The sequence below is a fragment of the Bradyrhizobium sp. U531 genome, assembly GCF_051710265.1.
Taxonomy (GTDB): Bacteria; Pseudomonadota; Alphaproteobacteria; order Rhizobiales; family Xanthobacteraceae; genus Bradyrhizobium.
Genome location: NZ_JASVEN010000001.1, coordinates 1,336,412 through 1,393,804 on the forward strand (window position 1 = coordinate 1,336,412; position 57,393 = coordinate 1,393,804).

Annotated in this window: 50 protein-coding genes (2 of these 50 only partly in view); 23 read left to right on the plus strand and 27 right to left on the minus strand. The window is 65.5% G+C overall.

The features are described 5' to 3' along the window. A protein-coding gene (locus QRQ56_RS06615; protein ID WP_438738528.1) for a ferritin-like domain-containing protein crosses the window boundary here: on the minus strand, positions 1-298 show its 5' end (the start). It extends 581 nt beyond the left edge of the window; the window shows 298 of its 879 coding nt (coding positions 1-298); its start codon is at positions 296-298; its stop codon lies beyond the left edge, outside the window. Positions 299-549: 251 nt separating this feature from the next. Here QRQ56_RS06615 and QRQ56_RS06620 point away from each other — a divergent pair, with 251 nt between their 5' ends. The 7 genes from QRQ56_RS06620 to QRQ56_RS06650 are packed head-to-tail and all read left to right on the plus strand — an operon-like array spanning position 550 to position 9,456. Continuing rightward, positions 550-2,787, plus strand: coding sequence for a 4Fe-4S binding protein (locus tag QRQ56_RS06620; RefSeq protein WP_438738530.1), 2,238 nt, complete (start codon positions 550-552; stop codon positions 2,785-2,787). A 22-nt stretch (positions 2,788-2,809) separates the two neighbouring features. Further along, positions 2,810-4,756 carry a TAT-dependent nitrous-oxide reductase gene (gene nosZ / locus QRQ56_RS06625; protein ID WP_438738532.1) on the plus strand — a complete coding sequence of 649 codons (1,947 nt, stop codon included), beginning with the start codon at positions 2,810-2,812 and terminating at the stop codon, positions 4,754-4,756. Between the two features lie 24 nt (positions 4,757-4,780). After that, complete coding sequence (locus QRQ56_RS06630; RefSeq protein ID WP_438738534.1) at positions 4,781-6,139, plus strand: nitrous oxide reductase family maturation protein NosD; 1,359 nt, start codon at positions 4,781-4,783, stop codon at positions 6,137-6,139. Continuing rightward, positions 6,136-7,056, plus strand: a complete 921-nt coding sequence (locus QRQ56_RS06635) for an ABC transporter ATP-binding protein (RefSeq protein ID WP_438738535.1) — start codon at positions 6,136-6,138, stop codon at positions 7,054-7,056. The genes QRQ56_RS06630 and QRQ56_RS06635 overlap by 4 nt, the downstream gene beginning before the upstream one ends. Then, on the plus strand, positions 7,053-7,880 hold the full coding sequence (locus tag QRQ56_RS06640; protein ID WP_438738536.1) for an ABC transporter permease subunit: 828 nt from the start codon (positions 7,053-7,055) through the stop codon (positions 7,878-7,880). The genes QRQ56_RS06635 and QRQ56_RS06640 overlap by 4 nt, the downstream gene beginning before the upstream one ends. Further along, a complete protein-coding gene (locus QRQ56_RS06645; RefSeq protein WP_438738538.1) occupies positions 7,877-8,449 on the plus strand; it encodes a nitrous oxide reductase accessory protein NosL in 573 nt (190 codons plus the stop codon). The genes QRQ56_RS06640 and QRQ56_RS06645 overlap by 4 nt, the downstream gene beginning before the upstream one ends. A gap of 8 nt (positions 8,450-8,457) precedes the next feature. After that, positions 8,458-9,456, plus strand: coding sequence for an FAD:protein FMN transferase (locus QRQ56_RS06650; protein ID WP_438740097.1), 999 nt, complete (start codon positions 8,458-8,460; stop codon positions 9,454-9,456). 21 nt (positions 9,457-9,477) lie between these two features. Here the strand turns inward: QRQ56_RS06650 and QRQ56_RS06655 are convergent, their stop codons facing one another. The 5 genes from QRQ56_RS06655 to QRQ56_RS06675 all read right to left on the minus strand — a co-directional run bounded on the left by QRQ56_RS06655 (position 9,478) and on the right by QRQ56_RS06675 (position 17,496). Continuing rightward, entirely contained in the window at positions 9,478-10,305 is an 828-nt protein-coding gene (locus tag QRQ56_RS06655; RefSeq protein ID WP_438738540.1) for a hypothetical protein, read from the minus strand. 83 nt (positions 10,306-10,388) lie between these two features. Further along, complete coding sequence (gene fsrB / locus QRQ56_RS06660; RefSeq protein WP_438738542.1) at positions 10,389-11,678, minus strand: siderophore utilization protein FsrB; 1,290 nt, start codon at positions 11,676-11,678, stop codon at positions 10,389-10,391. A 41-nt stretch (positions 11,679-11,719) separates the two neighbouring features. Beyond that, positions 11,720-13,960 carry a TonB-dependent siderophore receptor gene (locus QRQ56_RS06665; RefSeq protein WP_438740099.1) on the minus strand — a complete coding sequence of 747 codons (2,241 nt, stop codon included), beginning with the start codon at positions 13,958-13,960 and terminating at the stop codon, positions 11,720-11,722. 335 nt (positions 13,961-14,295) lie between these two features. After that, positions 14,296-16,290: a primary-amine oxidase gene (locus tag QRQ56_RS06670; protein ID WP_438738544.1), complete on the minus strand. Its 1,995-nt coding sequence runs from the start codon at positions 16,288-16,290 to the stop codon at positions 14,296-14,298. A gap of 15 nt (positions 16,291-16,305) precedes the next feature. Beyond that, positions 16,306-17,496, minus strand: coding sequence for a serine hydrolase domain-containing protein (locus QRQ56_RS06675; protein ID WP_438738546.1), 1,191 nt, complete (start codon positions 17,494-17,496; stop codon positions 16,306-16,308). Between the two features lie 181 nt (positions 17,497-17,677). On the opposite strand from QRQ56_RS06675, the gene QRQ56_RS06680 reads away from it, so the two are divergent. Then, on the plus strand, positions 17,678-18,667 hold the full coding sequence (locus QRQ56_RS06680) for a helix-turn-helix domain-containing protein (RefSeq protein ID WP_438738548.1): 990 nt from the start codon (positions 17,678-17,680) through the stop codon (positions 18,665-18,667). A 13-nt stretch (positions 18,668-18,680) separates the two neighbouring features. On the opposite strand, the gene QRQ56_RS06685 is transcribed toward QRQ56_RS06680, so the two are convergent. The 6 genes from QRQ56_RS06685 to QRQ56_RS06710 form a co-directional block, all read right to left on the minus strand. After that, positions 18,681-19,454 carry a MetQ/NlpA family ABC transporter substrate-binding protein gene (locus QRQ56_RS06685; RefSeq protein ID WP_438738550.1) on the minus strand — a complete coding sequence of 258 codons (774 nt, stop codon included), beginning with the start codon at positions 19,452-19,454 and terminating at the stop codon, positions 18,681-18,683. Positions 19,455-19,482: 28 nt separating this feature from the next. Further along, the gene (locus QRQ56_RS06690) at positions 19,483-20,148 is read right to left on the minus strand and encodes a methionine ABC transporter permease (RefSeq protein ID WP_438738552.1); all 666 of its coding nucleotides are present in this window, start codon (positions 20,146-20,148) and stop codon (positions 19,483-19,485) included. Continuing rightward, entirely contained in the window at positions 20,138-21,277 is a 1,140-nt protein-coding gene (locus tag QRQ56_RS06695) for a methionine ABC transporter ATP-binding protein (RefSeq protein ID WP_438738554.1), read from the minus strand. Before QRQ56_RS06695 ends, QRQ56_RS06690 begins: the two co-directional genes overlap by 11 nt. A gap of 239 nt (positions 21,278-21,516) precedes the next feature. Beyond that, complete coding sequence (locus QRQ56_RS06700) at positions 21,517-22,989, minus strand: DASS family sodium-coupled anion symporter (protein ID WP_438738555.1); 1,473 nt, start codon at positions 22,987-22,989, stop codon at positions 21,517-21,519. Between the two features lie 112 nt (positions 22,990-23,101). Beyond that, positions 23,102-23,908, minus strand: coding sequence for an enoyl-CoA hydratase/isomerase family protein (locus QRQ56_RS06705; RefSeq protein WP_438738557.1), 807 nt, complete (start codon positions 23,906-23,908; stop codon positions 23,102-23,104). Between the two features lie 31 nt (positions 23,909-23,939). After that, a complete protein-coding gene (locus QRQ56_RS06710; RefSeq protein WP_438738559.1) occupies positions 23,940-24,698 on the minus strand; it encodes a hypothetical protein in 759 nt (252 codons plus the stop codon). 62 nt (positions 24,699-24,760) lie between these two features. Here QRQ56_RS06710 and nthA point away from each other — a divergent pair, with 62 nt between their 5' ends. Genes nthA through QRQ56_RS06725 form a run of 3 tightly spaced genes read left to right on the plus strand, consistent with a single transcriptional unit; the run spans position 24,761 to position 26,420 of the window. Then, positions 24,761-25,387 (plus strand): nitrile hydratase subunit alpha, encoded by a 627-nt coding sequence (gene nthA, locus QRQ56_RS06715; RefSeq protein WP_438738561.1) that lies wholly within the window; start codon positions 24,761-24,763, stop codon positions 25,385-25,387. Then, a complete protein-coding gene (gene nthB / locus QRQ56_RS06720) occupies positions 25,384-26,043 on the plus strand; it encodes a nitrile hydratase subunit beta (RefSeq protein WP_438738563.1) in 660 nt (219 codons plus the stop codon). Before nthA ends, nthB begins: the two co-directional genes overlap by 4 nt. Then, positions 26,043-26,420: a nitrile hydratase accessory protein gene (locus QRQ56_RS06725; protein ID WP_438738565.1), complete on the plus strand. Its 378-nt coding sequence runs from the start codon at positions 26,043-26,045 to the stop codon at positions 26,418-26,420. The genes nthB and QRQ56_RS06725 overlap by 1 nt, the downstream gene beginning before the upstream one ends. A 170-nt stretch (positions 26,421-26,590) precedes the next feature. Here QRQ56_RS06725 and queC read toward each other — a convergent pair whose 3' ends face one another. After that, positions 26,591-27,304: a 7-cyano-7-deazaguanine synthase QueC gene (queC, locus tag QRQ56_RS06730; protein WP_438738566.1), complete on the minus strand. Its 714-nt coding sequence runs from the start codon at positions 27,302-27,304 to the stop codon at positions 26,591-26,593. 144 nt (positions 27,305-27,448) lie between these two features. Between queC and QRQ56_RS06735 the strand changes: the two genes are divergently transcribed. Both QRQ56_RS06735 and mazG read left to right on the plus strand, forming a co-directional pair. Next, complete coding sequence (locus QRQ56_RS06735) at positions 27,449-27,970, plus strand: hypothetical protein (protein WP_438738568.1); 522 nt, start codon at positions 27,449-27,451, stop codon at positions 27,968-27,970. Between the two features lie 105 nt (positions 27,971-28,075). Next, the gene (gene mazG, locus QRQ56_RS06740; RefSeq protein WP_438738570.1) at positions 28,076-28,930 is read left to right on the plus strand and encodes a nucleoside triphosphate pyrophosphohydrolase; all 855 of its coding nucleotides are present in this window, start codon (positions 28,076-28,078) and stop codon (positions 28,928-28,930) included. 149 nt (positions 28,931-29,079) lie between these two features. Here the strand turns inward: mazG and hflX are convergent, their stop codons facing one another. The 7 genes from hflX to dusB all read right to left on the minus strand — a co-directional run bounded on the left by hflX (position 29,080) and on the right by dusB (position 38,996). After that, the gene (gene hflX, locus QRQ56_RS06745; protein WP_438738571.1) at positions 29,080-30,480 is read right to left on the minus strand and encodes a GTPase HflX; all 1,401 of its coding nucleotides are present in this window, start codon (positions 30,478-30,480) and stop codon (positions 29,080-29,082) included. An 11-nt stretch (positions 30,481-30,491) separates the two neighbouring features. Continuing rightward, positions 30,492-30,740: an RNA chaperone Hfq gene (gene hfq, locus QRQ56_RS06750; protein WP_007591126.1), complete on the minus strand. Its 249-nt coding sequence runs from the start codon at positions 30,738-30,740 to the stop codon at positions 30,492-30,494. 314 nt (positions 30,741-31,054) lie between these two features. Further along, positions 31,055-32,425 (minus strand): nitrogen assimilation response regulator NtrX, encoded by a 1,371-nt coding sequence (gene ntrX, locus QRQ56_RS06755; protein WP_438738573.1) that lies wholly within the window; start codon positions 32,423-32,425, stop codon positions 31,055-31,057. Positions 32,426-32,442: 17 nt separating this feature from the next. Then, positions 32,443-34,845: an ATP-binding protein gene (locus QRQ56_RS06760; protein ID WP_438738575.1), complete on the minus strand. Its 2,403-nt coding sequence runs from the start codon at positions 34,843-34,845 to the stop codon at positions 32,443-32,445. A gap of 531 nt (positions 34,846-35,376) precedes the next feature. After that, positions 35,377-36,819, minus strand: coding sequence for a nitrogen regulation protein NR(I) (gene ntrC / locus QRQ56_RS06765; protein ID WP_008133472.1), 1,443 nt, complete (start codon positions 36,817-36,819; stop codon positions 35,377-35,379). Between the two features lie 9 nt (positions 36,820-36,828). Beyond that, a complete protein-coding gene (locus QRQ56_RS06770) occupies positions 36,829-37,998 on the minus strand; it encodes a two-component system sensor histidine kinase NtrB (RefSeq protein ID WP_438738578.1) in 1,170 nt (389 codons plus the stop codon). Next, positions 37,995-38,996: a tRNA dihydrouridine synthase DusB gene (dusB, locus tag QRQ56_RS06775; protein ID WP_438738579.1), complete on the minus strand. Its 1,002-nt coding sequence runs from the start codon at positions 38,994-38,996 to the stop codon at positions 37,995-37,997. The genes QRQ56_RS06770 and dusB overlap by 4 nt, the downstream gene beginning before the upstream one ends. On the opposite strand from dusB, the gene QRQ56_RS06780 reads away from it, so the two are divergent. The 3 genes from QRQ56_RS06780 to QRQ56_RS06790 all read left to right on the plus strand — a co-directional run bounded on the left by QRQ56_RS06780 (position 38,968) and on the right by QRQ56_RS06790 (position 41,074). After that, a complete protein-coding gene (locus QRQ56_RS06780; protein WP_438740170.1) occupies positions 38,968-39,216 on the plus strand; it encodes a hypothetical protein in 249 nt (82 codons plus the stop codon). The genes dusB and QRQ56_RS06780 overlap by 29 nt on opposite strands. A 61-nt stretch (positions 39,217-39,277) precedes the next feature. Then, positions 39,278-40,459: a bifunctional 2-C-methyl-D-erythritol 4-phosphate cytidylyltransferase/2-C-methyl-D-erythritol 2,4-cyclodiphosphate synthase gene (locus QRQ56_RS06785; protein WP_438738580.1), complete on the plus strand. Its 1,182-nt coding sequence runs from the start codon at positions 39,278-39,280 to the stop codon at positions 40,457-40,459. Positions 40,460-40,462: 3 nt separating this feature from the next. Next, complete coding sequence (locus QRQ56_RS06790; RefSeq protein WP_438738582.1) at positions 40,463-41,074, plus strand: CinA family protein; 612 nt, start codon at positions 40,463-40,465, stop codon at positions 41,072-41,074. Positions 41,075-41,082: 8 nt separating this feature from the next. On the opposite strand, the gene QRQ56_RS06795 is transcribed toward QRQ56_RS06790, so the two are convergent. The 3 genes from QRQ56_RS06795 to QRQ56_RS06805 form a co-directional block, all read right to left on the minus strand. Further along, a complete protein-coding gene (locus QRQ56_RS06795) occupies positions 41,083-41,901 on the minus strand; it encodes a methyltransferase domain-containing protein (RefSeq protein ID WP_438738584.1) in 819 nt (272 codons plus the stop codon). 20 nt (positions 41,902-41,921) lie between these two features. Continuing rightward, entirely contained in the window at positions 41,922-44,240 is a 2,319-nt protein-coding gene (locus tag QRQ56_RS06800) for a TonB-dependent receptor family protein (protein WP_438738586.1), read from the minus strand. A 271-nt stretch (positions 44,241-44,511) separates the two neighbouring features. Beyond that, positions 44,512-45,288 (minus strand): mechanosensitive ion channel family protein, encoded by a 777-nt coding sequence (locus QRQ56_RS06805; RefSeq protein ID WP_438738588.1) that lies wholly within the window; start codon positions 45,286-45,288, stop codon positions 44,512-44,514. Between the two features lie 939 nt (positions 45,289-46,227). Here QRQ56_RS06805 and QRQ56_RS06810 point away from each other — a divergent pair. From QRQ56_RS06810 to QRQ56_RS06835, 6 genes are read left to right on the plus strand one after another with little or no spacing between them, the layout of a single operon-like run. Continuing rightward, positions 46,228-46,935: a c-type cytochrome gene (locus QRQ56_RS06810; RefSeq protein WP_438738590.1), complete on the plus strand. Its 708-nt coding sequence runs from the start codon at positions 46,228-46,230 to the stop codon at positions 46,933-46,935. A gap of 11 nt (positions 46,936-46,946) precedes the next feature. Next, entirely contained in the window at positions 46,947-48,185 is a 1,239-nt protein-coding gene (locus tag QRQ56_RS06815) for a cytochrome c (RefSeq protein ID WP_438740101.1), read from the plus strand. An 8-nt stretch (positions 48,186-48,193) separates the two neighbouring features. Then, complete coding sequence (locus QRQ56_RS06820; protein WP_438738591.1) at positions 48,194-48,370, plus strand: hypothetical protein; 177 nt, start codon at positions 48,194-48,196, stop codon at positions 48,368-48,370. Next, entirely contained in the window at positions 48,367-48,936 is a 570-nt protein-coding gene (locus tag QRQ56_RS06825; RefSeq protein WP_438738592.1) for a cytochrome C oxidase subunit II, read from the plus strand. Before QRQ56_RS06820 ends, QRQ56_RS06825 begins: the two co-directional genes overlap by 4 nt. Next, entirely contained in the window at positions 48,923-50,545 is a 1,623-nt protein-coding gene (locus tag QRQ56_RS06830; RefSeq protein WP_438738594.1) for a b(o/a)3-type cytochrome-c oxidase subunit 1, read from the plus strand. Before QRQ56_RS06825 ends, QRQ56_RS06830 begins: the two co-directional genes overlap by 14 nt. Further along, positions 50,545-51,360 carry a c-type cytochrome gene (locus QRQ56_RS06835; RefSeq protein ID WP_438738595.1) on the plus strand — a complete coding sequence of 272 codons (816 nt, stop codon included), beginning with the start codon at positions 50,545-50,547 and terminating at the stop codon, positions 51,358-51,360. Before QRQ56_RS06830 ends, QRQ56_RS06835 begins: the two co-directional genes overlap by 1 nt. A 107-nt stretch (positions 51,361-51,467) precedes the next feature. On the opposite strand, the gene QRQ56_RS06840 is transcribed toward QRQ56_RS06835, so the two are convergent. Together QRQ56_RS06840 and lipA are read right to left on the minus strand one after the other, a co-directional pair. After that, positions 51,468-51,938, minus strand: a complete 471-nt coding sequence (locus QRQ56_RS06840; protein WP_438738597.1) for a type II toxin-antitoxin system RatA family toxin — start codon at positions 51,936-51,938, stop codon at positions 51,468-51,470. Positions 51,939-51,944: 6 nt separating this feature from the next. Continuing rightward, complete coding sequence (gene lipA / locus QRQ56_RS06845) at positions 51,945-52,901, minus strand: lipoyl synthase (protein WP_438738599.1); 957 nt, start codon at positions 52,899-52,901, stop codon at positions 51,945-51,947. 130 nt (positions 52,902-53,031) lie between these two features. Between lipA and QRQ56_RS06850 the strand changes: the two genes are divergently transcribed. After that, positions 53,032-53,634: a DNA-3-methyladenine glycosylase gene (locus tag QRQ56_RS06850; RefSeq protein WP_438738601.1), complete on the plus strand. Its 603-nt coding sequence runs from the start codon at positions 53,032-53,034 to the stop codon at positions 53,632-53,634. A gap of 114 nt (positions 53,635-53,748) precedes the next feature. Here QRQ56_RS06850 and QRQ56_RS06855 read toward each other — a convergent pair whose 3' ends face one another. Next, the gene (locus QRQ56_RS06855) at positions 53,749-56,625 is read right to left on the minus strand and encodes a valine--tRNA ligase (RefSeq protein WP_438738603.1); all 2,877 of its coding nucleotides are present in this window, start codon (positions 56,623-56,625) and stop codon (positions 53,749-53,751) included. Positions 56,626-56,748: 123 nt separating this feature from the next. Continuing rightward, positions 56,749-57,393: the 3' portion of a PopZ family protein gene (locus tag QRQ56_RS06860; protein WP_438738604.1), read on the minus strand. 126 nt of this gene lie beyond the right edge of the window; 645 of the gene's 771 nt are visible here — the last part of the coding sequence; its start codon lies beyond the right edge, outside the window; its stop codon occupies positions 56,749-56,751.

The following is a 57,393-nucleotide window of genomic DNA, read 5'->3' on the forward strand; positions in this document are numbered from 1 at the left end:
CGTCCGGGGTAAACGTTTCCGGCGCCTCCCAACGGATCAAAGCGGGGTCCGGACTCTTGCCGCGGCGCGATTGCGACCACTTCGTGACACTATCGACGTGCTCGCGCTCGGCGGCCGCGAGTCGCGTGAACACCTCGGCGAGGTCAGCCTTGCCCTGCCCGCGCATCTCTTCGGCAAGGGAATCGTACTTTTGGGCCGCTTCCTGCTCCATTGCATGACCTAGCGCAAAGAGCTCGTCGAGCGACTCCAATACACCTGCGGGCTCAGCACTGAGCAATGACGTGCGTAGGAATGGCATATGAAGGACTCCAGGTGCAGAATTGTGATTCAATTCCGTGCGGCCATTAATCTCAGCAATGGGATTGACAGATTCAGTCGTACGCGATGAGCTTTGCACGTCAGCGGCGACAAATCATCGACGAAGATTCTCGAGGCATGCGCGGCCCGGTTGGTCGCGCAGATCGCATTTGAGTCGATATGTTGAAGCAATGGAATAACGATACAGCCTTTGCAAGGCGTGCAGCGCTCGCGCTCGCAAGCTTGCTGCTGATGTGTCTGACTTATATTTCGCCTGCATCGGCCGCCGGTGATCTATCGACATACCTGGCGAAGATCGGGCCTGCGCATTTCTTCCCGGGTGCGGATCGTTTCGGCCCGCCACAAGGCGATCCGCCTGTGGTGCCGGTATACCGCGGCGACCAGCTCCAGGGATTCGTCTTCCTCAATTCCGACTTCGCCAATTCCGTCGGCTACTCCGGTAAACCGATTCATCTCCTGGCCGGAATCGACCCGAAAGGCGTCGTCACGGGCATCAAGCTGGTCGATCACAAGGAGCCGATCGTCCTGGTCGGCATTCCCGAAGCGCGCATCGTCGCGGCCGTGAACGTCCTCATCGGAAAGGACATGAAGCCTGTCGCATCTGGCGCGGAGAAGCCGCCGCAGGTCGACATCGTGAGCGGTGCGACCGTCACCGTGCTGGTGATGGGCGACAGTATCGTTCGCGCCGCGTCCAAGCTGATCCGAAGCGGTCGCGTCGGAGGCGGCGACGGCGCGGCGGTTTCGGCAGCCCTGCCCCCCGTCATCAAGACGCTCGATCTCGACCACGGCGACGTCCGCGACTGGGAAACTCTGGTCGGCGACGGTTCGGTCCGACGGCTTCATCTCGGCATCGGCGACATCAACGAGGCCTTTGCAAAATCCGGCAACGCGGCGGCGACGCAATACCCCGAACCGGGTGAACCTGACGAGACCTTCATCGACCTCTACGCCGCGCTCGTGAGCGCGCCGACGATTGGCCGCAGCCTGCTCGGCGAGGACGGCTACCGGCGGCTGAAGGACAGCCTGAAGCCCGGGCAGCAGGCGATCATCGTGGCCGGCAACGGCGCCTACTCCTTCAAAGGGTCGGCTTACGTGCGCGGCGGCATCTTCGATCGCATCGAGATCCTGCAGGAAGGCAACAGCACCCGCTTCCGCGACCGTAACCACACCCGCCTCGGCGCGCTGGAGGCGGCCGGTTCACCGGATTTCAGGGAAATCGGCCTGTTCGTCACGCCTCCCGAATTCACGTTGGATCCGACCCAGCCCTGGCAGATTCAGCTGCTGGTGCAGCGGAGCCTCGGCGGCCGCGACAAGGCGTTCCTGACCTTCGACCTCAGCTACACCCTCCCCGACAGCTACATACGCCGCGAGCAGCGGGCCGTAACAGTGCCGGAAAGCGCGGCGCCTCCGCCCTCGCAGGCTAAGGCTGCGGCCGCACCGGCTGCACCGGCAGCGGCCGAGGATGCCGATGAGCCGCTTTGGATGCGGATCTGGCGCTCGAGCACCGTCTCGATCGGCATCACCGCTTTCATGCTCGCCGCCCTCACCGGCATCTTCTTCTTCCAGAACCTGCTGGTGCGCCGTCCGGTGTTCTACACCTGGGTCCGGCGGGGATATCTCGCCATCGTTCTGGTCTGGCTTGGCTGGTACGCCAACGCGCAGCTGTCCGTCGTCAATGTCGTGACCTTCACCAACGCGCTGGTGACGGGCTTCCGCTGGGAATTCTTCCTCGCCGCGCCCCTGATCTTCATCCTGTGGGCCGCAACGGCCGGCGGGCTTCTGTTCTGGGGCCGCGGCCCGTTCTGCGGCTGGCTGTGTCCCTTCGGCGCGCTGCAGGAGCTCACCAACACTGTCGCGAAATGGCTGAAGGTGCCGCAGATAACGGTGCCTTGGGGACTGCATGAACGGCTGTGGCCGATCAAGTACATCATCTTCCTCGGACTGTTCGGCCTTTCACTCTATTCGGTCGACATGGCCGAGCGGTTCGCCGAGGTCGAACCGTTCAAGACCGCGATCATCCTGAAGTTTTCACGAAGCTGGCCGTTCGTGGCTTACGCCGTCGGCCTGCTCGTCATCGGTCTCTTCATCGAACGCTTCTTCTGCCGCTATCTGTGCCCGCTCGGCGCCGCGCTCGCGATCCCGGGCCGCATCCGGACCTTCGAATGGCTGCGCCGCTGGGAAGAATGTGGCTCGCCCTGCCAGCGTTGTTCGAAGGAATGCCCGGTGCAGTCGATCCATCCCGAGGGTCACATCAACGTCAATGAGTGCATCTACTGCATGCATTGTCAGGAACTCTATTACGACGATCACCGCTGCCCGCACATGATCCAGGTGCGGCTCAAGCGCGAGAAATTCGCCGCGATGTCCTCACCGGCGATGCGTTCGAGTGGCAAGGGACCCGCGACCGTCATCACCGCCGGCGGCAAACCCGTCAGCGCGCCACCCACCACCTCTCCACCACCTAACTGAACCGAAAGCCGAGGAGGCAATCATGAGCGAGAACGAACAGGCAAAGGGCGTCAGCCGACGAGCAGTGCTCGGAACGACGGCGGCCGCGGCGGGCGTGGGCCTTGCCGGCGGAGTGGCGCTGAAGGACGGCGGCTTCGTCGCGTCCGCGGATGCGCAGACCAAGAATGCTGCTCCGAAAGCGCCGGCGGCTCGTCCAGCCGTGCAGAAGACCGAGGTCGCGCCGGGCGAGCTCGACGAATATTACGTGTTCTTCTCGAGCGGTCAGTCCGGCGAGATGCGCATCATCGGCCTTCCCTCGATGCGCGAATTGATGCGCGTGCCGGTCTTCAACCGCTGCAGCGCCACCGGCTGGGGCCAGACCAACGAGAGCATCAAGGTTCTGACCGAAGGCATGCAGCCCGCGACCCGCGAATTCCTCAAGAACCGCGGCGGTACGTTCCTGAACGGCGACCTCCACCACCCCCACATTTCGTTCACGGACGGCACCTATGACGGTCGCTACGCCTTCATGAACGACAAGGCCAACAGCCGCGTCGCGCGGGTGCGGCTCGACATCATGAAGTGCGACAAGATCATCGAACTGCCGAACCAGCACACGGTCCACGGCCTGCGCGTGCAGAAATATCCGCGCACGGGCTATGTGTTCGCCAACGGCGAGGATGGCGTGCCGCTGCCCAACGACGGCAAGGTGCTCGACGATCCCAAGCAGTATCGCTCCATCTTCAGCGCGATCGACGGCGACACGATGAAGGTGGCCTGGCAGATCATCGTCAGCGGCAACCTCGACAACGTCGATGCCGACTACCAGGGCAAGTATTGCTTCGCGACCTGCTACAACGGCGAGGAAGGCGTCACCCTAGCGGAAATGACCGCCAGCGAGCAGGACTGGGTCGTCATCTTCAACATCAAGCGGATCGAAGAAGCCGTGAAGAAGGGCGACTTCAAGGAGATGAACGGCGTGCCCGTCATCGACGGCCGCAAGGGCTCGGCCTACACCCGCTACGTGCCGGTCTCGAACAATCCGCACGGCATGAACACCGCGCCCGACGGCATCCACATCGTGGCGGCTGGAAAGCTCTCCCCCACCGTGACCGTGATGGACGTCCGCAAATTCGACGATCTGTTCGACGACAAGATCAAGCCGCGCGACGTCGTCGTCGCGGAACCCGAACTCGGCCTTGGCCCGTTGCACACCGCCTATGACGGCAAGGGCAACGGCTACACCACGCTGTTCCTCGACAGTCAGGTCGTCAAGTGGAACATCGACCTCGCCAAGCGGGCCTTCAAGGGTGAGAAGGTCAATCCCATCATCCAGAAGATCGACGTGCACTATCAGCCGGGTCACAACCATTCCTCGATGGGCCAGACCAAGGAGGCCGATGGAAAGTGGCTGATCTCGCTGAACAAGTTCTCGAAGGACCGCTTCCTGAACGTCGGCCCGCTCAAGCCCGAGAACGATCAGCTGATCGACATCTCGGGCGACCAGATGAAGCTGGTGCATGACGGCCCGAGCTTCGCCGAGCCGCATGACGCGACCATCGTCCACCGCTCCAAGATCAACCCGATCTCGATCTACGATCGCGCTGATCCGATGTTTGCGGATGCGGTCAAGCAGGCCAAGGCCGACGGCATCAACCTGGAGGCGGATTCGAAGATCATTCGCGACGGCAACAAGGTGCGCGTCTACATGACGTCGACCGCCCCCGCCTATGGCCTCGATCAGTTCCAGGTCAAGCAGGGTGACGAAGTGACCGTCTTCGTAACCAACATCGACGCCGTGGAAGACCTGACGCACGGCTTCTGCATCGTGAACTACGGCATCCAGATGGAAATCGGCCCCATGGCGACGGCGTCCGTGACGTTCACGGCCGACAAGGCGGGTGTCTACTGGTACTACTGCTCCTGGTTCTGCCACGCCATGCACATGGAGATGAAGGGCCGGATGTTCGTCGAACCCAAGTCGGTTTGAAACCGGTCTGATCGGAGCGACCTCGTGGGTCTTCTCTTACGCATGTTTCCGGCGGCGCTCGTCGCCGCCGGATTGTCCGGCTTCGCCAGTGCGGAGACGTTGACGGCTGTGCCCGGACAACCGCTGCAAGCGGTGCTGGACGGCGCACGCGCCGGCGACGTCGTCACGCTTGCGCCTGGCGAATATCACGGTTCGATCCGGATCGACCGTCCCCTGCAACTGGTTGGGAGCCGCGACGCGGTGCTCGATGGCGGCGGCGACGGCAACGTCGTCACCGTCAGCGCGCCCGACGTCACGATCCGCGGTCTGACCGTCCGCGCTTCCGGCCGCGATCTGCAGGCCATGAACTCCGGGATCTTCCTGCAAAAGACCGCCGAGCGCGCCACGGTCGAAGACAACCGGCTGGTGGGAAACCTGTTCGGCGTCTACGTGCATGGCGCGAAGGGCTCGCGGGTTGTCCGCAACGAGATCGAGGGCCTGCGCGGCGGACGCATGAGCGAGGCCGGCAACGGCGTCTCGCTGTGGAATGCGCCTGAAGTCACCGTCGCCAACAACATTTTCCGTTACGGCCGCGACGGTATCTTCTCGATCTCCAGCAGCAAGGACCGCTTCGTCGACAATCGCTTCGAGCAGGTCCGCTTCGCCGTCCACTACATGTACACCAACGACAGCGAGATCAGCGGCAACGTTTCGATCGGCAACCATGTCGGTTACGCCATCATGTATTCGAACCGGCTCGTGATCCGCGGCAACACCTCCGATCGCGATCGTGACTACGGGATGCTGTTCAACTACGCGAACCAGGCTCAGATCGAGGGTAACCGGGTGACCGGCGGCCCGCTGAACACCACGATGGACGGGGCCGATGACGGTCCAGCCGACGAGCGCGGCATGCTTCCGCAAGGCAAACGGGAGAGCACGCTCAAGAGCGGCCCGGAGAAATGCGTGTTCATCTACAACACCAATCACAACAAGTTCCGGAACAACTGGTTCGAACGCTGCGCCATCGGCGTGCACTTCACCGCCGGCTCCGAAGGCAACGAAATCACCGGCAACGCCTTCGTCGGCAACGCCAACCAGGTGAAATATGTCGGCACGAAACACCTCGACTGGTCGACCGGCGGACGCGGCAATTACTGGAGCGATAATCCGGCCTTCGACCTCAATGGCGACGGCGTCGCCGACACGGCGTACCGGCCCAACGACCTCATCGATCGCGTGCTGTGGACGGCACCCGCCGCGAAGGTGTTGATCAACAGCCCGGCCGTCCAGGTGATCCGCTGGGCCCAGGCGCAGTTTCCGGCGCTGCTGCCCGGCGGCGTGGTCGACAGCCATCCTCTGGTGTCGCCGCCGCGCAGCACGGCGCCGAAGGAGACGCGATGACGAGCACGGTACGCGTCAGCGACGTCACCAAGACCTACGGCCGCGTCGAGGCCGTGCGCGGCGCGTCGTTCGCGCTTGGCCAGGGTGAACTCGTCGCCTTGATCGGCCACAACGGCGCCGGCAAGACCACGCTCATGAAGCTCATGCTCGGGCTGATCCGGCCGACCAGCGGCGCGATCGAGGTGCTCGGAGACAACCCCGCCGCCGGCGAATTCGCGGGGCGGCGCCAGCTCGGCTACCTCCCGGAGAACGTCTCCTTCGACCCTGCCCTCACCGGCCGTGAGACGCAGGCGTTCTACGCCCGGCTGAAGCGGGAGCCAGTCGCCAAGGCCCTCGAGTTGCTCGACGCCGTCGGGCTCGGCGCTGCCAGCCGCCGCAGGGTCAGCACCTATTCGAAAGGCATGCGCCAGCGCCTCGGCCTCGCGCAGGCGCTGCTTGGCACCCCGCGGGTGCTGCTGCTGGACGAGCCGACCACCGGCCTCGATCCGGAGCTGCGCCAGACCTTCTACGACATCATCGCCCGGCTTGCCGCAGGCGGCGCGACGGTGCTGCTGTCGTCGCATGCGCTGACCGAGCTCGAGGAACGCGCCGGCCGGGTCATCATCATGAACCGCGGCATCAAGGTTGCGGACGGATCGATCGACGAGCTGCGTCGTCTCGCCCAGCTGCCCACCCGGATCCGCCTCAAGGTGGCGGGTCTTGCTCCGAGCGAGATGCCGGGCTGGGCTCCGCAGGACGCCACCTGCCGCCGCCTCAACGGCCACATCGTCGAGATCGATGCCGCGCCGGAACGGAAGATCGAGCTGCTGCACCGCGCGACTGCCGCCGGCAACGCCGTCGAGGACGTCGACGTGGTCCCGCCGACCCTCGACGAGCTCTACGCTCACTTTCTCCGGCAATCGGAGCAGGCGCCATGAACATCCTGATCATCGCCGCCAAGGAAGTCCACCAGGCCATCCGCAATCGCTGGGTGCTGGCCGCAACGCTGCTGCTCGCCGGGCTCGCCTTGTCGCTGACTTTCCTCGGCAGCGCGCCCACCGGCAATGTCGGCGTCCGCGCGCTGGACGTGGTCGTCGTCAGCCTGTCGAGCCTGACGATCTTTCTGGTGCCGCTCATCGCGCTTCTGATCTCGCACGACGCGATTGTCGGCGAGATGGAGCGCGGGACCATGCTGTTGCTGCTGAGCTATCCGGTCGCGCGATGGCAGGTGCTGCTCGGCAAATTCCTGGGCCACCTCGCCGTGCTCGCCTTCGCGACCTGCCTCGGCTACGGCGCGGCGGTCGGCGCGCTGGCGGCAACCGGCAGCGAGATCGACAGCGATAGTTTCCAGGCCTTCGCGGCGATGGTGGGCTCCTCGGTGCTGCTCGGCGGCGCTTTCGTCGCCATCGGATATCTGGTCAGCGCGCTGGTGCGCGACCGCGGAACGGCCGCCGGCATCTGCATCGGATTGTGGCTGCTGCTGGTGCTGATCTACGACATGGCGCTGCTGGGCGTGCTCGCGCTCGATCAGGGACGCAGCATCTCGGCCAGCGTGCTCAACGCCATGCTGCTGGCGAACCCGACCGACGCCTACCGGCTGATCAACTTGACCGGCTTTGCCAATGTCAGCACCTTCGCCGGCATGGCCGGCCTTGCCCAGACCACGTCCTTGACGATCCCGGTCCTGCTGACCGCCCTGCTCTGCTGGATGCTGCTGCCGCTGGGGCTGGCCGCGCTCGCCTTCTCGCGGAGGGAGCTATGAGGCGCCGAACGATCCTGTTTGCCCTGCTCGTGCCGCTCGCGCTCGCGGGCTGCAACGAAAAGCAGGCCGCGAAGATCCCGTCCCCACATCGCATGACCGCGGAGGACATCGGTCATTACTGCGGCATGAACGTGCTCGAGCATCCCGGCCCGAAGGGCCATATCTTCGCCGCGAGCCTGATCGAGCCGGTGTGGTTCTCGTCGGTGCGCGACACCATTGCCTTCACCATGCTGCCGGACGAGCCCAAGGACATTCAGGCGATCTACGTGTCCGACATGGGCAAGGCGCCCGATTGGGACAAGCCCGGCGCCGACAACTGGATCGAGGCGCGCAAGGCGCTGTTCGTGATCGAGAGCCGGATCAAGAGCGGCATGGGCGGCGACGAGGCCGTCCCGTTCTCGGAGCGGGTCGCTGCGGAAAAGTTCGTCACCGAGAACGGCGGCCGGATCGTCGGATTCGACGCGGTGCCTCGGGACTATGTCCTGGCGTCGGCAAACGCCGCCGCGGCTGCGGCGGCGGACGAGGCGTTGGAAGGCCCACCGGGCGAACGACCGAGGAGGACGCCATGACCCTCACCATGACGCGCACCCTGACGCGCCGACGCTTCATCCGGATCAGCGCGGCGGCAGCGGGCCTTGCTGCATTGTCACCAGGTCATGCCGCTCGTGCGGAGGTCGCGCCGGCGACCTGGCGCGGCACGATGCTGGGCGCGGTTGCGACGTTGGAAATCCACGACGAGGACCGCAGCCGCGCGGAGCGACTGATCTCGCTGGCCTGCGCCGAGGCGCGGCGGCTCGAGCGGCTGTTCAGTCTTTACCTCGACGATTCCGCCCTGGTCGCGCTGAACCGGACCGGGGTCCTGATCGAGCCCGCCGCGGAGATGGTCGATCTGCTCTCGGCCGCGCAGCATTATTCCACGCTGACGGGCGGCCTGTTCGACGTCACCGTGCAGCCGCTGTGGGAGCTCTATGCCGGCCATTTCGCGCGAGCCGATGCCGATCCGGCCGGCCCTCCGCCAGCCGCGATCGCCGCCGCGCTGGCGCGTGTCGGCAGCAGCCGGATGTCGATCAGCCGCGACCGGATCGTGCTGCCCAAGGGCATGACCGTCACGCTGAACGGGATCGCGCAAGGCTACGTCACCGACAAGGTGGTCGAGCTGCTGCAGGCGCATGGCATCTCTCACAGCCTGGTCGACATGGGCGAAGCCCGCGCGATCGGCTCCCGTCCGGACGGAAAGCCCTGGGAGGTCGGTATCGCCGATCCGGAATTGGTGGGGCAGACGAAGACGGTGCTGCCGATCATCGACCGCGCCGTGTCCACCTCGGGCGGTTACGGCTGCCAGTTCGATGCCGGCGCGCGCTTCAACCACCTGTTCGATCCCCGATCGGGCGGCTGCGCGCAGCGCTATCGCAGCGTGACGACCGTGTCGCGCAGCGCGACCGCGGCGGACGCCTTGTCGACGGCGTTCAGCCTGATGCCGCAGGAGCAAATCCGCACTCTGCTGCCACGCGCCGACATCGACCGCGTGCACCTGATCGACGCGGCCGGCAACTCGGCCGAATTGTCCGCGTCGTAGAGACGGGAGCGCCGGGACGCGCTATTGCAGGGGCAGCAGGTCCAGCTGGCTCTGCGCCTTCTTCACGGCGGCCGCATACCAGCTCTGGCCCGGCGCTTCCTTGGCAAAGCATTTGGTGTAGGCGTCCATCGCCTGGTCTTCCCTGGCCATGTCGCCGCCCGGATCCTTCTTGTTGACCGGCTTTGCCATCATCTGCTTCCAGACGCGCTCGCAGGCCGGAATCTCTGCCGTCTTCACGGCGTCCGACACGGCGAGGAAGTAGACCTTGTCGCCCTTGATCGCGACGACATCGATTTCCCGCGGCGCGCCCTTCAGGTCGCCATTGCCGCGCAAGCCGAGCACGGCAACCGCGGCGCTCGCCGATGCAGGCTTTGTGATCGGCAGCTCGGCATATTTGGCGAAGGCGGAGTCCTGGATCGCCTGGTAATAGAAGCGGTCGGACTTGAGCGCGGCGCCGCTCTCCTGCGGCATGCCGTCCTCGCGATGCTCGCGCAGCCAGTGCGTGAGCAGCGTGGTCGTGGTGACGACGGCCTGCATCTTATCGCCGTCGGAGGCGAATCCGAGTCCGTCGAGATGGCCGAAGCCGCTTTCACCCTGGTACAGCGTGTCGACGTTCGACTTGCCGTCGGCGGGAAGTCCCTTGATCGTGACCGGTCCCACCAGGCCGCGCAACACGCCCGTCAGCTCCTTCAGAGCCGCTTCATGTTGCTTGTAGAGCTCGTCGCTCTCCTTGGCCTTCGAGAATTTTGCGATGTAGCGGTCGCGCAGGTCGAGATAGCGCTGCTCGGGCGTCGCCGCGTGGACGGGGCTCGCCAGGACGAGCAGGCAGAGCAAGGCAAGCGATTTCATGAGATATCCGGACTCGGGAGCGACCTCCCTCTTGGTGCCCTTACCTCGACGCGAGGTTCATCTGCAAGGGGCGGTGCGCGCCCCTACTCCGCCGGTGTCAGCTGCCGGCTCAGGCGCACCGCCGCGGTCTCGCGCGCGCGCAGCCGGGCGCGGCGCTTGCGCCACCAGATTACGACACCGGTGACCGAGAGCGCGGCCACCACGAGCCCCATGATCGAGATCAGGATGCGCCCGAACAGGCCGACGATGCGGCCCGAATGCAGCGGGAATTGCGCCTGGACGAAGATGTCGGCGGCGGTGCCGACCCAGGGCAGCCGCTCGCCGATCGGGCGTCCGTCCTCGCTATCGTAATAGAGCTGCGCCGGACCGACGCCGCCGGCACCGTGATCGTCGCCGGGGTGGAAGAACGCGGCGGCGTAGACGCCATGGGCCGGGCCGTAATTGATCGAGCCGACCGGAATCGTCCAGCCGCGCGCCTTACCGTCGGCGGCGGCGCGCGCGGCGATTTCGGCAAAGGTCATTTTGGGTTCGATGGGATCGTCGAGACCGCGATAGGGTCGCTGCTCATAGGGCGTCGGTGTGTAGTTCGACACCATTTTCATCAGCGGCGAGAACACCTCGAAATAGAGGTTCAGCGAGAACGCCGTGAAGGCGATGATGAACAGCACACCCCAGGTCCACAGGCTGAAGGCGCGGTGGATGTCGAAATTGATCCGGTAGGCGCTGCCCGAGGTCTTGATGGTCCAGGCCGGCGCCCAGCGCGCCCAGAAGCCGCGCTCGAGCTGGCGCGTCACGACAGGTGCCCGCGCCGCCTTCGCGCGCCTGCGCGACGGCAGCGTCAGGTAGAAGCCGACGAAGCAATCGATGGTCCAGATGATGGCGATCACGCCGAGCACGCGCATGCCCCAGCGATCGCTGCCCCAGAATTCCGGGATGTGCATGGTGTAGTGCAGCTTGTAGAGAAACGAGACGAAGTTCTCCCGCGTCACCGGCCAGACCGCGCCCCAATAGCGCCGGCCGAGCTCGGCGCCCGTGTTGGGATCGAGGAAGACCTGGTTGTAGTCGAGCGGATAGCGCTTGCCGGTCGCAGGATCGATCCGCGGCATCACGAAGAACCACAGCGAGTGGCCCTCCTCCGGCGTCATGAAGAGATAGACGACGCGCGCGTGGGGATCCCGCTGCTCGATCATCCTGGCGAGCTCGATCGAGGGGATCGCCGGACCTTTGCTGGTGACGTCGAACAGATGGCCGTTCAGGACATCGTCGAGCTCGTGGTCCCAGGAGATGATCGCGCCGGTGATGCCGGAGAAGAACAGGAACCCGGCCGTGAGCAATCCCGCCCAGCGATGCAGCTTGCCGAAGATCGCTCTCATGGTCGTCGACTCTCTTCAAGCGGTCCGGCGCGCATGTGCAATCACCAGCGGTAGGTCAGCTTGCCGATGGCCTTGCGGCCCTCGGCGTAGAAGCAACCTGAAGCCGCGCCGTAGCAGGCGGCGACATAGCGCAGGTCGGTCAGATTCGTGACGTTCAGCGACAGCCGCCAATTGTCCCGGCTATAGGCGAGCAGCGCATCCAGCACGGTCGCGGACGGCACCTTGAAGGTGTTGGCGTCGTCGCCCCAGGTCGCGCCGACATAGCGGATGCCGCCGCCGAACTGAAGTCTGGCGAGCTGGCCGGTCTGCAACGTGTAGTCGCTCCACAGCGAAGCGCGGTTGAGCGGCACCGTCGTCGGCGCCTTGCCGAGATTGACCGGATCCCGCGACAGCTCGGCATCGACATAGGCGTAGGCGGCGCGCAGGTTCCAGCCGTCGGCGAGCGACATGGTGCCTTCGAGCTCGATGCCGCGCGATTTGACCTGGCCGAGCTGCGAAGCCGTATAGGTCGGCGGCGCATAGACGACGACGTTGTCGCGCGTCAGGTCGAAGGCCGCGAAGGTGAACAGCGCGTTCCAGCCGAGCGGCTGGTACTTGACGCCGACCTCGTACTGGACGCCGGTTTCGGGATTGAGCAGCTGGCCGCCGGCCGTCGCGAGCACCGGCAGGAAGGATTCCGAATAGCTCACGTAAGGCGCGACGCCGTTGTCGAAATTGTACACCACGGCCGCGCGCCCGGTGAAGGCCGAGGCGTCCTTCGAGGTCGAGGTGTTGGCGATGCCGTTATCGACCTGCGTCGTCACGAAGTCCTGGCGGCCGCCGAGCTGGAAGGACAGCCGGCCGAGCTTGATCTGATCCTGCAGGTAAAGGCCGGTCTGGGATTGCTTGACGCCGGTCTTGTCGCCCGGCGTGGTGTCCACGGCGTAGTCGTAGCTGTACACGGGGTTGAAGACGTTGACAGTGGGGGACGAGGTCGTCACGCCGAAGGCGGTGTCGCGGAAGCTGGTGTTGCGATAGTCGACTCCGGCCAGCACGGTGTGCTGCAGGAAGCCGGTCGCGAACTTGCCCTGGAGCTGATTGTCCACCGCGAAGGAGTTGATGTACGAGTTGCTGTAGCTGCCGACGCGGGCATAGTCGCCCGCGGCTTCGTTGGTGTAGCCGGCACCGTAGAAGACCTTCTCCTCGTTGTGCTGGTAGGCGTAGCGCATGTTCTGCCGGAACGTGATGTTGTCGGTGAAATTATGCGAGAGCTGGTAGCCGGCGGTTGCGATCTCCGTGTTGAACGCATCGAAGCTCGGCACGCCCGCGAAGAACGAGACCGGGATGGTGCGGCCATTGTTCGGCCAGACCGTTCCTGACGCCGGCAGGAACTGGAGGCCCCACCCTGCCCGGTCGCGCTGATAATTGGCGAGGATCGTGAGCGTGGTGTCCTCGTTCGGCTTGAAGGTGACGGCGGGCGCGATGAAGACGCGATTGTCCTTGGTGAAATCGACCTGGGTCTCGCCATCGCGGACGACGCCGGTCAGGCGCCACAACACGGTGCCTTCCTTGTTGGCGGGGCCGCCCATGTCGAACTGGCCCTGGTAGCGGTTGAAGCTGCCGCCGGAGATCGAGACTTCGCCGAACTGCTGCGCGGTCGGCAGCTTCGTCACGTAGTTGAGCAGGCCGCCGGTGCCGCTGCCGCCATACATGGCCGATGACGGCCCCTTGAGCACCTCGATGCGCTCGGCGCCGTAGGGATCGAGGCCGTTGAAATGCACGTAATTGCTGGAGGGGATCCGCAGGCCGTCGACGTAGAGGCCCGGCATGGTCATGTCGAAGCCGCGGATCTGGAGGCCGCCGAAGCGGGTATCCGAACCGCCATTGACGTCGCCGCTGACGCCCGCGGTGTAGCGCAGCGCCTCGCCGATCGAGGCCGCACCCTGGTTCCTGACCTGGTCGGTCGTGATCACCGAGATCGACTGCGGCGTTTCAATCAGCGGCGTATCGGTCTTGGTCGCGGTACCGCTTCGGGTCGCGACGAAGCCGCGGACCGGACCATTGGCGCGCTCACCGGTCGCGCCGTTCGACGATGCCGACTGCGTTGGCGCGGCCTGCTGCGCGGGCGCGCGGCGATTGGCGCGCGAGGTCCGCGTCGTCGCCCGACGCGACGAAGCAATCGCCGCAGGACGGGCGCGCTGGGCCGGCGCATCGACGGTGACGGCGGGAATTTGCGTTTGCGCTTGTGTGGCAGCGAGGGGAACAACGAGCGCAAATGTGCTGACGGCACCGAAGAAGAGCACACGCAAGTGTCGAAGACGCGTATCGGAACGCGAAGAAAATCTGGAGTTGGTCACGTCTATTGAGCCCCACGCACTGCCGGCTTCGCCGGTATCGTTCTTGATGTTCCGCCCTAACGCAGGCGGTTGGGGAGCGCGATAGGAACAGCGTTAGAATTTCTCCAGACATGTGAGCAGCACGTGCGACCAATGCGCTCACGCACTTCGCGACGTTGCTTGTTTAGAATTGGAATATTTCCAGATTGGGAATCGACGGTCCGTCGAACGCAGCCGCGCGATGGCGCGCATCGCGCAAGCCGCGTTGCGATCAGAGCCGAAATGCGCGAGCCGTTGAAGCTTTACGATCGGTCCGCGTGACAACAGGTGGCGGCGGCGCTCGTCTCTCCCGCCAGCACGCTGCGGCTGTTGCGGTCCGGCGGGATGTCGCCGGCGGCATTGGCCGCGAAGAAGCCGGTCGGCTTCAGTACGAAGCCGGCATATTCGACCGGCATGATCGGAAAATCTTCGGGCTTGCAGACATGGGTGTGGCCGAACGAGTGCCACACCACGATATCCGCATTCTCGATGTTGCGATTTTGCGCTGCATAGCGCGGCAAACCGTCGCCGCCGGCATGGACGTTGGGATAATCGCCGCTGGCGTATTTCTCGGCGGCGTCGAACGCGGTCACCCAGACATGCTTGGTGGCAAAGCCGCCGCGCTTGCGCACATAGCTGCCCTCCTGCGCCAGCATCAGCGGGCTCGGATTGACGACGAGCTTGTAGGCCGGCGCGCCGCCGACCGAATTGGTCTCGTTGGGATTGCTGATCTTCCAGAACCGGCCGGTCTCGCCATTGGCGACCGCGGCCGCATCGCGCTCGCGCGACAACACGCGCGTGGTGGTGTCGAATACGTTGCCGTGCGGATTGTCCGCCCCCCAGGGCCGCGGCACGAACTCGTGCTCCGTCACCGTGTTGCCGCCGCCGTCGAGGTCCATGTGCAGGCGCACGTTGAAGAAGTGCTGGTGCGTGGGACCGCCGAGATTGTCGTCGACCATGCCGCCCCATTTGTACTTCTCACCCGGCTGCACGGCTGTGGTCTGGATGATGCCGGTGAGCTTGGTCTCGAGCTGGATCGTGCCGTCCTGGTAGAGATACCAGTAGAAGCCGTAATCGTAATTGCCGACGGTTGCGAAGAACGAGATCACCAGCCGCCGCGACCTGCGGACCTCGAACAGGCCGTTACGGAATTCGTAGTGCTTCCAGGCAATTCCGTAATCTTCTTCATGCATGCAGATGGCGTTCTGCATGACGAAGGGCTCACCCTTGTTGTCGGCGGCGGGCACGTCGAAATAATGGATATTGCCGAGGCAGTCGCAGCCGAGCTCCAGTGCATTGGCGAGCATGCCGAGGCCATATTCGCCGGCATCGAACGCCGACTTCCAGAAATGGTTCGCGGTCGGATCGGCGTAAGGCACCACCATCTCGGTGACGCTGGCGCGATGGATCAGCGAGCGCTTGCGCGCGCCGTCCTGATAGCTCAGTTGATGCAGCACCAGCCCCTCGCGCGGGGTGAAGCCGACGCGAAAACTCCATTTCTGCCAGTCGACCTTCCAGCCATCGACCTTGAAGCTGGCCCCTTCCGGCTGCTCGATATGCAGCGGCTTGATGTCGGTGCGCGGATTGGTCACCTCATGCGCGCCGTAGTTCCGCTTCTTGCGCGGAATCGGCACGATCGGATCCTCATCCGTGAGGTCGATGACCTTGCCGCCGATCAGGTCAACGACGGCAACGACGCCCTCGATGGGGTGCGCATAGCCGTTGTCCTGCGGATGCTCGCGGAAATAGCTTACGGCGCGCACGATGCGGGCGCCACGCTCGAACGCCTTGTCGAAGAATCCCGACGAGAACGGGTCGACCTGGACCAGTTCGATATCCTTGTCGGTCAGCCCGCGCCGGATCATCGCCGCGCGCCAGCCGGGATCGGCCTTCACCACGGCCTCGCACTTGAAGAACTCCTCCAGCATCACCGGCGGCTGCCCGTAGGGCGCCTCGCGGTTCGGAATGATCTTTCGCGCGATGATCTCATTACTAGCGAGATCGACGATGTGCTCGATCGCCTCGCCGGTGGCAATGTCCAGCGTCAGCGCGAAGGCGCGGCGTCCTGCGCCCCCTGATGCCAGCTCCTGCTTGGTCGGCTCCTCCAGCCGCACCGTCGGGAAGCGGCAGCTCTCCGGCGAGGCCGCAGCAGCGCGTACCAGGGCGCAGGCTGCGGCGATCTCTTCGGCCGTCAGCGGATCGAGCGGATGGGGCGTCGCGGTCTGCGACGGCGATGGGGGTTTGACGGTGTCGAGCATGGCGATGTCCCGGGATCAAGCGAGATGCGCGGTGATGGCGCTGAAGGCGGCAAACCAGCGCTGGTCGATCGGCACGTCCATCGCCTTGGGCTGCGTGGCGAGCTTGACGATGACGGTATCGGAGTCGAGGTCGACATAGAGATGCTGGCCGTGAATGCCGATTCCAGTGATGGCGTTGCGCGACGGATCGATAGTGAACCATTTGCTTCGGTAGCGCGCGCCCGGGAAGAACTCGGCGAGGTCGCCGTCGGCCCAGGCCTGGGGATCGCCGTTCTCGCGGATGTCGTCGATCCACCAGCCCGGCACCACCTGCCGCCCCTCCACCACGCCGCGGCAGCGGATCATCTCGCCGAAACGGACGAGGTCGCGCGCGGTCACGGAAATGCCGCCGGCGATGCGACCCATGCCGTGGCTGTCGAGTGTCAGCGAGCCATCCTCCTCCGCGCCCAGCGGCTGCCAGAGATAGTCGGAGAGGATGCGATGGTAGGGCATGCCGCAGGCACGCTCATAGACCCAGCCGAGCACCTCGGTATTGGGCGAGACATAGTGGAACACCTTGCCGTGCGGCTTACCGGTGCCGCGCAGGGTTGTGAGATAGGCGCGCTGGTGACCCGGCTCGACGCCGGCAGGCGGCACGTCCCAGCCGGAGGAGAAGCGGTAGCGCGCGACGTCGCCGGCGGGGTCCTCGTAATCCTCCTCGAACTTGATGGCGACGGCCATGTCGAGCAGGTTGCGGACGGTGCAGCCGGCATAGACCGAGCTCTCCAGCTCCGGCACGTAGCGCAGCACTCTCGCCTCGGGATCCACCAGGCCCCGCGCGGCCAAGATGCCGCCGAGCGTGCCGGCGATCGCCTTGCTGATGGAGCAGATCAGATGCGGCGTGGTCACGCTCATGCCGTCGCCGTACCATTCGTGGATCAGCGTGCCCCGGTGCATGACGAGCAGCGTATCGGTAAAGGTCTCGCGCAGCGTTGCTTCGATCGTGGTCTCCTGGCCGTCGGGTGCGGTGAAGCCGAGCTTCGCCAGCTCGCACGGCGCGCTTCGCATTGGCGTCGGCTGGGCCGAGCGGCGGATCTCGGCGGTCGGCAGCACCTCGCGGGTGTGGGTGAAGCCCCAGCGGATCGCGGGAAAGCTGCGCCAATTGGCGCGCGTCACCTGGGCCTCTGATACGGGCGGGCTGCCGCGCATGATCTCGGTCGGTCGCATCTCGATCCCTCCGCAAAGTGCCGCCCCGGCTGCGATGCCGGAACGGCAGGACGGAAGCCTGCACCGCGACGCCGCCGGGCGTTATCGAGATCCGGCAATATTTTGCTGGACAGCGCCTGTGGCCGTGCCAGTCTGGCGCGGATCTTGCTCGTGCCTGGCTTGGAGATTTTCCCGTATCGTCATGGCCTTAAGCGCAACTCTTCCGATTCAGGACTCGGCTGCCAGCCTTTTCCAGGCCAGCAGCTCGGACGTTGACGAGCACTGCGCCAGCCTCGGCCGCTGGCGGTTGAGCTACGACCAGATCAGCGCCGGCGCGTTTCGAGGCAGCTTCACCCAACTCGCCCTGCCCCGTGTCGACGTGTTTCGCGAGATCACCAGCCAGCAGGTCCGCCAATACGGACAGCTAGGGGCGGACAGTTTTGGGATCGGCTTGCCCTGGGACGGCGATGGCGAGCTCAACTGCAACGGGACCAGTGCCAACGGCGCCCACGTGCTCGCCAGCATCGACGCCGAGATCGACATGTGCACGCCGAAGGCCTTCGAGCTGCGCGGCGTCGTTGCCAGCACGGTGTTGATTGCAGAGCTGGCGGGCCGGCTCGACATCGAGCTGCCACGCACCGCCTGGCATCGGTTGCAGGTGATCGAAATGGCGGAAGCGCCGGTCGCGCGGCTGCGGGCGCATCTCGCCGCCATTGAGGCGACCATCACGACAGCTCCGGAGACGTTCGACGATCCGGCGGCGCGGCAGGCCCTCGAAGACGCCCTCCTCGTGGAGATCATGGACATGCTGCCGACGGCACGCCCGAGCGATCCCGGCCGCAGCGCCGCGGCACGGAAACGGACCGTGGATCGTGCGCGCGAGCTGATGCATGGCAGCGGCGATCGCTCGCTCTCGCTGCTGGAGGTCTGCAAGGCGGTCGGCGCCAGCCCGCGCAAGCTCGGCTATTGCTTCCAGGACGTCTTGGGCACGAGCCCGATGCATTATTGGCGAGCGATGCGGCTGAACCGCGTACGCCGTGACCTCAAGCGCGCCGGCGACATCGAGACCTCGGTCTACGACGTCGCCGTGCAGCACGGCTTCTGGCACTTCAGCCAATTCTCGCTCGACTACAAGCGCCACTTCTCCGAGTTGCCCTCGGAGACGCTGCGGCGCGCCAGGCTGGCCGCCTGACGCGCGTGCTCTGCTACCAGGTCGGCAGATAGGTGCCCTTGAAGCGCGTCTCCAGGAACGCCTTCACGGGCTCGGAGTGATAGGCCTCGATCAGCTGCTTCACCCAGGGCTTGTCCTTGTCCTCTTCGCGGACGGCGAGGATGTTGACCCAGGGGCCGTCGGCGTTCTCCTGCGCGACCGCATCCTTGGCCGGATTGAGGCCGGCCTGGACTGCGTAATTGTTGTTGATCGCGACGAGGTCGACGTCCTGCAGCGCGCGTGGAAGCTGGGCGGCATCAAGCTCGACGAAGCGGAGCTTCTTCGGGTTGTCGGTGATATCTGCGATGGTCGAAGCGACGTTATTGTTGTCCTTGAGCTTGATCAAACCGTGCAACGCCAAAATCATCAGGCCGCGGGCGCCGTTGGAGGGATCATTGGCGATGGCGACCCGGGCGCCCTCGGGCAGATCGGCGAGCTTCTTGTATTTCTGCGAATAGACGCCTTGCGGCGAGCCGATGGTGTTGGCGACCTTGACAATCTTCCAGCCGGTCTTGGAGATCTGGTTCTTGAGGTAAGGCTCGTGCTGGAACGAATTGGCCTCGAGATCCTTCAGGGCCAGCGCCTGGTTCGGGATCACGTAGTCGGTGAACTCGACCACCTTGAGGTCGAGGCCGCGCTCGGCGGCGACCTTCTTCACGACGTCGATGATCTCGGCATGGGGACCGGCGGTGACGCCGACGCGGATGGTTTCGGCGTGAGCTGAGGTCGCAAGCAAGGCTGCAGCCGCAAGGGTTGCGAGAAAACGCATTGAAGTCTCCAGTTTGGGGATAGTTGGTTCAGCGATGCCGCAAGCGGCGGTTGACCCGCCGTGCCAGATAATCGCCCGCGCTCTGCACGAGCTGCACCAGCGCGATCAGCACGACGACGACGGCGAGCATCATCTCCGGCATGAAGCGCTGGTAGCCGTAGCGGATGCCGAGATCGCCGAGGCCGCCGCCGCCGACCGCACCGACCATCGCGGAGTAGCCGAGCAGGCTGACCACGGCGAGCGTCAGCGCCAGCAGCAGGCCGGGCAGCGCCTCCGGGATCAGCACCTTGAGCACGATCTGCATGGGCGATGCGCCGAACGAGGACGCGGTCTCGATCAGGCCGCCGTCGACCTCGCGAATGGCCGCTTCGACCAGACGGGCGATGAACGGCGCCGACGCAATCGTCAGCGGCACGATCGCGGCGGTCGAGCCGATCGAGGTGCCCGCGACCAGACGGGTGAACGGGATGATGGCGACGACCAGGATGATGAAGGGCGTCGAGCGCGTCGCATTGACGATGGCGCCGAGCACGCGGTTGACGAGGGGCGCCGCAAACAGCTCGCCCTTGCGGCTGGTCGCGAGAAACACGCCGAGCGGCAGGCCGAAGGCGGTGCCGAGAGCTGCCGCGATGCCGACCATATACAGGCTCTCGAAGGTCGCCTGGATGATCAGATTGATGAGTTCAGGCGACATAGCCGAGATGCTCCGCCGGGAATTGGTGTTGAGAGAGCCAGGCAAGGACTCGCGCCTGCGCGTCATCGCGGCCGGGAATGCCCAGAACGAGCGAGCCGACATGCTGGCCGCCGATCTCGTCGATGCGGGCCGACAGCAGCGCGACGTCGAGGCCGAGCTCACGGGCGAGCCGCGCCACCACGGTGTCGCCGGCCCCTGCCCCACGCACCTGGACGCGGATCACGGCCTGCCCGCCGGCAGGCGCCTCCGACACGATCCGGCTCGCCAGCGAGACCGGCAGGCTGTCGCCGATCGCTTCGGCGAGGAAGGATTGCGTGATCGGATGCCTGGGATGGGTGAAGATGTCGGCGACATGGCCGCTCTCGACGACGCGGCCGGCATCGAGCACGACGACTTCCTTGGCGAGCTGGCGCACCACGGACATTTCGTGGGTGATCAGCACGATGGTGACGCCGAGCTCGCGGTTGATGTTGGCGAGCAGGTCGAGAATGGCGCGCGTGGTCTGCGGATCGAGCGCCGAGGTCGCCTCGTCCGACAGGAGCACGCTCGGCCGCGTCGCCAGCGCACGGGCAATGCCGACGCGCTGCTTCTGGCCGCCGGAGAGCTCGGAGGGATAACGGTCGTGCTTGTCGGCAATGCCGACGAGCGCGAGCAGTTCTGCGACACGGGTCTTGATGTCGGCCTTGGTCCAGCCGGCGATCTCGAGCGGCAGCGCGATGTTGTCGGCCGCGGTGCGTGAGGACAGCAGGTTGAAGTGCTGGAAGATCATGCCGATCGAACGCTGCGCCAGCCTGAGCTCGCGGCCCGCCAGCGCCGAGATATCGCGGCCGTCAACGATGACGCGGCCCGTGGTCGGCTTCTCCAGTCCGTTGATCAGCCGCACCAGGCTCGACTTGCCGGCGCCGGAACGGCCGATCACGCCGGTGATGGAGCCGCGGGGAATCGCGAAGTCGACGTCTTGCAGCGCGTTGACGCCGGGCTTGCCGCGATAGGCGGGATAGGTCTTCGAGATGCCGGCGAAACGGACCATCGCGTCCGGTTCCGGCGCGGCCCGAGATATCGCTTCAGGCGGCGCAATCGGCTGTCCGACGGCAAGCGATTGGTGAGCGTTCATGGAGACGGCCTTCATGCATAATAATTCTCTCGCTCACCCCAAAAGGCAAACGAAAGCCGGGTCGCACCAGCGACTGGAGATGGAACAGCAGCAAACGCCTCAAAGGGGGCACGCGCTGCACCGCAGCACGCACCATCGCCCTTTCCAGTCTTTCTTGCAATGTCAGATATTTGCGAGGAGATGGACGAAGTTTTCCCAATCCCTCCCCGGCGAAGAATATTCCTTCGCCCGGGGGTATCAGCCTCCCGCCCGGATCATTTCATCTGCAGCCAGGGCAGCACGATCAGCAGCAGCCCGGCAAAATACAGCAGCCCGAAGATCAGGCCAAAGCCCCAGAACTGGCCCTTCCCGATATAGCCGCTGCCGAAATACATCGGCGCCGGACCCGTCGCGTAAGGCGAGATCACGCCCATCAGCCCGAGCGAGTACATGCAGAGCATCGCAAGCGTCGTCACCGGCAGGTTTGGGATGCCCGATCCGACCGCGAGCACGACCGGCAGCACGGCGGCGGCATGCGAGGTGATGCTCGAGAAGAAATAGTGGATCCAGAAGAACAGCGCGACCAGCAGCAGCATCGCGGTCGATGGCGCCAGCCCCGCGAGCGGCTTTGCGTATTCGGTCGCGAACCATTTGATGAAGCCGATCTCGTTCAGGCCTGAGGCCAGCGTCAGCAGCGAGGTGAAATAGAAGAACACCTCCCAGGCGCTCTTCTCGCTGACGATGTCGGCGAACTCGATCACGCCGGTGACAAGCATCAGGGAGATCACGATGAACACGACGGTGGTGGCGTTGACGAAATTCGAGCCGAGCACGGGCACGTGGATGTCCGGACTGGAGCCTGCGATCCACAGGAACATCGCAAGCACGATCAGCGCCAGCATGATCCACTCGTTGCGCGACATCGGGCCCATCTCGGCGAGCTCTTTCGCCGCCCATTCGGAGATCTCGGGGCTGCGCTTCACCTCGGGCCGGCAGACCAGATAGCTGAGCAGCGGCACCACGATCATCAGCAGGAGGCCGAGCGGGGCAAAGCCCATGAACCACTGGCTCCAGCTGACCTCGACGCCGACGGTCTTCTTGGCGATCGCCAACGCCGCCGCATTGGGCGCGAGCGCGGTGAAGAACAGCGAGCTCGTGATCGCGGTCGCGGCGAACGCGGTCCACATCACATAGGTGCCGATCCTGCCGGCAGTCGGTCCGGGCTCCGAGCCGTAGATGCGCGGGATGTTGGAGATGATGGGATAGACGATGCCGCCGCTGCGCGCGGTGTTCGAGGGTGTCGCCGGCGCAAGCAGGAAGTCCGACATCGCCACGGCATAGCCGAGGCCGAGCGTGTTGCGGCCGAGCCGCCGCACCAGCACCAGCGCGATGCGCCGGCCGAGCTGGCTCTTGCGATAGCCGATCGAGAACACGAAGGCGCCGACGATCAACCAGACCGTGCTCTCGGCGAAGCCTGCCAGCATCCAGCGCAGCGACTTGCCGGGATCGGGATCGATATAGCCGGCAACGCCCGCGACCGTGAGGCCGATGAAGCCGACCGCGCCGACCGGCATCGATTCCAGGATGAGCCCGGTGATGACGGCCGCGAACACCGCGAAATAGTGCCACTGATTGACGTTGAGCCCGGACGGCGCCGGCCACAGATAGATCGCCAGCCACACCGCGAGCGGTGCGACCAGTTTCCAGCGAAATCCCTTTGCCTCAGGCGCCTGCGAACTAGCGGTCATGAGCCCTCCCCTCTGATGTCGTCGCCTCGTGCGGCTCGTTGACCGAGCCTGCCCTTGTCCCAATGCGGCGTATACGGATTGTCGGGGATGCGATCAATGGCCTGACGTCAGTCTACCGCCCCTTGAAGCGCGGCTTGCGGCGGCCCAGGAACGCTTCGACGCCCTCCTTGTGGTCTTCGCTGAAGCTGGCGAGCGCGAACTGGTCGACGTCCATGTGGCTGGCAAGATCGTCCAGCGCATGCGTGAGCCGGTTGACGGTGAGTTTCGTCATCGCAACCGAGAGCGGCGGCTGCGCGGCGATCTTGCGCGCGAGATCCATGGCCGCATCGAAGGCATGGCCGGGGTCGGTGACCTGTTCCACCAGGCCCCATTCATAGGCCTCGTCCGCGCTGATGCGCTGGTCGGCGAGGATCACCGCCTGCTTGGTGCGGGCAGGTCCCATCAGATGCAACATGCGCGGGATGCTCTGCCAGCTCATGTTCATGCCGAGCCCGATCTCGGGCACGCGTAAGTGGGCGTCGTGCCCCATCACGCGGAAGTCGAGCGCCACCGCGAGCGCGACGCCGCCGCCGACGCAAAAGCCCTCGATCGCACCGATCGTGATCTGCTCCATCTCCTGCCAGGCATGGGTCAGGCGCGGCCCGAGCTTGAGGTGCCGGCGCAGCGTGCCGAGATCCATCTCCTTGCGCGAGCGGCCCTCCGCGTCCTTCAGGTCGAAGCCGGCGCTGAAGGCGCTGGTGCTGCCGGTCAGAACCACGACGGAGGTGGTCGCGTCATCCTCGAAACTGCGCGCCGCCGCGGTGAGCTGGCGCAGCGCCTCGGGCGACAGCGCGTTGATGCCGTCGCCCCGATCGAACCGCACGATCGCGATGCGTCCCTCCGGCCCATGTCCCTTCTCGATCGTCACGTAGTCGCTCAACCGTCGTCTCCCCTGGTCTTGTTGCTCTTGGTTACAGATGCCCAGTACGCCGGTGCTCCGGCTCACTGCCTTGGACCGGAAACCGGATCGTGGTCCCGATGGTGATCCAGTTGGCATTCTCGCCGGTGATGTTGCGGCCCAAGATTACGTCTACGGAGAATATCTCGTTGGGCCGGTAGCGTAGGCCGGTCTGCAGCCGCGGCTGCACGACGCTTGCGACCTCGGACGCGCCGGCCTGGCCGTAGGCCTCGATCGTCCATTGCAGGGTGTCGGTGAACTTCCAGTCGAAGCCGATGCCATAGGTCAGGTAATGGCGATCCACGGTGCGATCCCACAGCCAGCCGCCATTGACGTTGATGCGCATGGTCTCCGACAGGCGGAACGTCGCGGGGATGACCGCGAAAATCGACAGTGCCTCGCCGGTCGCCGCGTCGAACGATCCGCCGCCATAGGCCGACAGTCCCCACCGTCCGATTCCGGTCGGGATGAAGTTCGTCTTGGCTTTCGGAGCGATTGTCGTGCTCCAGTCGCCGTCGCTTCTGGCCCGGATGGTCTGCAGGCTCAGCTCGACCGGCCTGAAGGGATCGACGACGCAGGAGGGATTTGCAACCGCCTGCATATCCGTGTTGGACGCCGCCGACAGCCAGCTCTCGACCTTGCAGGAGCCAACTTCCGATATGTCTGCGGCATCGACCGCATAGGCGCCATTCGCGGCGCGCGCATCATGCGCCGCCGATGCGACAAGTGCCGCGATTGCGGCGGAAATTGTGATTTGTACAGCCCTGCCCATGGGGTGATGTTAGCAGAGTCTTCGCCTCGACAAGGCCCGGATTCTGGGACTATCTTCGCATCATGAGCGAGCATCATCACGACCACGATCACGACCATTCCGAACTGTCGGAGACCGAGCTGCGCGTGCGCGCGCTCGAGACGATCCTGACCGAAAAAGGCTATGTCGAGCCGGCCGCGCTCGATGCCATCATCCAGGCCTATGAGACCAAGATCGGCCCGCACAACGGCGCCCGCGTCGTCGCCAAGGCCTGGACCGATCCGGCGTTCAAGCAGGCGCTTCTGGAGGACGGCTCCAAGGCGATCGGCACGCTCGGCCATGTCAGCCGCGTCGGCGACCATCTCGTCGTGGTCGAGAACACGCCCGAACGCCACAACATGGTCGTGTGCACGCTGTGCTCCTGCTACCCCTGGGAAATGCTGGGGCTGCCGCCGGTCTGGTACAAGGCCTCGCCTTACCGGTCGCGCGCGGTGAAGGATCCGCGCGGCGTGCTCGCCGATTTCGACGTGACGCTGCCCAAGGACATGGAAATCCGGGTCTGGGATTCCACCGCCGAGACGCGCTTCCTGGTGCTGCCGATGCGGCCCGCGGGCACCGAGGGGTGGAGCGAGGAGCAGCTCGCCGAGCTCGTCACGCGCGATTCCATGATCGGCACCGGCTTTCCCAGGACGCCCGGAGCGCCCTCATGAACGGCGTGCACGACATGGGCGGCATGGACGGCTTCGGCAAGGTCGAGCCCGAGCTGAACGAGCCGATGTTTCACGAAGATTGGGAGTCGCGCGTGCTGGCCATGGTGCGCGCGATGGGCGCGGCCGGCGCCTTCAACATCGACACCTCGCGCTTCTACCGCGAGACCCTTCCGCCGGACGTGTACCTGTCGAGCTCCTATTACAAGAAATGGTTTCTCGGTCTCGAGGAAATGCTGATCGAGAAGGGCTATCTCACCCGCGAGGAGGTCGCCGCCGGCCACGCGATGCAGCCCGGCAAGGCGCTCAAGCACGGCAAGTTCGATCTCAGCCAGGTCGAGCGCATCATGGTGCGCGGCAAGTTCGGCCGTACGGCGCCCGCACCTGCCAAATTCAACATCGGTGACCGCGTGCGCGCGAAAAACATTCACCCCACCACGCATACGCGGCTGCCGCGTTACGTGCGCGGCCATGTCGGCGTCGTCGAGCTCAACCATGGCTGCCACGTGTTTCCGGACACGGCGGCGATGGAGCGCGGCGAACATCCGCAATGGCTCTACACCGTCGTGTTCGAGGGGCGCGATCTCTGGGGCGAGGACGGCGATCCGACCTTGAAGGTCTCGATCGACGCCTTCGAGCCCTATCTGGATCCGGCGTGATGAGCAGCGCAGCTGCCGCCGCCGCGACGGCGGCCGTCCCGAGCATTCCGCGCGACGACGACGGTCCGGTATTCCGCGCGCCCTGGGAAGCGCATGCATTCGCGATGGCGCTGAGCCTGCACGAGCGCGGCGTGTTCACCTGGCCGGAATGGGCAGCAAGCCTCGCCGCCGAGATCAAGCGCGCGCAGGCCGCCGGCGATCCTGACACGGGCGAGACCTACTATCTGCACTGGCTCGCCACGCTGGAGGGCCTCGTCGCCAGCAAAGGCGTCGCCTCGATGGACACGCTGCACCGCTACCGCGACGCCTGGGACCACGCGGCGGATCGCACGCCGCACGGCAAGCCGATCGAGCTGCGGGACGAGGATTTTAGGTAGCTCGCGCTGCGCTCGTGTCCCGGACGCGCTGCAGCGTGCAACGCTGCTGCGCAGAGCCGGGACCCAGAAAGCCACACAGCACTATATAGAGGCATGGGCCCCGGCTCTGCAGCGCACCGCTGAAGGAGCGCTGCGCTGCGTCCGGGGCACGAGTGCCGAATGCGAGGCAGCTACCTTCCCGCCGCGAACTCCCGCCACCCCTTCGCCCGCAGGCTGCACGCCGGGCACTCGCCGCAGCCATAGCCCCAGTCATGCTGCGCGCCTCGCGTCCCGAGATAACAGGTGTGGGAGTGCTCGCGGATCAGATCGACCAGGCCCTCGCCGCCGAGATCCTGCGCCAGCTTCCACGTCGCGGCCTTGTCGATCCACATCAACGGCGTGTGCAGCTCGAACGGTCTGGCCATGCCGAGCGAGAGCGCGGCCTGCATGGCGCGGATGGTCTCGTCGCGGCAATCGGGATAGCCGGAATAGTCGGTCTCGCACATGCCGCCGACGATGTGGGTGATGCCGCGCCGGTAGGCCAGCGCTGCAGCGAAGGTCAGGAACACGAGGTTACGGCCGGGCACGAACGTATTCGGCAGCCCGTCGGCGCCCATCGCGATCGCGACATCGCGCGTCAGCGCGGTCTCGGACACCGCCGCCAGCGTCGGGATCGCCAGCGTATGGCTCTCGCCGAGCTTGGCCGCCCAATCCGCGCGCAGCGCCTTGACGTCGGCAAACAGGTGGTCGCGGCAATCGAGCTCGATGGCGTGGCGCTGGCCGTAGTCGAACCCCAGCGTCTCCACGCGCGCAAAGCGGCTCAGCGCCCAGGCGAGGCAGGTGGTAGAATCCTGGCCGCCGGAGAACAGCACCAGCGCGGTATGTGATGAAAATGCGTCGCTCATGGGCCTCAGGTAGTCCACTTCGCCGGCGCCATCAATGCAAGATCACTCGACCGCATCCATGTCTGTGCGCTGGATCATTTACCGTCACATACCCGCTCTGGTAGCGTAGCCACATTCATGCGTGATGGCTCGGAGGAATGCGACATGGGTTACTTTGAAGGGCTGACCAGCGGCAGTTTCAAGACCACCGAGGACGGGCGCCGGCTGTTCTTTCCATGGGGCGTTCTCGGCCGCGGCTACCTGGTTGGCTCAGAGGACGATTATGGGCGGCTCCGAAAGCAAGTGAAGGCCTATATGGTGGTTTCACTCCTGCTGATCATCGTCGCACCAAACCTCTTTCGAGGATACAATGTCGGCGTCTCCGTGGCTCTGACCGGCGCCTGCCTGGTGTTTTACCTTGCTTGGATGGGCATTCTGCTCCCTCGGCTGAACGCCGCGGACGAAGGGCTTTCCTTGAAGGAGAGCATGACGTCCCAGGCACGCGCGCACGGCCCGATCGTGCTCTGGCTCCTGACAATCGTGTCTTTGGTGCTCGTCGCCGGCGGACTCCTGATGTTCGTCGCCGAGCCGGGCAGCAGATTGGTTGCGCTCGCGCCGATCCTCTTTTTTGGATTTTGCGCGGCGATGTTCATCCGCATGCTGCTGCTTCGGCGGAGTTCGGTCTAGTCCCGCTCCAGCCGTTCGGTGGAAATCAGTCCGATTTCGACTTGTTCCGCTGGGATCAATGCCGGGCTTTTGGCATAAAGCCGGAAACGCGAACTCCGGTGCCCAATGACCCCTTCCCGCGACATTTCCCGCCTGATCGAAATCATGGCGGCGCTGCGCACGCCGGTGACCGGCTGCCCCTGGGACCTCGAGCAGGATTTTGCGACGATCGCGCCCTACACGATCGAGGAGGCCTATGAGGTCGTCGATGCGATCGACCGCGGCGACCTCGATGATCTCCGCGAGGAGCTTGGCGATCTGCTGCTTCAGGTCGTGTTCCACGCCCAGATGGCGTCGGAGCAGAATGCCTTCGCGTTCGGCGACGTCGTCGAGGCCATCACCCGAAAGATGATCCGGCGCCACCCCCACGTCTTCGCCGACAAGGACGGCAACCTCGCCTCCTCTCACGTCAAGGAAGTCTGGGACCGCATCAAGGCCGAGGAGAAGGCCGAGCGCGCCGCGCGCCGTCCGCCGGAGCAAGTGCCGGCGCACAAATCATTGCTGTCAGGCGTGAAAGCCGGCCAGCCCGCGCTGACGCGGGCGATGGAGTTGCAGCGCAAGGCCTCCACCGTCGGCTTCGACTGGAACGACCCGCGCGCGGTGTTGGCAAAGATCCGCGAGGAAGCCGACGAGATCGAAGCCGCGCTCGATCGTGGCGACAAGCGGGAGATCGCGGAGGAGACCGGCGATTTGATGTTCGCCCTCGTCAACCTCGCCCGCCACGTCGATGCCGATCCGGAAAGCGCGTTGCGCGCGACCAACGCGAAATTCGAGCGGCGCTTTGCCTATATCGAACGCGCGCTGGAGGCGCAGGGTCGCACGCTGGAGCAGGCTTCGCTCGCGGAGATGGATGCGCTGTGGAATGCGGCGAAGGGCGAAGGGAAACCAGCGTCAGAAGAACGCAAGAAAGCCGGCCGCTAACTCCGCTGTCATCCCTGCGAACGCAGGGACCCATAGCCACAGGCGGCAATTTGGCGAAGGCTCGAAGTCAAGGACGCGTCGGTACGTAGACCGCCATACGAAGATGGATCACGCGGTATGGGTCCCTGCGTTCGCAGGGACGACAGCCGTTATGTGATCGACAGACGCGGCACGGCGTCGAACCTGTTGACCACGATATCCCGCTTGGTCTCGTCCACCCGCACCGTCATGTCGAAGCGGCCGTCGTGCAGCTCTTTCGACAGCACCTCGGCATTGCGATGCAGCCAGGAGATGCCGGCGCCGTCGGCGGCGTCGATCGAGAGATCGAGCGTGGTGCGTTTTGCCGCCAGCCGTTCCTCGATCGCCGCAAGAAGTGCGTCGAGGCCCTCACCTGATACGGCCGAGACCAGCATCGCGGGATGATCCTCGGGCCTGCGCGCGGCGATGTTCAGGAGCTCTTCGCGCTGCTCGGAATCGTAGCGGTCGATCTTGTTCCAGACCTCGATGATGCGGCCTGAATCATCGGGGTTGATGCCGAGCTGGCGCAGCACGGCATCAACGTCGCCCTGCTGCGCCTCGGCGTCCTCATGCGAGATGTCGCGGACGTGCAGGATGACATCGGCTTCCAGCACCTCTTCCAGCGTGGCGCGGAAGGCCGCGACGAGCTGGGTCGGCAAATTGGAGATGAAGCCGACCGTGTCCGACAGCATCGCCTTGCCGCCATGCGGCAGGTTGAGGGCGCGCAAGGTCGGATCGAGTGTCGCGAAAAGCATATCCGCCGCCTGCACGTCGGCGCGGGTCAGGCGGTTGAACAGTGTCGACTTGCCGGCATTGGTGTAGCCAACCAGCGCCACGACGCGATACGGCACGCGCTGGCGGCCGGCCCGATGCAGCCGCCGCGTCGCCTGGACCTTCTTCAACTCGCTCTCGAGCTTGGTGATGCGCTCCTGGATCAGGCGGCGGTCGGCCTCGATCTGCGTCTCGCCGGGTCCGCCCATGAAGCCGAAGCCGCCGCGCTGGCGCTCCAGATGGGTCCACGATCGCACCAGGCGCGAACGCTGGTAGTTGAGATGGGCGAGCTCGACCTGGAGCGAGCCTTCCTTGGTCTTGGCGCGGCGGCCGAAGATTTCGAGGATGAGGCCTGTGCGATCGAGCACCTTCGCGTGCAATTCCTTCTCGAGATTGCGCTGCTGGATCGGGGCCAGCGCGCAATCCATCACCACGAGCTCGACGTCGAGACTCTTGGCGAGCGCGGCGATCTCCTCGACCTTGCCCTTGCCGATGTATGTCGCTGGCCTGATCTGGCTGATCGGCGCGATGATGGCGTCGGCGATGACGAGATCGATCGCGCGTGCGAGGCCCGCGGCTTCGTCCAGGCGGGCCTCGGCGTCGCGCTGAACATGGTTGGGAAGGGCATGGCTTTCCGGCTGCGCGTCAGCACCGCCGGCGCGCACGCGCAAATAGGGGCCGATGACAAGCACCCGCCCCGTCTGCTTAGCCCCAGCCGACCGCGGACGGTCGGCCTCCCCGTCGAAATTCCGGGGTTCCAATCAGATCACTCTCAAGCCGGCTGATCCTCGCCGCCTTCGAACAACTGGATCGGAGCACCAGGCATGATGGTCGAGATCGCATGCTTGTAGACAAGCTGCGAATGACCGTCGCGCCGAAGCAGCAAACAGAAATTGTCGAACCAGGTCACGATGCCCTGGAGCTTCACTCCGTTGACCAGAAAGATCGTCAGTGGCGTCTTGGTTTTGCGAACGTGATTAAGGAAGGTGTCCTGTAGGTTTTGTGCGCGGTCTGCCGCCATTGTTTTTTTCTCGCTTTGAGTTTCTTTTTATTGCGCCGGTTGCGGCCCTCTTTCTGAGGTTCGGGGCCTCTCCCGGTTGCCGTCCCTCATGAGATCCCCCTCGGAAGGAACAGCTGTGCGATTAGAAGACAGGTGGGCCTATTAGGCAAGCCGCTTCACGTCCCAGAGCGTGCCGCGACGGCCCGAAAAACTACGGAATTCGATGATTTTCCGCACCCGTCCCTCGAGACGGCGCCGCAACGTCACGGTGTTAGAGTCTTGTTTTGACGTCTCTTTCTCTGTGCCGACCAATCTTCGCGTCGCTCGAAGGTGGGCTAGCCGACGCCGAGCGCCTTCAGCTTTCGATGCAGCGCCGACCGTTCCATGCCAACGAACTCGGCTGTGCGAGAAATATTTCCTGAAAAACGGCTGATCTGTGCAATCAAATAGTCGCGCTCGAAAACTTCGCGGGCCTCGCGCAGCGGCAGGCCCATGATGTGCTCACCATTGTTGCTGGTCGGCATCGCCGGCACCATGGAACCAACGTCCTGCGGCAACATGTCGGCCGTGATGATGACCTCCGGACCGCCCGCGGCGAGAATCATGACCCTCTCAACGTTGTTGCGGAGCTGGCGCACATTGCCGGGCCAGACGTGCGATTGCAGCACCGCCATCGCGTCCTGCCCGATCTGCCGCTTCGGCAGGCCGCTACCGGCCGAGATCTGCTCCATGAAATAGTCGATCAATTCCGGAATGTCCTCGCGCCGTTCAGACAGCGCGGGCACGCGGATCGGCACCACCGAGAGCCGATGATAGAGGTCCTCGCGGAAATGTCCGGCCGCGATCTCCTCTTCGAGATTGCGCGCGGTGGACGAGATGATGCGGACGTCGACCTGCACTTTCGAGGTGCCGCCGACGCGCTGGAACGACTGCTCGACCAGCACGCGCAGGATCTTGTTCTGGGTCTCGCGCGGCATGTCCGCGATCTCGTCGATGAACAGCGTGCCGCCATGGGCTTCCTCGAGCGCGCCGGGCTTGCGCGCCTGCTCGCCGTTGGATTGCTCGATGCCGAACAGCTCGTGCTCCATGCGCTCGGGCGTGATCGCCGCGGCGTTGATGACGACGAACGGGCCGTCGGCGCGGCCCGAGGCCGTGTGCAGCGTGCGCGCGGTCAGCTCCTTGCCCGCGCCGGCGGGGCCGACGATCAGGATGCGGCTGTTGGCCTTGGCCGCACGCTCGATGGTCTGGCGCAGCTGGTTCATGCTGGGCGAGCGGCCGACGAGCTGGCTGGCGCTCGGCGCGAGCTGCTTCAGCTCCTTGACCTCGCGCTTGAGCCGCGAGTTCTCCAGCGCCCTGGTCGCGACCAGGATCAGGCGATCGGCCTTGAACGGCTTCTCGATGAAGTCGTAGGCGCCGCGCTTGATCGCGGCGACCGCGGTCTCGATGTTGCCGTGGCCGGAGATCATCACCACCGGCAGGTCGGCGTTGTCCTTCTTGACCTGCTCCAAGAGCTGCAAGCCGTCGAGCTTGGAGCCCTGCAGCCAGATGTCGAGGAACACCAGATGCGGCCGCCGGTTGGCGATTTCAGCCAGCGCGGAGTCGCTGTCGCGCGCGGTGCGCGTGACAAAACCCTCGTCCTCGAGAATGCCTGCGACGAGATCGCGAATATCGGCCTCGTCGTCGACAATCAGAATTTCACTTGCCATGGGTCGCGCCTGTCTTGTCAGCTGCTTGTTGAGGCTTCGATTTTCGTTGAATCATTGGTCTTTTCAGCGGCCTCTTTGGTTTCGGCCGCCGGCTCTTTTGTTTCCTGCGCCGCGTCTTTCGCCGGCTCCGCCGCAGGCTCCCTGGCGCCGTCCTTCGCCGCGGGTGCCGGCTCAGCGCCTTCGGACTTGGCGGGTTGTCCGGAGACGGCAAAGCGCATGCGCATCCAGGCACCGCGCTGGCCCTCGCGGAAGTCGGAAGCATCCTTCAGCTCGATACGGCCGCCATGGTCTTCGAGAACGCGGCCGACGATCGCAAGGCCAAGGCCCGTGCCCTTGGCCCGCGTCGTCACATAGGGTTCGAGCAGCCGCGAGCGCGCGACCTTGGGCAGGCCGATGCCGTTGTCGATCACGTCGATCAGGACGTCCTCGCCCTCGCACGACACGACCACGTCGATGCGCCCCTTGCCGCCGTTCTTGCCGAGCTCCTCCGGCGGTACCTGCTCGATCGCCTCGGTGGCGTTCTTGACGATGTTGGTGACTGCCTGGGAGATCAGCCGCCGGTCGAACTGGGCGCGGAGCGGATCCTGCTTGAACTCGGCCTCGATATCGATCTCGGGATGGGCGACCTTCATCAGGAACACCGCCTGCCGCACCGTGTCGACGACGTCCTCGCCTTCCATCACGGGCTTGGGCATCCGGGCAAAGCGCGAGAACTCGTCGACCATGCGCCTGATGTCGTCGACCTGGCGCACGATGGTGTCGGTGCACTGCTCGAAGATCTGCTTGTCCTTGGGCTCGGTGATGTCCTTGCCGAACTTGCGGCGGATGCGTTCGGCCGAGAGCTGGATCGGCGTCAGCGGGTTCTTGATCTCATGGGCGATGCGGCGCGCGACGTCGCCCCAGGCCGAGGTGCGCTGCGCCGAGACAAGCTCGGTGATGTCGTCGAGCGTGATGATGTAGCTGTCATGCGGCTGGTTCTTTTCGGCGCTGACTCGGACCGAAAGATTGCGCTCGGTGCCGTCGCGGGTGATCGTGATCTGGCCCTGCACCAGCCGCTGGGTCCCTTCCCGCGCCGCCTTCATCATCTCGTCGAGCTCGGGCAGCACGTCGGAGAGCGGATGGCCGAGCGTCTCGGATTCGGCATGCCCGATCAGCTTCTCGGCGGAGCGGTTCAGGATGCCGACGCTGCCGGAGGTATCGACGCCGATGATGCCGGCGCTCGCGCTGGACAGCACGGCCTCGATGAAGCGGCGGCGGCTGTCGATCAGGTCGCTGGCGTTGACGAGCTCGTCGCGCTGGCTGCGCAATTCCTGCGTCATCTTGTTGAAGGTCTCGCCTAACTGGGCGAGATCGCCCTCCGACTGGTGCACGGGCACCTGGACATGGAGGTCGCCGGTCGAGACCGTGTGGGCCGCGTTCATCAGCCGCCGGATCGGCGAGACCAACGAGTTGGCGAAGTTGAGGCCGAGCAGCACCGAGGCCATCAGGATGGTCAGCGCGATCACCGCGAACATCAGCGCGAAGGCGACCTGGATGCCGAGCCGGCGCGACTCGATCTGGGCGTATTCGGCGACGCTGACCTCGGTCTGCTTGAGCTGGTTGACGACGTTGGGATCAAGCGGCCGGGCGACATAGAGGAAGGTGTCGTTGAAGGCGCGCAGGCGGATCACCGCGGCGACGAAAGCCGCGTCCGGCAGCACCGCGATCTCGGGCTCGTTCTCGTTGACGTTGCTGAGGAAGTCGGGCGCCGGCGGCGAATAAGCGAGCCGCATGCCGGTGTCGGCGGATTCCAGGATGTTGGTGTTCTTGTCGATGATCATCGCGCCCGGCAAATTGCGCGAGCCGGCGCTGGCGGTCAGCACCTCGCGGAACGAGCGGCGGTCCTGGTCGTAGAGCGGCCGGGCGTGGGCGATGTCGTTGGCCATGCCGAGAATGTCGCCGCGGATCAGCTGCGCATGGTCCTGCATGTAGGCCCGCGCGATCGTCAGCGAGTTCTGGATCACTTCCTTGGTCGGCCCGGAGAACAACCGGTCGAGGCCGCGCTCGATGGTGACGTTGGCGACGACGGCGACCAGCACCGCCGGCAGCACCGCCACGATCGAGAACAGGCTGACGATCTGGACATGGAGGCGCGCCGCCGCCCTGCCCCGCCGCCGCGCCAGGATCAGCTGCCAGAGCTCGCGGATGATGATGCCGACCAGCAGCAGGATCGTCGCCGCGTTGATCAGGTAGAACGAGCGGACCACCTGGGGCGTCGGCTCGATGTTGGTGAGGCCGGTCAGGACCAGGAAGGTCAGGAGGGCCGAGAGCAGCGCCAATGCCACGGCAAAGGGCGCCAGCCAGCGCCGTGCCGACCAACGCCGGGGCTCTTCTGCTGGGGCCGTGTCAAAGTGTGCGGCCGAGGTGTCTGCGCTGGTCATTCCGGCAATGGTGGATGCTGAAAACGGGTCCGCGATGGGCGGATACTGATGTATTCGTACCACATTGTTGCCGAATTGCGACAATTCCGCGGCGTCCTCGACGTGGCGGAGCAGCGCATCCACAGGGCAATGGCTCGCTCATCAGCGGGAACGGAATCAGGCCATTCCGGCTTGACCCGGCATGGACAGGATATTTCTCGCGATAATGGCTTCCGCCGTGCTGCTGCTGATCGTGGCCTCTGACCTCCTGGTCAACGGCCCGGGTCTCTTGGTCAACGGCCCGGGTCTGCAGGAGCGAGCTGAGCTGGCCATGTTGCCGACGCAGGCTCGCCTGGTCAGATAGGCGCGGCACTGAGTCCTGCGGCGAAATGCCGAAATCGTCCCCCTTCAGCGGAACATTTGGTCGAATCCGGACTTCTGCTCACCGCGTCAGCCACACAGGCCAGCGCGATCCGGACAGGCTCAGCTCCGCTTGGTAGGGGGAGCTGAGCCACTCCGTGCAAAGGCGTTTGGCGTAGGTCGCGCGCGAAGCTAGCCCCCGCTCCGATACACCTGGATGTCGAGATCCCGGATCTTCTTCCGCAGCGTGTTGCGGTTGAGGCCGAGCAGGTCCGCGGCGCGGATCTGGTTGCCGCGGGTGGCGGCGAGCGCGGCCGTGAGCAGCGGAACTTCGATCTCCTTGAGGATGCGGTGATAGAGGCCCGGCGGCGGCACGCCGTTCGGGAAGCCCTGGAAGTGCGAGGACAGATACGCCTCCACCGCCCCGCCGAGATTGTCGACGCCCTGCTGGACCGCGGCGCCCGGACTGACCGTCGGCGGCGCCAGCTCGCCGTCGATGACGGAGCCGGTGATCACATCCTGCGGATAGAGCGCGGCAAGACGACGTGCGAGGTTTTCGAGCTCGCGCACGTTGCCGGGCCAGCGGTGCTGCTTCATCCGTTCCAGCGCCAGCGTGTCGAGCTTCTTCGGCGGCAGGCCGTCCTTCTCCGCCAGCGTGAAGAAATGCCGCACCAGATCCGGCAGGTCCTCGATGCGCTCGCGCAAGGGCGGCAGGCGCAGCGGCACGACGTTGAGGCGGAAGAACAGATCTTCGCGGAACAGGCCCTGCTGGATCAGGACGCGCAGATCCTTGTTGGAGGCCGCAACGATGCGCACGTCGGTCTTGATCGGCGTGCGGCCGCCGACGGTGGTGTATTCGCCCTGCTGCAGCACGCGCAGCAGGCGGGTCTGTGCCTCCATCGGCATGTCGCCGATTTCGTCGAGGAACAGCGTGCCGCCTTCGGCCTGCTCGAACCGGCCGGAGGCGCGGGTGTTGGCGCCGGTGAAGGCGCCGCGCTCGTGGCCGAACAGCTCGGACTCGATGAGGTCGCGCGGGATCGCCGCCATGTTGACCGCGACGAACGGGCCGTTGCGGCGCTTGCCGTAATCGTGCAGCGCGCGCGCCACCAGCTCCTTGCCGGTGCCGGACTCGCCCGTGATCATCACGGTGAGGTCGGTCTGCATCAGGCGCGCCAGCACGCGGTAGATTTCCTGCATCGCCGGCGAGCGGCCGACCAGCGGGATCGCCTCCATCTCGGCGTCCTCGTCCGGCGTCGAGACCCGCTCCTTGGGCTCGGCCAGCGCGCGGCCGACGATGGCGATCAGCTCCTTCAGGTCGAAGGGCTTTGGCAGATATTCATAGGCGCCGCGCTCGGAGGCGCGGATCGCCGTCATGAAGGTGTTCTGCGCGCTCATGACGATGACGGGCAGATTGGGCCGCATCTTCTTGATCCGCGGCAAAAGGTCGAAGGCGTTCTCGTCCGGCATCACCACGTCGGTGATGACGAGATCGCCCTCGCCTTGGCTGACCCAGCGCCATAGCGTTGCGGCATTACCGGTCAGCCGCACTTCGTAGCCGGCGCGGGACAGTGCCTGGTTGAGAACAGTGCGGATGGCGGTATCGTCATCGGCTACGAGAATGCTACCTGCGGGCATCGTAAATCCTCATTTCGCCCCCTGTGACGCAGGCGACGGCTTCCCGGCAGAGTCGGCGCGACTGCTTTGATCGGCATGTTTCGCCGATGTGGAATACATCGGCATCAGCACGCGAAAGGTGGTTTTGCGCGGCTGAGATTCGCATTCGATGATGCCCCCGTGATCGCCGACGATCTTGGCGACCAATGCAAGACCCAGGCCCGAGCCGGTTTGCTTGGTGGTCACGAAGGGATCGAACAGGTTGGGCAGAAGATCGTCCGGCACGCCTGGTCCGTTGTCTTTCACGCAGAACTCGAGCGGCAACGATACCCGGGATTTTTGACCGGGGACTGACAGTCGCACGCCGGGGCGGAACGCGGTGGTGAGCTGGATCTCGGCGTCGGGGACGTCGATCAGGGCTTCGGCGGCGTTCTTCACGAGGTTGAGGAACACCTGGATCAGCTGGTCCTGGTTCGCCAGCACCGGCGGCAGCGAGGGATCGTAATCCTCGACGAAGCGGATGTTGCGGGCAAAGCCCGACTGCGCCAGCCGCTTCACGTGGTCGAGCACGGAATGGATGTTGACGGGGCCGCGCACCACGGGGCGCTCGTCGCCGAACACCTCCATGCGGTCGACCAGCGTCACGATGCGGTCGGCCTCGTCGCAGATCAGGCGCGTCAGCATGCGGTCTTCGGACGAGGCCTGCTGCTCCAGAAGCTGCGCCGCGCCGCGGATGCCGGAGAGCGGGTTCTTGATCTCGTGCGCCAGCATCGCGGCCAGCGCGATCACCGAGCGCGCCGCGCTGCGATGGGTAAGCTGGCGGTCCATCTTGTCGGCGATGGAGCGCTCCTGCAGCATCACGACGATATGGCCGGGCCGCTCGGTGAGCGGGGCGACGTGCAAATCCACCTGGCGGTCGCCGCCCATGCGCGGCGTGCCGAGATCGACCTTGTATTCGTTGACCGGCGAGTTCGACGAGCGCACCTGGTCGATCAGCGCCAGCAGCGGGCTGCCGAACGGCACCAGCTCTTTCAGCGATTGCCGCTTGAGGAACTGGGTCGAGATGTCGAAGAAGGCTTCGGTTGCGATGTTGGCGGCGACGATCTTGCCGTCCGGCCCGATCATCAGCACGGGATTGGGCAAGGCATCCAGGATGGCATCGCTGTCGGCGGGCTGGCGATGGTCTGCGGCTGAGCTCATGCAGCAGCACTCCATGCGAAGTCGTCGAAGGCATCCTGCAGCGACTGGCGGACGAGGCGCGGATCTTCCGAGGTGAGGATCTTCTGGCGCCACCCCTTCAGCGTCTCGACCGAAGCGCCGCTCGTTTCTGCCGCGACGTCGAGCGCCCAGCCGAGATGCTTGCGGGCATGCTTGAGGCCGACGCGCAGACCATAGAGATCGCAGACGCCTTCATAGAGCGTCTGGACGTAATGCAGCTGGGTCTGAAGCGAGGGCCTCGCCTCCTCGGCCCCGCCGGCCAGACGGCGACCGATCTGGCCGGGCAGCCAGGGCTGGCCGTTCGCGCCGCGGCCGATCATCACGGCATCGGCGCCGGAGGCCTCGAGCGCCGCGACCGCCTTCTCGAAGGACGTGATATCGCCGTTGACGACGAGCGGAAGCGAGATCGCCTCGCGCACGGCGCGGATCGCATCCCAATCGGCCTCGCCCTTGTAGAACTGGCTGCGGGTGCGGCCGTGGACCGTGACCAGCTTGACGCCGGCGGCTTCCGCCCGCTGCGCCAGCTCCGGCGCGTTCCGCGTGCGATCGTCCCAGCCGAGCCGCATCTTCAAGGTCACGGGAACCTTCACCGCCGCGATGGTCGCGTCGATCAGGCTGACGGCATGGTCGAGGTCGCGCATCAAGGCGGAGCCGGACTGGCCGCCGGTGACGTGGCGGGCCGGACAGCCCATGTTGATGTCGATGATATCGGCGCCCTCGCCCTCGGCGATCCGGGCGCCTTCGGCCATCCAATGGGCCTCGCAGCCGGCGAGCTGGACCACGTGGGGGCCGACGCCCGTGGCTTCGCAGCGCAACCGGGACATCCGATGGCCGTTGGCGAGCTCATCGCTGGCGGTCATTTCGGAGACGACCAGACCCGCCCCAAGCTCCGCGGCCAGCCTGCGGACAGGCGAGTCCGTCACCCCCGACATCGGTGCCAGGAAGACCGGATTGGCGACATCAATATCGCCTATTTTCAACGGCTTAGAGCCGGATACTGCCGAGCCGGTCACAGGGGTCTCGTTGACTGCGCAGGGCCTCATCGCGCCTGCCATGACCTATCTTGCGCACAATTCTTGTGCAGTCAAGCGCCATGCCTACAGTTTAGACAAGTCTGCAAATCTTTCAAGTGCAGTGCAGCAAAATGCTGTTTCCAACAATCCGGGGAAACCCCCTTTTTTTGCGGGCCTGCCGTGCTAGAGGCATGCGGCAATTACCCCATTCCCCCGACTCTCCATCACCAACTGAGTATTTGAGTCCTATGGCGAAATCACAGCGCACCGCGGTCGTCCTCGTCGCAGCCGGTCGGGGCTTGCGCGCCGGCGCCGGCGGGCCGAAGCAATATCGCGAGATCGGCGGCGTGCCCGTGATCTACCGCGCCATGGAAGCCTTCAGCCGTCACGCCGAGGTGTTTGCGGTGCAGCCCGTCGTGAACCCCGATGACAGCGCCATGTTCACGGCGGCGGTCGCGGGATTGAAGCACGAGCCGCCGACCAATGGCGGCGCCACCCGTCAGGCATCCGTGCTCGCCGGGCTTGAAGCGCTGGCTAGGCACAAGCCCGACATCGTGCTGATCCACGACGCCGCCCGGCCCTTCGTCTCCGCCGGGGTGATCTCGCGCGCGATCGAGGCGGCGAGCCGCACCGGCGCCGCCCTCCCCGTCGTTCCCGTCACCGACACCATCAAGGTCACCGGCGCGAGCGGCGATGTCGAGGACACGCCGGACCGGGCGCGGTTGCGAATCGCGCAAACGCCGCAATCGTTTCGTTTCGACGTCATCCTCGAGGCGCATCGTCGCGCGGCGAAGGACGGGCGCTCTGATTTCACCGACGATGCCGCGATTGCCGAATGGGCGGGATTGACGGTCGCAACCTTTGAAGGCGATGTTGCCAACATGAAGCTCACCACTCCCGAGGATTTCGTGCGCGAGGAAGCGCGCCTGGCCGCCCAGCTTGGCGACATCAGGACAGGCACCGGCTACGACGTTCACGCGTTCGGCCCGGGCGACCACGTCATGCTGTGCGGCGTGCGCGTGCCGCACACCAAGGGCTTCCTCGCCCATTCCGACGGCGATGTCGGCCTGCATGCGCTGGTCGACGCCATCCTCGGCGCGCTCGCCGACGGCGACATCGGCTCGCACTTCCCGCCGAGCGACGCGAAGTGGAAGGGCGCCTCCTCCGACCAGTTCCTGAGATACGCCATCGAGCGCGTCACGGCGCGCGGCGGGCGCATCGCCAATCTCGAGGTCACCATGATCTGCGAGCGGCCGAAGATCGGCCCGTTGCGCGACACCATGCGTGCGAGCATCGCCGAGATATCCGGCGTCGACATCTCGCGCATCGCGGTGAAGGCGACCACCAGCGAGCGGCTCGGCTTCACCGGCCGCGAGGAAGGCATCGCGGCCACCGCGAGCGCCACCATCCGTCTGCCCTGGAGCGTGTAAGCCATGGGCGGCAGCGACGCACGCGCCCTCTCCCGCTCGCTGCTCGATTTGTGCCGGATGCGCAAGCTGACGATCGCGACGGCTGAGTCCTGCACCGGCGGCCTCGTCGCCGGCGCATTGACCGACATCCCCGGCTCCTCCGACGTGATCGACCGCGGCTTCGTCACCTATTCCAACGACGCCAAGCGCGCGATGCTCGGCGTCGAGGCCGGCACGCTCGCCAATTTCGGCGCGGTCAGCAAGGAAACCGCAATCGCCATGGCGGTCGGCGCGCTGGAGCGGGCCGGCGTCGATCTTGCGGTTGCCATCACCGGCATCGCCGGCCCCGGCGGGGCGACGCCCGGCAAGCCGGTCGGTCTCGTGCACTTCGCCGCCGCGGCGCGCGATGGCCGCATCATCCACCGCGAGCACCGCTTCGGCGCGATCGGCCGCACCGCTGTGCGCCAGCGCTCCGTGGTCGAGGCGCTGCGCATGCTGATGGATCTGGCCCGCGGTCCGCAGGCCCAGGCCAAGCCGCGGCGCGCCGCCGCGGCCACCCGCCTGCGTCCCCGCGTCACGCGCTCGCCGCGCCGGCATGTGGCCAAGCGCCGGACGCCGCGGTCGCCGCGCGGCTGATCACCCGCCTACGGCTTGCGCGCAACTACGCGGATCGCCGCCAGATTGGCGCGATGCTGCTCGAACACCCGGCGCATCCCCAGCACCCGCCGCCGCGCTGCCCGGTCGAGCAGCAGATTCCTGGCGAGCCGCAAGGCGCCGATCAGGCCCTCGTCCTGCACGAGGCGCCGCGGCCGCAGCAGATGCATCGGCGCGAATTCAACCGCCTCGATCTCGAAGCCGACACTCTCCAGCAGTCCCCTCCAGCCTTCGCCGGACAACGGGCGCGCGCCGACATGGATCGCTCCGGAGAGCGCGCGATCGATCTCCTGCCTTTGGCCGAACGGCATGTTGTCGGGTGTGACGGCGAGCTCGTGGATGCCGTAACGCCCGCCCGGGCGAAGCAGCCGGAACGCCTCGGCCGCGATGCGGCGCTTCTGCTCCTGGGTCTGCATGCTCAGCATCGCCTCGCCGATCACGACCGACGCAAAGCCTGCCGGCAGGGTCGTCTGATCGGCCGTCCCGACGACGACCGCGATATGCCCCTTTGCAGGGAGCTGCCGGCTCGTCCACGCCGCGGCCTGCGCATCGCGCTCGACGCCGACATAGCGCCGCGGGCCTCGCTCCAGGATCATGCGTGCGGTGACGCCGAGCCCGGGTGCGAACTCGACGACATCATCTTCCGCTCCGATCACCAGCCCATGCAGCAGCGCGCGCGTCAGCCCAAGTCCGCCGGGACGGAGCACGCGCTTGCCGAGCCGGGCCAGCAGCCAGTGGCCCGGCATCTTCGCAACGTCGAGATCGCAGCCCGGCAGCTCGGCCGGCGGCATCGTGTGGTCCGCAATCATGGCAGTCTCCTTTTTGCAAGTTAGAACCGCGCGCGGATGCCGCCGTAATAGCCGCGTCCGTCGCCGGGGATGAATGCGGCCTGGTCGGGCCGCGCCTGATCGACGATCAGGGTTGATGCGGCATAGGTCGCGTTGAACAGGTTGGTGATCTCGCCGAACACCGAGAAGCGATCGCTGATCCGGTATTCGGTGCGCAAATCGGCGACGACGAAGGGATCGGCGAACAGCGTGTTCATGTTGTCGACTGGCATGTGGCCCGGGCTCCAGCGCACCACGCCTTCGAGCTTCCAGGCATCGGTCGCCTGATATTGCAGGACCGCGTTGACGAGATGAGGCGGCGCGCCGGCGAGATGGTTGTTGCCGCGCAGCGGATCATTATCGAAGCGGAAGTCCTGATAGGTATAGGCGATGCGGCCGGTCAGCCGCTCCGTCAGCCTGACGCCGACACCAAGCTCGACGCCGAAATGCGTGGTGCGGTCGGCATTGAACGCCGCCATCAACGCGCCGGTGGAGTCGCGCAGGCTCAACAGCTCGTTGTCGACCCAGGAATAATAGCTGACCGCGTCCCACGATAGGATACCGGCACGGCCGCGCCAGCCGCCTTCGACCGTGGTGGCGGTCTGGGCCTTCAGATCGGGCGTTGCGAACACCGCGGCGACGAGCGCCGGATTGCCCGGCGTCGGCCGGCCGGCGCTGCTGTTCGGCGTGCCGTTGACGGTCGCGAGCAGATCGTCATGCGACGGCGGCTCGAAGCTGCGGCTGACCGCGGCAAAGATGGTCTGTCCGGTCACGGGCCGGAAGGTCACGCCGAGGCTCGGGCTCCACGCCGAATAGCTGCGCGCATAGCTTGAGCTCTGCGTCGGCACGGCGCCGTTCGGCAGCAGCGCGGTCGGGTTGGCCGGATTGTAGGCGATCGTCGGCCGCGTCGCGTTCCGATAGAGGTCGTCATTGTCGCGCGTGGCATAGCCATAGGCGATCGACGGCGACACGGTGATCCGGTCCCAGACCGGCAGATTGACGCCGGTATGCAGCGCGAGCGTGGTCGCATCGAGCCGGCTCTCGCCGAACTTGGCCCCGGTCTGCCCAGCCTGGTTGATGAAGTTCTCCCGATCCGCCGATCCCACCGAATATTGCGCCGTGGTTTCCACCAGCGGCAACGCGGCCGCGCTGTCGGGCTTGTAGGCGTAGCGGAACACGCCGGTCGCATCGTCGCCCCGTGTGGCACGGATGCCCGAGGAGATCGGGAAGCGGAACATGTCGTCGGTGTGGGTGTAGCCGAGCGCGACGTCGAACAGATGCGCGTCGAACGTCGCCGTTGTCCGCGAGCCCGCCACGAACTGGTCGGCCTCCCTGCGCGGCCTGTCGCGCACGACGTTCGGGCCCGGATTGATCGAGGTGGACGGCGGGATGAAGGTCGGGCCGGCGAACACCTGCCGCGGATTGGCCTCCATCGCGCTCTTGGTCAGCGGTCCCGCGACGTCGAAGCCGAGATCGGTGTAGCCGATGAAGAAACGCGTGCTGACATTCTCGGACAGCACGGCGCCGATATTGGCGTTGAAGCTGCTGCGCTCGGAGCTGTTGTAGTCGCGAAAGCCGTCGCGGCGGCTGAAATCGGCCTGCACCAGCGCGTCGACATTGTCCTTCCTGCCGCCGGTCTGCGCGCTCGCATTGATCTGGCCGAAGCTGCCGCCGCTCACTGCGACTTGCGTGCCCGGTGAAGACGATCCCGTCGGCGACACGAAATTCAGCGCGCCGCCGAGCACGGTGGCGCCGAGGCGGTTTGCCATGTAGCCGCGATAGACCTCGATCGCCTCCGCCTGCTGCGGATTGGCGAAGCCGACGATGTAGGAGCCGTCGGCACGGTTGATCGGCAAACCGTTCTGCAGCACCAGCAGCCCGCGCTCGACCGGATTTTGCTGCAGGCCGGAGCCGCGGATCTGGATGCGCGGCTGGTCGTTGCCGCCGAAGAAATTCTGCACCACCACCCCGGGCACGCCGCTGAGCGCGCGCGACACGGTCGGGTTGCCGGTGGGCGCGAGATCCTCGCGCCTGACCAGCGCGACGCCACCCGCAAGCGCCTCGAAGCGCTCCTGCACCGACGCAGCCGGGGCAACAGGCACTGCCGTCGCTTCGCCGGAACTCTCACCGCTGCGGCCCAGCGGCTTGGAGGCCCGGCGCCGTGCCGCAACCCGCTCGCGCGACACCGTGACGGGCTTTGCCGCGCTTTTTGGCGCATCGACCACCACGGGATCGAGCTGGACCGCGGCGCCCGGGCTTGCCGACTGCGCGAGACAGGCTTCGCCCGCGAGCGCCGGCAGCAACAGCACCGACGCCGTCAACGACAGTCGCCTGGTGCCCTGAATTTTGTTTCGTAACCGCCCTCGCCCCGCTGGAAGGTTCTTGTTCTGATATCCCACTGCAGCCCCATTCTTCTTGCGGCCCTTACGCCTCTGGAGCGTGGGCCGATGTCCGCGCGACGGTGCATGCCGTCGCGATCGGCCGCGAAGCTCGCCGCTAGAACCTTGAATCTGATTGCGCTGGCGCAAATAGCGCGCGGCTTGGAATTAGTTTCGTTCCAAGCTGGGGGCCGATCGATGTTGCCGGCCGGCCTTACGCCGCAGCGAGCAGCGCGCTCGCATGGTCGAGCACTCGCTGCTTGACGGCGTCGGCATCGGACGGCTTCACCTTGGCGCTGACAGTCAATTCCACCAGCGGCGCGGCGGGGTCGGCCGCGATCACCTTGGACACATTGACCGATGGCGCAGCGCGCTCGTCGATGCGAGGATCCTCGCGGAGCTGCTTCAGGATCTGGTCGGCGAGCGCATTGGCCGACCCGGCCCGGACCGGAAACGCAACCTTGATCTCACCCGTGCCGGGATAGGCGCTGTGATTGATGATGGCCGCGCCCCACACCTGCCCGTTGGGCAGAAGAATCTGCGTGTTGTCGGCCGCGACCAGCTCGGTCATGAACAGCGACAGCGACTTCACCTTGCCGGCTTTGCCGGCGATCTCGACGTCGTTGCCGATGTGAAAGGGCCGGAACAACAGCAGCATGACGCCGGCGGCGAGATTGGACAGCGTGCCCTGGAGCGCAAGACCAATCGCGAGCGATGTCGCGCCGAGCACTGCGACGAGGCTCGCGGTCTGGATCCCGAACAGCTGAAGCACGGCGATGCCGACCACGGCCAGCACGCCGTAGCGCGCGAGACTGCCCACGAACAGCGTGACGAGCGGATCGACGCGGTGCGTGACGCTGAGCAGCCGCGTCACGAAACGCTGCATGGCGCCGGACAGATACCAGCCAACCGCGAGCAGCAGGACGGCGTAGATCGCATTCAGGCCATACAGGACTAGCGAGGCTTTCAGCGTGTCGAAATTGAAGGTCATGCAGTCTCCAGCGCGGAACAGTCGGGTAAAAACGCACTGCGATACGAAATGATCCCGCTGGAACAAGCTCCCGTAGGGCGGATTAGCGAAGCGTAGTCCGCCTCTTTCGCCTTTGAGGTCAAGACGGCGGATTACGCCTTCGGCTAATTCGCCCTACGACCCCACAATCCCTTGCGTTGCCCGGCGGGCAAAACACCCCATCGGCCGGTCAACCGCCTCGCCGAAAAAGATTCGCCTTTACAGAATTTCGGCTTTGGCGCATTCTGCCGCCAACTCACCCCGGGCAGAGGGGCGTATCGCGATCGTCACGAACGTGGGGTGGGCTGCGGTGGGCGCTCGTCACATCGGCGCGACAGGCTTTGCAGGGCGGCAAAACCGTGAGCAACAGCCTTCGCGCACACGACCGGTGTGACGTGCGTACGGCAAAACCGTGTCGTCCTGGCGCCCGAGGTCTGGCGTCAAGTCTTGTGGTGATGTAGCGGCCCGACCGGGCCGTTGCGTCAATCGACTGCAAGGCGACGGGGGCAATAGTGCATCGCTCCCCGGGGAGAGCTCGGCATAAGCCGTCAAACCACTGCGCAGGGAAGGCCGTATGTTGGGCTTCACCTGTATGCCGCTGTGCAGCTTCTTGTCACGCAGGATTAGCACAGTGGACCGCGGGTGCCAGCCGGCATCCGGCCTTCCCTGCGCCCTCTGTCATCGAAGGCGCATCATGACCATGCAAAACTCGGACAGGAACTGTCGCGAGGCTGCAGCGTTATGTCCAGTTTTTCAAAATGCACGCAAGTTTTGTCGAATCCGATCGGATTGCGAGTTCAGTTGGCGCGACCAAACGTCATCATGTGCGTCCGTGCTTGCACACGACAATATTGGCGCAATAATGCCGCCCTACGTTGTGATCCGGAATCAACCGGAACAGTCTCATGGAGGGCGACGAAAGTGTTCGCTCGCACCGCGGCGTCAGTCGCTGTGATCATCACCTTGGCCGCCATGGATGGTGCGGCCGCACAAACGGCCACTCAGCCACCGGATACGATGGCGGCGCGGGTCGAGGCGTGCACGCCCTGCCATGGCAACAAGGGCGAAGGCACCAGCGACGTCTATTTTCCGCGCCTTGCGGGCAAGCCGGCCGGCTATCTCTACAACCAGCTCCTCGCCTTCCGCAGCGGCCGGCGCAAATATCCGCCCATGAACTACCTGCTGGAGTTTCTGCCCGATCCCTATCTCGAGGCGATGGCGGAATATTTCGCCGGCGAGCATCCGCCGCTGCCGCAGCCGGCGACGAGCGACGTCAGCAAGGAGGTGCTTGCGCAGGGCGAGTTGCTCGCCACGAGCGGCGATGCCGGCCGCAACATTCCTGCCTGCGTGAGCTGTCACGGCCCGGCGCTGGCCGGCATGCAGCCCGGCATTCCCGGCCTGCTCGGCCTGCGGGCGCCCTATATCAGCGCCCAGCTCGGCGCCTGGCGCTACGGCACCCGCACCGCGAAGTCGCCCGACTGCATGCAGCAAGTCGCCGGCCATCTGACCGAGGCGGACGTCACCGCGGTCGCGGCCTGGCTCGCGACGCGGCCCGCACCCGCCAACCCTGCTCCCGTTCCGAAAGGCACCTACGCGCTGCCCTTCGGCTGCGGCAGCCAGCCCAACTGACGAGGCGGATGATGGGCTCCAAACTGTCGATCACATTCCTTGCCCTGGTTGCGCTGACGACGGCCGCGCAGGCGCAGGACAAGAGCAGCGAGATCATCGCACGCGGCGAGTATCTCGCCCGTGCCGGCGATTGCACGGCGTGTCACACCGCGCCCGAGGGACGCCTGTTCGCCGGCGGCCGCGCCATGCCGACGCCGTTCGGCACCCTCTACACCTCCAACATCACGCCGGATCCCGACACGGGGATCGGCAAATGGAGCGCGGACGATTTCTACAAGACCATGCACAGCGGCCGTTTCCCGGACGGCGGGCTGATCTATCCGGCGATGCCGTTCGCGTCCTACACCAAGGTGACGCGCGCCGACAGCGACGCGATCTATGCCTATTTGCGCTCGGTCGCGCCGGTGAGCCAGAAGAACAAGCCGCACGAGCTGCGCTTTCCCTACGACAACCGCCAGCTCATCCTGGGATGGCGCACGCTGTTCTTCAGCGAGGGCGAGTTCAAGCCGGATCCGAAGAAATCGGCGGAATGGAATCGCGGCGCCTATCTGGTCGAGGGCCTCGGCCATTGCGGCATGTGCCATTCGCCGATCAACGCGCTCGGCGGCACCTCGCAATCGGACGCCTTCAAGGGCGGCCTGATCCCGATGCAGAACTGGTACGCGCCGTCCCTCACCTCCAACCGCGAAGCCGGCCTCGGCGACTGGAGCATCAAGGACATCACGGATTTGCTCCAGACCGGCGTCTCCATGCGCGGCGTGGTCTACGGCCCGATGGCCGAGGTCGTGCACAACAGCCTGCAATATCTCAGTGACGAGGACACCAGGGCTATGGCGGTGTACCTCAAGGGCATCGCGGAGCCCTCGCCGCCGCCGCCGGCGAGCTCGACGCTGCCGACGACCGAGAGCAGCCTGCTGGTCAGCCTCGGCAAGACCGTCTACGACAAGCAGTGCGCGAGCTGTCACGGCACGCAAGGGGAAGGCAAGCCGCCGCACTGGCCGCCGCTTGCCAACAACCAGTCGATCGAGATGCAGTCCGCGGTCAACCCGATCCGCATGGTGCTCAATGGCGGCTACCCGCCGGGCACCAAAGGCAACCCGATGCCCTACGGCATGCCGCCGTTTGCGGGGCTGTTGTCCGACAACGAGATCGCCGCCGTCGTCTCCTACATCCGCACCGCCTGGGGCAATCGCGGCACGCCGGTCTCGGCGCGCGAAGCCAACGAGCTGCGCTCGGCGCCGCTGAACTGAGGCACCACATGTTCAATTCAGACCCGCCGACCAGCCCAGCCGCCGCCGACCAGGCCGTCGAGGAGGTCGTGGCGCAAGGCCCGTCCGGCGCCATCGTACTTGCCGGCATCGCCACGGCCTGCGTGGTCGCGATGTGGTTTGCGTTCTATCTGTTCGTGTTCCTGCCGCGCGGGCCGCTGCAATGAGCGCGCAGGACACCCATGGCAGCGCCAGCGCCGAGGTCGCGGCCCGCGTCGAGCGGCGCTGGGCCACCATTGCCGTCATCATCATCGTGGTGATGGCACTGCTCGCGGCCTTCGCCGGCATCCATCGTGCGACCATGCCGCAGCCGCGCGTCGAGACCACCGATCCGTCGCGGATCCATCTCTCCGGCGAGTTCGTCGAGAGCAATCTCGGCAGCGTGCTCGAGGCTGGCGGTGCAGTCACTGTGCGCGCCATCGGCCAGCAATATTCCTTCACGCCGGCTTGCATCCTGGTGCCCGCGGATACGCCGATCACGCTGCGCGCCACCAGTGCCGACGTGGTGCACGGCATCCTGATCCAGGGCACCAACGTCAACACCATGCTGGTGCCGGGCTACATCTCCGAGCAGCTGATGCGCTTTACGAAGACCGGCGACTATCTGATGCCCTGCCAGGAGTTCTGCTCCTTCGGCCATGAGGGCATGTGGGGCAAGGTCAAGGTGATCGACAAGGCCGAATTCGCGAACCGCGCGAAGGGTGGCGGGAGGCTGAGCTGTGTTGGTCAATAGGAAGCTCATCCTCGCGCATTTCTGGCTGGCCTTCGCGGTGTTCGGCATCGCGCTGACGCTCGGCGCCTGGCAGATGTTCATCCGCAGCCCGATCGGGACCTGGCTGTCCAACCCCGAGCTCTATTACCGCTCGCTGACCGCGCATGGCACGGTGATGGGCTATGTGTTCCCGACGCTCGTCGCGATGGGGTTTGGCTATGCCATCAGCGAGTCCGCGCTGCAGCAGCGCCTGGTCGGCGTGCGCTGGGCCTGGACAGGATTCTGGCTGATCGTCGCGGGCAGCATCATGGCGGTGATCCCGATCGCGCTCGGCCGCGCCTCCGTGCTCTACACGTTCTATCCGCCGCTGATCGGCAACGTCTTCTACTATCTCGGCGTCGTGCTGGTCGTGGTCGGCTCGTGGATCTGGGTCGCGCTGATGTCGGTCAACCTGCGCATCTGGCGCAAGGCCAATCCCGGCGCGCCCGTGCCGCTCGCGATGTTCGCCAATGTCGCGGGTTCATATCTGTGGGCCTGGACCGCGGTCGGCGCCGCGCTCGAGCTGCTGCTCCAGATCATTCCGGTCGCGGCGGGACTGAAGAACACGATCGATGCCGGCCTCGCCCGCATCTTCTTCTCGTGGACGCTGCACGCCATCGTCTATTTCTGGCTGATGCCGACCTACATCGCCTATTACACCATCGTGCCGCGCGCGATCGGCGGCCGGGTCTATTCCGACAGCATGGCGCGTATCTCCTTCATCCTGTTCCTGGTGGTGGCGATGCCGATCGGCATGCACCACACCTTTGCCGATCCGCAAGTCGGCGCCGGGTTCAAGTTCATCCATTCGGCGTTCACGGCGCTGGTCGCGCTGCCGACGCTGCTGACCGTGTTCACGATTTGCGCCTCGGTCGAGATCGCGGCGCGCCTGCGCGGCGGGCGCGGGATGTTCGGCTGGATCAGGGCCCTGCCCTGGGACAATCCGATGATGCTGGCGCTGGCGTTCTCGTTCGTCATGCTGGGCTTCGGCGGCGCCGGCGGCCTCATCAACATGAGCTACCAGCTCGATGCCTCCATTCACAACACGCAGTGGATCACCGGCCATTTCCACCTGATCTTCGGCGGCGCCATCGTGATCATGTATTTCGCGATCGCCTATGATCTGTGGCCGCATCTGACGGGGCGCGAACTGATCGACATCCGCCTGATCCGCACCCAGCTCTGGCTGTGGTTCATCGGCATGATCGTGACGACCTTCCCGTGGCACTGGGTCGGCATCCTGGGCATGCCGCGCCGCATGGCCTATTTCGATTTCGGCGACCCTGCGATCGCGCCTCAGGCGCTCTCGGTCACGCTGTCGGCGATCGGCGGCTTCATCCTGCTGGCCTCGGGCATCATGTTCATCGTCATCCTCGCGCGCGGCATGCGAGCGCCCCAGGCCGATGCGGGTCCCTATCGCTTCGCGCTGGCCGTGCACGAACCGAGGACGGTACCTGTCGCGCTCAATACCCATGCATTGTGGGTAGCGCTGATGATCGGCCTCACGCTGACCAATTACGGCTATCCGATCCTGAACCTCGCGCTGAGTTCGGGCACGTCGGTGCCGGCCGTCTATGTGGGAGCGCAGTGATGAGCACCCGCGATCTCTTCACCCTCCGCAACGGCCATTTCAGGCTCGGCGTCGGTCTCACCGCGGCGATCCTGATCGTGACGGCGATTGCCGGCTTCATCGTGCTGCCCTTCGCGCAGCCCTGGGTGCAGTTCGCCAATGTCTGGGATGCGATCTGCAGCGCCGCCGGCGTGCCGCAGCGCGCGCCTGATGTCACGGCGCCCGAGCAGACCAAGCGCCTGTCCGAGGTCGTGCTTACGTCGCACACGCTGTCGCGCCCCAGCCAGGAGGCGATCGGCCGCGGCGCGACGCTGGCGCAGCGCTGCGCGATCTGCCACGGGCCGACCGGCGTCAGCCGCGCGGACTCGCCCAACCTCGCCGGCCAGTATGCGGCCGTGATCTACAAAGAGCTGCTCGACTTCCGTTCGGGCGCGCGCACCAACGCGGTGATGTCGCCGTTCGCGGTCAATCTGACCGACCAGGAGATCGCCGACCTCTCGAACTATTACGCCTATCTGCCGCGGCTGCCGGCCTATCACCCGACGCCGCAGCTGCCCAAGCCCAACATCGTCATCTACGGCGCGCCGATGCGCGGCATCGCACCCTGCGGCTCCTGCCATGGCAGCCTCGACAACAAGACCGGCAGCCCGTGGCTGGAGGGACAGTCCGAAGCCTACATGAAGGCGCAGCTGCAAGCCTTTGCCTCCGGCGAGCGCCGCAACGACATCAGCCAGCAGATGCGCAACATCGCCCGTGCGATGACCCCGCAGGAGATCGAGCAGGCTGCGGCGTACTACGCCTCGCAGCCGCCGGATGTGGTGAAGGCGGTGGATTGAGCTCCGCCGTCATTGCGAGCGAAGCGAAGCAATCCAGAGTCTTTCCGCGGAGGGATTCTGGATTGCTTCGTCGCTTCGCTCCTCGCAATGACGGTGGAGCGAATACGTTACGTCGGCGCCAGCTTCGGCCGGCCGTAGATTGCATCCGCGCGCTTTTCGAACGCGGTGGAGAACCGCGCAAACGCCGCGTCGAACATCGAGCCCATCAGCATCGCCAGCATGCGGCTCCTGAACTCGTAAGACAGGAAGAAGCCGACGTCGCAGGCGCCCTCACCTTTGGGCTCGAACGTCCAGCGGTTTTCCAGATTGCTGAAGGGACCCTGGAGATATTCGACCAGGATTTTCAGATTGGCGCGATCGAGCGTGACGCGGCTGGTGAAGGATTCCTTGACCAGCTTGAACGACACCGTCATGTCGGCCACCAGCACCTCGCTGCCATCGGGCTTGGCCATGCGCTGGCGCACCTTCAGCGCGCTGCAGAGCGGCACGAATTCCGGGTAGCGCTCGACATCGGCGACCAGATCGAACATTTGTGAGGCGCTGTGCTCGACACGGCGCTTGCTCGAAAATTTGGGCATGGTGGCTCAGCGGGCTGTTGCGGCCCGCGCGGCCTTCAGTCTCGCAAAGTCCTCGCCGGCATGATGCGACGAGCGGGTCAGCGGGCTCGCGGACACCATCAGGAAGCCCTTGGTGTAGGCGACCTTTTCGTACGAGGCGAACTCGTCCGGCGGCACGTAGCGCATCACGGCGTGGTGCTTGCGGGTCGGCTGCAGATATTGCCCGATGGTGAGGAAATCGACTTCGGCCGAGCGCAGATCGTCCATCACCTGCTGCACTTCGTGGCGCTCCTCGCCGAGGCCGACCATGATGCCGGACTTGGTGAAGATGGTGGGATCGAGCTCCTTGACCCGCTGCAGCAGCCGGATCGAATGGAAATAGCGCGCGCCCGGCCGCACCGTGAGATAGCGCGACGGCACGGTCTCGAGATTGTGGTTGAAGACGTCGGGCTTGGCGGCGACGACAATTTCGAGCGCCCCCTCCTTGCGCAGGAAGTCCGGCGTCAGGATCTCGATCGTGGTCGAGGGGCACGCGGCGCGGATCGCGCGGATGGTCTTGGCAAAATGCTCGGCACCGCCGTCGGTGAGATCGTCGCGGTCGACCGAGGTGATGACGACGTGGGCGAGCCCCAGCTTGGCGGTTGCCTCGGCAACGTTTTGAGGCTCGGCCGCATCCAGCGCGTTCGGCATGCCCGTCTTGACGTTGCAGAAGGCGCAGGCACGGGTGCAGGTGTCACCCATGATCATGAAGGTCGCGTGCTTTTTGTCCCAGCACTCGCCGATGTTCGGGCAGCCCGCTTCCTCGCACACCGTGTGCAGGCCGTTCGACCGCACGATGTTGCGGGTGTCGGCATAGCCGCGGGTGTTGGGCGCGCGGACGCGGATCCAGTCCGGCTTCGGCGGCGAAGCGGAGTCGGGACGATTCACCTTTTCAGGGTGGCGCGGGCGCAGCGGGTTCGTGATGGTATCGACAATAACGACCATGGTCTGTCCGGTCTGTTCAGGTCCTACCTAGTCGGTCTGCCCTCTGGCTGCAACCCGGCTCGCGCCGCTTCAGGGAACATGGCAGATATGGGCATTATCTTGCTCTGTTCTCAGGCGATTCTCACCTCGAATGGCTCCAATCTCGAAGGCTCCATCCCCCCGGCTCGGCAAACGGCTCAAGCGGAGCTTTTTCGACCGCGATGTCCGCGAGGTCGCACACGATTTGATCGGCGCGACCATGCTGCTGGACGGCGTCGGCGGCGTCATCGTCGAGGTCGAGGCCTATCATCATACCGAGCCGGCGGCGCATTCCTACAACGGACCGACGCCGCGGAACCAGATCATGTTCGGCCCGCCCGGCTACGCCTATGTCTACCGCTCCTACGGCATCCACTGGTGCGTCAATTTCGTCTGCGAGGAGGAAGGCTCGGCCAGCGCCGTCCTGATCCGCGCGCTGGAGCCGACCCATGGCCTGGCTGCGATGCGCCGCCGCCGTCATCTGCAGGAGGTGCACGCGCTGTGCTCGGGCCCCGGCAAGCTGAACGAGGCGCTCGGCATCACCATCGCGCACAACACCCTGCCGCTGGACCGCGCGCCGATCGCGCTGCATGCGCGGACGGAGGATGTGGAAGTCGCGACCGGCATCCGGATCGGCATCACCAAGGCCGTCGAGCTGCCCTGGCGCTACGGCGTCAGGGGCTCGAAGTTTCTGAGCAAGCCGTTTCCGAAGTGATGGTCATTCCGGGATGGTCCGAAGGACCAGACCTCAGGTGCGCAATTGCGCACCGGGGAATCTCGAGATTCCGGGTTCGGCTCTTCGAGCCGCCCCGGAATGACGGTGTTAGACTTACGACGCCAGCTTCAACCGCTCGAGCGCCTCGAGCAGCTTGGCCTTGCGAGCGAGCGCAGCCTCGCGCTTTTCGCGCTCCTCCTCGACGACCTCTTCGGCCGCGTTGGCAACGAATTTCTCGTTCGCCAGCTTGGACTCGGCGCGCTTGATGTCGGCGTCGGCCTTGCCGATCTCCTTGTCGAGACGCGTGCGCTCGGCGGCGACGTCGATCACGCCCTTCAGCGGCAGCGCGGCCACCTCGCCGCGCACGAGCAGCTGGACCGCGCCGTCAGGCGCGCGGTCGGCGAAGGAGATGTCCGACAGGCGCGCCATGCGCTTGACGACGTCGGTCCAGCGCGGCGCGCGCTCCTTGGTTTCAGTCGAGGCGCCCACGAGCACCAGCGCCGTCAGCGTTGCCGGCGGGATGTTCATCTCGGCACGCACCGAACGGATCTGCGTGACGAGGTCGATCACCCAGCCGATCTCGGCCTCGGCCGCAGGGTCCGTGAAGTCGGCGTGGTCGAAGATCGGCAAGGCCAGCATCGGCGACACCAGCGGATCGGTCGGCCCGGCGGCCGCGGCGAGCATCGCCAGCTGCTCCGGCGTCGGCTCGGCCGGCTTCAGCGGCCACTCGGCCAGTGCGAGCAGGCCCTCGCGCTTGGCCGTGACCTCCCACAGCTCTTCGGTGATGAAGGGCATGAAGGGGTGCAGCAGCTTCAGGATTTCGTCGCGCGCCCAGGCGACCATGGCGCGGGTCTCGTCCTTGGCCGGGCTGTCGGGGCCCAGCAGCACGGGCTTGGCGAGCTCGACATACCAGTCGCAATAGACGTTCCAGACGAAGCGATAGATGCTGCCTGCCGCATCGTTGAAGCGATAGGCTTCGATGGCCTCGGTCACCTCGCGCGCGGTGTGTGCGCTCTCATGCGCGATCCAGCGGTTGAGCGTCTCCTTCACCTTTGCCGGCTCGAACCCCTCGGGCACCGCGCAATTGTTCATCTCGGCGAAGCGCGAGGCGTTCCAGAGCTTGGTCGCGAAATTGCGGTAGCCCTCGACGCGGCTCGTGGCGAGCTTGATGTCGCGGCCCTGCGCGGCCATCGCGGCCAACGTGAAGCGCAGCGCGTCCGCGCCGTATTCGTCGATCAGGTTGAGCGGATCGATGACGTTGCCCTTCGACTTCGACATCTTGGCGCCCTTCTCGTCGCGGACGAGGGCGTGGATGTAGATGGTCGAGAACGGCACCTCCTTCATGAAGTGCAGGCCCATCATCATCATGCGGGCGACCCAGAAGAAGATGATGTCGAAGCCGGTCACCAGCGCGTTGGTCGGGTAGTAGCGCCGCACTTCGGGGGCGTCCTCGGGCCAGCCGAGCGTCGAGAACGGCCACAGCGCCGAGGAGAACCAGGTGTCGAGCACGTCCTCGTCGCGGGTGATGAATCCTTCGCGCTTGTTGCGGTCGAGCGCCATCTCGCGGCCCTGCTCGACCGTGATGACCTCCTGCTCGACGTAGTAGCCGAGCGCGTGGCTGATCGCCTCTTCCTCGGTCTCGGCGACGAACACCTTGCCGTCCGGGCCGTACCAGGCCGGGATCTGATGGCCCCACCAGAGCTGGCGCGAGATGCACCAGGGCTGGATGTTCTCCATCCACTCGAAATAGGTCTTTTCCCAGTTTTTCGGCACGAAGGTCGTTTCGCCCGAACGCACCGCCGCGATCGCGGGTTTCGCGAGTGTCTTGGCGTCGACATACCACTGGTCGGTCAGATACGGCTCGATCACGCTGTTCGAGCGATCGCCATGCGGCACCATGTGAGTGTGCGGCTCGATCCGCTCGACGAAGCCGAACGATTCCAGCCGCTCGACGATGCGCTTGCGCGCAGCGAAGCGGTCGACCTTGTGGAACTCCTCGGCAAATTGCGAGGCACCTTCCGGCAGCTCGCGTAAGTAGTCCTCGTTGTCGACGAGATCGAGACAACCTTCCCTATCGATCACGCTGATGCGGCGAAGGCCGTGGCGATTGCCGACCTCGAAGTCGTTGAAATCGTGCGCCGGCGTGATCTTGACCGCGCCCGAGCCCTTCTCCGGATCGGAATAATCGTCGGCGACGATTTTGATCTTGCGGCCCACCAGCGGCAGGATCACGTTCCTGCCGACCAGCTTCAGATAGCGCTCATCCTCGGGATGCACGGCAACGCCGGTGTCGCCGAGCATGGTCTCGGGCCGCGTCGTCGCGACGACGATGAAGCTCGAGGGATCCTCGGGGCCGAACGTCTTGCCCTCGATCGGATATCGCAGATACCAGAGGTGACCCTTCACCTCGGTCTGCTGCACCTCGAGATCGGAGATCGCGGTCAGCAGCTTGGTGTCCCAGTTCACCAGCCGCTTGTCCTTGTAGATCAAGCCGTCGCGGTGCAACTCGACGAACACCTTGACGACGGCCTTCGACAGGCCCTCGTCCATGGTGAAGCGCTCGCGCGACCAGTCGCAGGACGCACCGAGCCGCTTGAGCTGGTTGATGATGGTGTCGCCGCTTTCGGCTTTCCACTGCCAGACCCGCTCGAGAAACTTCTCGCGGCCCATCTCGCGGCGGCCGGGCTGCTGGCGCTCCATCAACTGCCGCTCGACCACCATCTGGGTGGCGATGCCGGCATGGTCGGTGCCGGGCTGCCACAGCACGTCGCGGCCGCGCATGCGCTCGAACCGGCACAATATGTCCTGGAGCGTGTTATTGAGGGCGTGGCCCATGTGCAGCGAGCCCGTCACGTTCGGCGGCGGGATCACGATGGTAAAGGGCACGGCGTCGCGGCGGTCGGGGCGGCCGGCCTTGAAGGCAAGGCTGTCCTCCCACACCACGGACATGCGGGCTTCGATATCGGCGGGCTGGTAATTTTTCTCGATCATGGGGCTAGAAAGCTGCGTGCGCGGGTCAAGTCAACGGGAAGCTCAGCGGCAAAGGCTTTCCAGCCCGGTCCGCAGGCCGAATATGCCACAGAAGCAGGGCTTTATCGGGGCCGCAGGGCCGTATCAACGGCCGCCGCGCGAGACCCGCTCGATTTCGGCCTTCACGATGCGTTCCACCATGCCCGGCAGATTGTCGTCGAGCCAGGACTTCAGCATCGGACGCAGCATCTCCTTGACCAGATCCTCCAGCGTCCGCGCGTTGCTGCTGAGCACCGTATGGGCCAACGAGTTGAAGGCGGATTCGACTGCCGAGACCGTCGTTTGCGCCAGCATGGGCTGCTGCGGCGGCAGCGGCGGAGCATCGAAGTCGACCGGCGCATAAGACGGCGGCGGTGTCGGACGTGGGGGCGGCGCTTCGGCGAATTCGAGATCGTCGCGCGGCTCGACCTTCCGGAAGCTCGGAGGCGGCGGAGGTGGCGTGGGATCCATCGCCATCTCATCGGTCAATTCGAGCACGTCGGGTTCAGGCTCCGGCTCCGGCTCGGGCGCGCGAACCTCCGGCGCAGACGTGGCCGCATCGAGCCCCGCCAGCAGCGCATCGATGTCGTCCTGGTTATTGGACGCATCCGCCGCAGGTGCGGCGGGCGGCGGGGGCGGCGCCGGCTTTGCGGCGGGCGGCGGTGCCGGCTTCTCGGCAGCAGGCTTGGCAGGGGCCACCTTGGAGGGCGGAATGTCGGTCATCGCCTGTGGCTTGGGTGCGGGCGCCGC

Excerpts from the sequence above, each read along its gene's own strand:
- QRQ56_RS06620 (WP_438738530.1), top strand. The coding sequence starts at position 550 with ATGTGTCTGACTTATATTTCGCCTGCATCGGCCGCCGGTGATCTATCG.
- nosZ (WP_438738532.1), top strand. The coding sequence starts at position 2,810 with ATGAGCGAGAACGAACAGGCAAAGGGCGTCAGCCGACGAGCAGTGCTC.
- QRQ56_RS06635 (WP_438738535.1), top strand. The coding sequence starts at position 6,136 with ATGACGAGCACGGTACGCGTCAGCGACGTCACCAAGACCTACGGCCGC.
- QRQ56_RS06640 (WP_438738536.1), top strand. The coding sequence starts at position 7,053 with ATGAACATCCTGATCATCGCCGCCAAGGAAGTCCACCAGGCCATCCGC.
- QRQ56_RS06645 (WP_438738538.1), top strand. The coding sequence starts at position 7,877 with ATGAGGCGCCGAACGATCCTGTTTGCCCTGCTCGTGCCGCTCGCGCTC.
- QRQ56_RS06650 (WP_438740097.1), top strand. The coding sequence starts at position 8,458 with ATGACGCGCACCCTGACGCGCCGACGCTTCATCCGGATCAGCGCGGCG.
- QRQ56_RS06655 (WP_438738540.1), bottom strand. The coding sequence starts at position 10,305 with ATGAAATCGCTTGCCTTGCTCTGCCTGCTCGTCCTGGCGAGCCCCGTC.
- fsrB (WP_438738542.1), bottom strand. The coding sequence starts at position 11,678 with ATGAGAGCGATCTTCGGCAAGCTGCATCGCTGGGCGGGATTGCTCACG.
- QRQ56_RS06670 (WP_438738544.1), bottom strand. The coding sequence starts at position 16,290 with ATGCTCGACACCGTCAAACCCCCATCGCCGTCGCAGACCGCGACGCCC.
- QRQ56_RS06675 (WP_438738546.1), bottom strand. The coding sequence starts at position 17,496 with ATGCGACCGACCGAGATCATGCGCGGCAGCCCGCCCGTATCAGAGGCC.
- QRQ56_RS06680 (WP_438738548.1), top strand. The coding sequence starts at position 17,678 with ATGGCCTTAAGCGCAACTCTTCCGATTCAGGACTCGGCTGCCAGCCTT.
- QRQ56_RS06685 (WP_438738550.1), bottom strand. The coding sequence starts at position 19,454 with ATGCGTTTTCTCGCAACCCTTGCGGCTGCAGCCTTGCTTGCGACCTCA.
- QRQ56_RS06690 (WP_438738552.1), bottom strand. The coding sequence starts at position 20,148 with ATGTCGCCTGAACTCATCAATCTGATCATCCAGGCGACCTTCGAGAGC.
- QRQ56_RS06695 (WP_438738554.1), bottom strand. The coding sequence starts at position 21,277 with ATGAAGGCCGTCTCCATGAACGCTCACCAATCGCTTGCCGTCGGACAG.
- QRQ56_RS06700 (WP_438738555.1), bottom strand. The coding sequence starts at position 22,989 with ATGACCGCTAGTTCGCAGGCGCCTGAGGCAAAGGGATTTCGCTGGAAA.
- QRQ56_RS06710 (WP_438738559.1), bottom strand. The coding sequence starts at position 24,698 with ATGGGCAGGGCTGTACAAATCACAATTTCCGCCGCAATCGCGGCACTT.
- nthA (WP_438738561.1), top strand. The coding sequence starts at position 24,761 with ATGAGCGAGCATCATCACGACCACGATCACGACCATTCCGAACTGTCG.
- nthB (WP_438738563.1), top strand. The coding sequence starts at position 25,384 with ATGAACGGCGTGCACGACATGGGCGGCATGGACGGCTTCGGCAAGGTC.
- QRQ56_RS06725 (WP_438738565.1), top strand. The coding sequence starts at position 26,043 with ATGAGCAGCGCAGCTGCCGCCGCCGCGACGGCGGCCGTCCCGAGCATT.
- queC (WP_438738566.1), bottom strand. The coding sequence starts at position 27,304 with ATGAGCGACGCATTTTCATCACATACCGCGCTGGTGCTGTTCTCCGGC.
- QRQ56_RS06735 (WP_438738568.1), top strand. The coding sequence starts at position 27,449 with ATGGGTTACTTTGAAGGGCTGACCAGCGGCAGTTTCAAGACCACCGAG.
- mazG (WP_438738570.1), top strand. The coding sequence starts at position 28,076 with ATGACCCCTTCCCGCGACATTTCCCGCCTGATCGAAATCATGGCGGCG.
- hfq (WP_007591126.1), bottom strand. The coding sequence starts at position 30,740 with ATGGCGGCAGACCGCGCACAAAACCTACAGGACACCTTCCTTAATCAC.
- ntrX (WP_438738573.1), bottom strand. The coding sequence starts at position 32,425 with ATGGCAAGTGAAATTCTGATTGTCGACGACGAGGCCGATATTCGCGAT.
- QRQ56_RS06760 (WP_438738575.1), bottom strand. The coding sequence starts at position 34,845 with ATGACCAGCGCAGACACCTCGGCCGCACACTTTGACACGGCCCCAGCA.
- ntrC (WP_008133472.1), bottom strand. The coding sequence starts at position 36,819 with ATGCCCGCAGGTAGCATTCTCGTAGCCGATGACGATACCGCCATCCGC.
- QRQ56_RS06770 (WP_438738578.1), bottom strand. The coding sequence starts at position 37,998 with ATGAGCTCAGCCGCAGACCATCGCCAGCCCGCCGACAGCGATGCCATC.
- QRQ56_RS06785 (WP_438738580.1), top strand. The coding sequence starts at position 39,278 with ATGGCGAAATCACAGCGCACCGCGGTCGTCCTCGTCGCAGCCGGTCGG.
- QRQ56_RS06790 (WP_438738582.1), top strand. The coding sequence starts at position 40,463 with ATGGGCGGCAGCGACGCACGCGCCCTCTCCCGCTCGCTGCTCGATTTG.
- QRQ56_RS06795 (WP_438738584.1), bottom strand. The coding sequence starts at position 41,901 with ATGATTGCGGACCACACGATGCCGCCGGCCGAGCTGCCGGGCTGCGAT.
- QRQ56_RS06805 (WP_438738588.1), bottom strand. The coding sequence starts at position 45,288 with ATGACCTTCAATTTCGACACGCTGAAAGCCTCGCTAGTCCTGTATGGC.
- QRQ56_RS06815 (WP_438740101.1), top strand. The coding sequence starts at position 46,947 with ATGGGCTCCAAACTGTCGATCACATTCCTTGCCCTGGTTGCGCTGACG.
- QRQ56_RS06820 (WP_438738591.1), top strand. The coding sequence starts at position 48,194 with ATGTTCAATTCAGACCCGCCGACCAGCCCAGCCGCCGCCGACCAGGCC.
- QRQ56_RS06825 (WP_438738592.1), top strand. The coding sequence starts at position 48,367 with ATGAGCGCGCAGGACACCCATGGCAGCGCCAGCGCCGAGGTCGCGGCC.
- QRQ56_RS06835 (WP_438738595.1), top strand. The coding sequence starts at position 50,545 with ATGAGCACCCGCGATCTCTTCACCCTCCGCAACGGCCATTTCAGGCTC.
- QRQ56_RS06840 (WP_438738597.1), bottom strand. The coding sequence starts at position 51,938 with ATGCCCAAATTTTCGAGCAAGCGCCGTGTCGAGCACAGCGCCTCACAA.
- lipA (WP_438738599.1), bottom strand. The coding sequence starts at position 52,901 with ATGGTCGTTATTGTCGATACCATCACGAACCCGCTGCGCCCGCGCCAC.
- QRQ56_RS06850 (WP_438738601.1), top strand. The coding sequence starts at position 53,032 with ATGGCTCCAATCTCGAAGGCTCCATCCCCCCGGCTCGGCAAACGGCTC.
- QRQ56_RS06855 (WP_438738603.1), bottom strand. The coding sequence starts at position 56,625 with ATGATCGAGAAAAATTACCAGCCCGCCGATATCGAAGCCCGCATGTCC.